The sequence below is a fragment of the Trichococcus collinsii genome, assembly GCF_900107505.1.
In the GTDB taxonomy this organism is placed as follows: Bacteria; Bacillota; Bacilli; order Lactobacillales; family Aerococcaceae; genus Trichococcus; species Trichococcus collinsii.
On record NZ_FNQH01000002.1, the window covers coordinates 173,014 to 230,684 of the forward strand.

The following is a 57,671-nucleotide window of genomic DNA, read 5'->3' on the forward strand; positions in this document are numbered from 1 at the left end:
CCGGTGCTCAAAATCCAAGTCGTGTAGGCCGTGACATTCGCAGCCATTGCTTTCGTTGGATTCCACATGCCATCGGTTTTGAAATACAGCGTGTTGACGGCGAACGATTCATCGGTGATCGTCTGCGCAAAGAATATGCTGAAAGCTGTGTTCTTCTCGCGGATCCTGTGGGCCAGACTGGAACTCATCAAGAGATGCCTCAGATTGATGAAAAAAATCATGATCACCATTTCCAGCAACCCTGCCCCGGCCACTGTCATCGACGCAATCATGAACTGCGAAGCTCCTCCGTAGATGATCAGGCTCATCAGCATGACCGCAAGCCAATGATAACCGGCTTGCTGCAACAGGACCCCACAGGCCAACCCCATCGGAATGTAGCCGAAGCAAACCGGATAGATGGCTTTCATTCCAGCTAGCCACTCTTTTTTCGACATATTGTCCCTCCTCTAATCAAAAAATAATGTTATGTTCCATTTTATCATAAGCCGGCTGAAGAAACGGCGTGATTCTGCATATTTTCAAAAAATCGTCATTTCCTTTTACAGAATACAGCCTATGCTTTAAAATAGAAGAAATGCTCAATTTTGAAAGGGGGGACTGCAGTGTACACAATCAGCACATTGGAAATAACGATGCGCTTGCTAGCGGCGGTTTTTGTCGGTGGCATCATCGGCTATGAACGCGAAGAGAATCGTCAAGCAGCGGGGCTGCGGACGAACATCATCGTTTCCGTTTCAGCTTGCCTCATCACTTTGATTCAGCTCGAAATCGCTTTTTACAGCCTGAACCTAGCTATAGCCAACCCGGATATCGCATCCAGCATCACAGTCGACTTTACCCGCATCATCGCCCAGATTGTCAGCGGCATCGGGTTCCTCGGCGCCGGCACAATCCTCATCACCAAACGGGATACGGTCACCGGCTTGACATCGGCTGCAACCATCTGGACAGTCGCCGGTCTCGGGATTGCCGTCGGGATGGGTTATTATTTCCTATCGTTCATCGGCTGCCTGATTCTTTATGTCGTTCTGCACATCATCAAAAAACTCAGGACTTCCATAGGTGGGTTGCATGTGGAAGTCCATTACCGACACCAGGATCTTAAAAAAGCGATCGAATTATTCCTTTCCGAAAACAACATCGAGACTTCGGACATGAAGTTTCTGATCGAGAATCCTGAGAGCGAGCAGCCAACCTATATCGTCATCTACGGGATCGGTTTACCGCATTACTACAAGAAAAAGGATTTAGTGAACGATCTGATGAATATGAGCAAGGACATCACAAACGTAACCTTCGACCAATAGGAAAAGCATCCGAGCCACACACGATTAATTGTGTGCGACTCGGATGCTTTTGTTTTCAGTCCGTGATGACGCTGTGGATCAGCGTGATTTCTTTTCGTTCTTCACCGATGGAATAGGCTTCCTGAATCAGCTTTTCGGCCTGACCGAAATCTGCTTTGTTGGCGAACATTCTGACGATTGCTTCGCCTTTCTGGACCGGATCGCCGACTTTCTTCAGGATCTTCAGTCCGGCTGCCAGATCAATCGTGCTTTCTTTCGTGGCGCGTCCAGCTCCAAGCAACATCGCGGCCACGCCGATATCATCCGCAACGATTTCCGTCACGTACCCGGACGCTTCTGCCAGAACTTCCTGTTGGCGCGAGGCTTGCGGCATCAATGAATAATCATCCACGACTGCCGGGTTACCGCCTTGGGAAGCAACGAAAACCTTGAATTTCTCCAAAGCTTTGCCGTTGCGGAGGTTTTCTGTCACCATTCCGCGTGCTTCCGCCAAATCAGCCGCTTTTCCGCCCAGATAGACCATCTGGCTTCCCAATTCGATGCAGAGCGCCTCCAGGTCTTTCGGCCCGTTGCCTTTCAACGTTTCGATCGCCACTTCAACTTCCAAGGCATTTCCGACAGCTACGCCCAAAGGTTGGCTCATGTCGGAAATGATCGCCATCGTTTTACGGCCGGCGAGATTGCCGATTTTGACCATCGCATGGGCAAGTGCTCGCGCATCTTCTTCCGTCTTCATGAACGCACCGGCGCCGATTTTTACATCGAGTACGATAGCATCCGCACCGGCTGCGATTTTTTTGCACATGATCGAACTTGCGATCAGCGGTAAAGAGTTCACGGTTCCGGTCACATCCCGCAGCGCATACAACTTCTTGTCCGCCGGGCAGAGATTGCCGGATTGTCCGATGACAGCGACTTTATTTTCATTCACGATGGCTGCAAAGGTCGTCTCGTCGATCTCCACATGGAAGCCGGGAATCGATTCCAGTTTATCCAGCGTGCCGCCTGTATGCCCCAATCCGCGTCCACTCATCTTCGCCACCGGCACCCCGCAACTGGCGACTAATGGAGCGAGCACCAGCGTCGTCGTGTCGCCAACGCCTCCGGTTGAATGTTTGTCGACTTTTATGCCCGCGATGGCAGAAAGATCGATCTGATCGCCGGACTCAGCCATTGCCAGCGTCAACTCCATCCGTTCCTCATCGGTCATATCCTGAAAAAAGACGGCCATCGCCCAGGCACTCATCTGGTAATCGGGAATAGACCCATCCGTGTAGCCGTCAATGATGAAACGGATCTCTTCTTTCGTCAATGCTTTGCCTTCTTGTTTCTTGATAATTAAATCTACCATTCTCATAGGCTTTTCCTCCATCTGAATCTGATTTTTTGAATATCAAGCTCCACGCAAAACGTTTTATGAACTATAGTTAAAGCTTATCTTTTCGCTTCGATCACTTTCACACCGTCCTTTGTACCGACTAAAACGGTATCCACACAATCAAGGAACAACCCATGCTCCACGACACCGGTCAGATGGATCAGGTATTCGGCGAGTGCCTTCGGATCCAAAATCTCACCCAGATGCAGATCGATGATGTTGTTCTTCTCATCAGTCAAATAATAGTCCCCGCTTGCTGTCTTGCGGAATTCCGGATTATAGCCTTTTTCTTTGAATTTATTGAACAGTTGGACCGATCCGTAGCAGACTACTTCCACCGGCAACGGGAAGGCACCCAGATGTTTCACCATTTTGCTTTCATCGACAATCCAGATGACTTTCTTGGAATTGTCAGCAACGATTTTTTCGAACAGCAAAGCGCCGCCGCCACCTTTGATCCCTTGGAAATCTTCACTGATTTCATCGGCTCCGTCCACTGTGATGTCGATGCAAGTCACCTCATCCACACTCTTTAACGGAATTCCTAATGACTCAGCCAATTCCTTCGTTTGGATTGAAGTCGTCACCCCAGTGATCTTCAATCCTTCCTCATTCACACGTCTCCCGATTTCCTTCACAAAATAATAGGCAGTCGAGCCTGTTCCCAGCCCCACTGTCATACCGTCTTTGATGTATTCTGCTGCTTTCAATCCAACCAGTTCTTTTAGTTCCATATTCTCACGCGTTCCTTTCAGGATGATGAAGTCATTATATCATATGAAAAGGAAGCGTTACTATGCTGGAATGCCGATAATGAGAGAGCTTTTTTGTTCCCACATGGAAATTTCATTTTATGGATGAATCAAACACAGCGTACACATCATACAGATCATTTACTTGCTCGATATTTTCTCGCATACCATTAGAATCTGCTAAAAAGCGTGTTGGTGTTCTGTCATTCCGATAGCCTTTTCGCTATAATGAGAGGCAAGCTTTCATGAACCAATAAGGAAAGGGGATCGGTATGAGCCATACATTCAGAAGCATTTTCGATATCATCGGTCCGGTGATGGTCGGCCCTTCCAGTTCGCATACTGCAGGCGCTCTGGCATTGGGGAAAGCAGCGGCACAGTTGTTCGAGGTCAAACCGAAAAAAGTCACAATCCATTACTACGAATCGTTTGCAGATACCCATCTCGGACACGGCACCGATTTTGCGATCCTTGGTGGAATACTCGGTTTTGCGGCCGACGATCCGATGATCCCGCAGTCCCTCAAAATGGCCGAATCCCAAAAGATAGCCGTAAAATTCATCGAAGAGATTGGCGACTCTCCCGTCGGCCATCCAAACACAGCCACCATGGTGTTAGAACGGGATAAGAAAAAAATATCCATCACGGGCAGTTCCATCGGGGGCGGTTCGATTGTTCTGAACCAAGTCGACATCGACAACTTCTCGATGCGATTGGATGCGCAACTGCCTATCTATTTCATCCATCAGAATACGCTCCAATACCATCTTTACAGCGAAGCGGAATGGCAGAATTTTTTTGCATTCAAAGGCTACCCGCTGAATGATATCCGCATTTTTAGGGAAAGTGATACCGAATGGGTCGTCCTCTATCTGGATACGGTCCCCACTAAAGAAATAATCTACGAAATCAACGAGATGCCTTTCATTGAAAAGGCGATACTGATCAGTTAGGAAAGAAGGAATACCGCTTTGTACAACAAGATTGCAGAACTGGTTACTGCCGCAGAGGAAAGCGGCAAGCCAATTTCCGAATTGTTGCTGCTGCAGGAAATGGCCAAGAGCCACCGGACGCGTACGGAAATTTGGGAACAGATGCGCAACAATTACCTCGTCATGAAAGCCGCAATCGAAAAAGGATTAGCTGGCGATGGCGTGTTTTCCCCCACTGGATTGACCGGCGGCGAAGCCGTGAAACTGCGGAACTATCGTCAACGCGGCCATACGCTTTCCGGCGACGACCTGCTGATTGCGGTGGAGAGCGCCATCGCAACGAACGAAGTCAACGCTTCGTTGGGCATCATCTGCGCGACACCTACTGCCGGCTCATCGGGAACTTTGCCCGGTGTGATGTTCGCGATCAAGGACAAACTGGGTCTGACAGAAGAGCAAATGGTCCAAATGCTGTTCTGCGCCAGCGGTTTCGGCATGGTGATCGCCAACAACGCGATGATCTCCGGTGCCGCCGGAGGATGCCAAGCCGAAGTCGGGAGCGCATCCGGAATGGCGGCCGCTGCGGCTGTCGAAATCGCAGGTGGCACACCGGAGCAGGCTTCAGAAGCGATGGCGATGGCGATCAGCAATCTGCTTGGCCTCGTCTGCGATCCGGTTGCCGGACTGGTCGAGATTCCCTGCGTCAAGCGCAATGCGATCGGTGCAGTCAATGCCCTGATCAGCGCAGATATGGCCTTGGCAGGGCTGACAAATAAAATCCCCGCCGACGATGTGATCGAAGCGATGCGCAAAGTCGGAAAAAACCTTCCCGCCTCCCTGCGCGAAACCGGCTTGGGCGGTTTGGCCGCCACCCGTGAAGGCGTCCGCCTGAAAATGATGATCTTCGGTCAGCAACTGGAAGTCAAGCCGGAATGGGTTGATGACCAGCCCCCGGTCAAATTGAATCCGTTCGAATAACGGTTTCAGGTTGTTGCTTTAAATGACTAAATAAACCGCAAATAAGATGCTGCCTAGTAAAGAGGCAGCATCTTATTTGTGGTTTGGTAGCGGGATTCCCCGCGAAATGGGTTTTGGCGGGGAATCTCGTATTGTCCGTTGACGTTTAACCCCACCAAATAGGTTTTGGCGGGGAATCTCATGTTGCCCTTGGACATTTTACCCCGCCAAATGGATTTTGACGGGGAATCTCCGAGCGTAAATTCAATTCCCAAACAAAAGAGGCCGTATCTAAGCCAGAAAATCCTATTCTGGTTCAAATACAGCCTCATTGTTTAGTCTTTTGCTGCGATGGCTTCTATTTCGATGACGGCATCTTTCGGTAAAGCGGCAACCTGCACCAAGGACCGGGCTGGTTTATGCTCGCCGAAGAATGCAGTGTACGCGCCGTTGATGGCGTCAAAATCATTGATGTCCTTTACGAACACGTTGACTTTCACGATTGATTCCAACGAACCGCCGCCCGCTTTGACGATCGTCAATACATTGTTTAAACTAGCTGTTGTCGCTGCTGCAGGGTCGGTTACAAGCTCTTTCGTTTCCATGTCGATCGGTAATTGTCCGGATGAAAAAATGAAGCCATTTTTTCTGGTTCCTTGCGAATAAGGACCGATTGCTGCGGGCGCTTTGTCTGAACTGATGAATTTAGTCAAGAGATTCCCTTCTTTCTTTTAATCTTATTTTAATGATAGCACAACCTTGCGTGGATTGTGAAGCGTAATTTCTTCGACAGACTTTTTGAGTATAAAGTGAATGCGGCTGCCAAACCAATACAATCCAACTGATTTCAATCAGAAACCTTGGTGACAGATATTTCTCCTGTCAATTCTTTGATATCTTCTCCCCCTGAAACAGCTGTTCCCAAATCATACAATCCCCGATAACGTCCAAAGCTGCCATAATACATAACGACATTTCCCCATGGTTCGAAATAGGCAAGTGTGCCCGCAGGACCTTCTGCACTTGGAGAGTTACTGGTATTAAGTTTTGTTGGCGGATAAAATATTTTTTCGTTGTTCCCATAAGTCTCCACCATTATTTTCAATGGAAGCTGATTATAGAGTGATTCTGCTGCAACACTATTATTTAGCATAAATACAACAGTATGCGTGTTATCTTGAACTTGTATCTGCATTTTATTTTATCCTCTCCTGTCTCTGTTACTTTACAACCTTACCTCTTAACCTTGAGATTAAGTCAATAGTTTTCTCCAACAAGGGGCTGCATCAAACTAGAAAATACCACTCTAGTTTTGATGCAGCCCCTTTCATTTGGATTTGAATTTATGCTCAGAAATAACCCGCCAAAAGCATTTTGGCGGGGAAAACCAGTTCAAATCACAGTCAGATAACCCGCCAAACCCATTTTGGCGGGTTATTCCGCCGCGAATTCACGTTATTTCCTATATTTAATATATCATTTCCTGAACATTTTAATTTCAAGAAATAAATCATTATACGTCCCCAGAGTTTTGGCTCCCAAGTTTTCGTATACTTCGAGTTTGTCCATGATTTCGTCGGACGGGTAGAATTGTTCATCGCTGGTAATATCGGGATCCATCAGCTCGATGGCGGTTTTGTTCGGTGTGGCGTAGCCGACGTATTCCGCATTGATGGCCGCATTCTCAGGTTCCAGCATGAAATTGATGAAAGCATAAGCCCCTTCGATATTCCTGGCGGTCTTCGGGATGACGATATTGTCGAACCAAAGATTAGAGCCCTCCTCAGGGATCACATAATGAAGATTTTCGTTTTCCCAGAGCATCTCGCTGGCTTCACCTGAGAAAGTCACGGCGATGGCCGCTTCTTCCTGGATCATGTACATCTTTATTTCATCGGCAACAATCGCTTTGACATTCGGCGTGATGTCCTTCAGTTTCTCCGCGATCTCATTTAAGATCATCGGGTCCGTTTCGTTTAGCGAGTAACCCTCACTTTGGAGGCCCAACCCCATCACTTCACGCGCCCCGTCGATCAGAAGCAGACTGTTCGCATAGCGCGGATCCCACAAATCGGACCAGGAAGTAATCTCTTCCGTCACCATTTTGTCGTTATAGATGATGCCCAAAGTTCCCCAGAAATAAGGGATAGAGTATTTATTGCCTTCGTCGAACGGCAAATCCAGGAAGCGCGGATCGATATTCTCCAGACCTTCAATCTTCGAATGGTCCAGTTCGATCAGTAAGCCTTCTTCAGCCATTTTGTCTATCATGTACTCCGAAGGGATGCTCAGATCATAGGCCGTCCCGCCCTGTTTTACTTTAGTGTACATCGCCTCGTTCGAATCAAACGTTTCATAAGAAACTTTATATCCGGACTCCTCTTCGAATTTTGTGATCAACTCCGGTTCTATATAGTCGCCCCAGTTGTAGATCGTCAGCGTATTCCTGTCCGAAAAACCTTGCGCTCTGTTCAATGCGTTTATCCCGAAAGCGATAGCCGCACAAGCAAGTAGCACGGCAACTGCCATTCCCATTAATTTTTTCATCCGTTCTTCACCGCCCTATCCGAACCCGCGCGTTTTCCGATCGCCTTCATTTGCTGCGCACGTTTATTGTGCCCGTATTGTTGAATGAAATAGTAGCCCAAGACCAAAAGCAGCGTGAACAGGAACATCAGCGCACTGAGCGCATTGATTTCCAGGCTGACACCACGGCGGGCCCGCGAATAAATTTCCACCGCCAAAGTGGTGAAGCCATTCCCCGTCACGAAAAAGGTCACCGCAAAATCATCCAAGGAATAGGTAAAGGCCATGAAGAAACCGCTCAGGATTCCCGGAGTGATGCTCGGAATCAGGATTCTGCTGAACACTTGACCACTGTTGGCACCCAAGTCTTGGGCCGCACTGATCATCGAATCGTTCATTTCATAAAGCTTCGGCAGCACCATCAACACCACGATTGGAATTGAAAAAGCGATGTGCGAAAGCAGCACCGAGGAGAAGCCCAACGAAAAGCCCAGCATCGTGAAAAGGATCAAAAGGCTTGCCCCGATGATGACGTCAGGGGAAACCATCAGTACGTTGTTCAGACTCAAGAGTGTATTCTTGGTTCTGCGTTTTTTTGTGTAATAAATATAGATTGCGCCCATTGTGCCGATTGTAGTTGCGATGAGGGCAGAAAGCAAAGCCACCAAAAATGTGTTCATTACGATTCCAATCAAGCGCGTGTCTTCAAAAACGGCTTGGTAATGCTCCCACGTGAAGCCAGTAAAGGCATTCATGGTCCCGCCGGCATTGAACGAATACAAAATCAGATAAAAGATCGGCAGGTACATAAAGGCGAAAACAAGCGCAAGGAACGCATTGTTCCATTTTGTATTGGTTGTTGCCTTCATTTGATTCCCCTGCCTTTCTTTTTTTTGTCACTGGTCAGGGACATGATGGCAATCATACTGATAATCAGGATTACGCCGATTGTGGAGCCCATCCCCCAGTTCTGGGTGACGAGAAAATGCTGTTCCACAGCTGTGCCCAAAGTGATGACCCGGTTTCCGCCGATTAGACGCGTCAGCATGAAAAGCGACAACGACGGGATGAAGACTGCCTGAAAGCCGCTGCGTACGCCGCTCAGCGTCAAAGGAAAAATTACCCGCGTCAAAGTCTGCATCCTAGTCGCACCCAAGTCTTCGCTGGCTACAATAAGGGACGGCTTCAGTTCTTCGATCGAATTAAAGATCGGCAAGATCATGAAAGGCAGCTCGATGTAAGCCGCTACGAAAATGAAACTGAAGTCCGTGAAAAGGATCTGTTGGGGACTTATGCCCATGAAGCCAAGGAATTGATTTACCGTTCCGCTCTGACTGAACAAACCGATGAAAGCATAAGCTTTCAGCAAAAGATTGATCCATGTCGGCAGAATGATCAAGGACAGCCAAAGTTGCTTGTGTTTCGTCCGACTCAGGAACAGTGCCGTCGGATAACTGATCAGGAACGTTACGAGGGTGATGATGAACGCATAAAGGAACGAATTCAACGTCATCCGCAGATAATTGCCGGAAGTGAAATAAGTAGCGTAGTTGGCAAAAGTGAAGGCCCCAGTGATGTCAAAGAACGATTGGTACAGAATCAATAGCATCGGCGAAATGACAAACAGCCCCAGCCAAAGCACGTAAGGAACCGAATAGAATGCTCTAGAATTTTTCGTCATATCTCTTCCCCCTACTCTTCATAGCTTTCGAGACGGGCATCGAACTCTTCTTCGGATTCGCCCAGACGCATGACATGGATATCCTGCGGACCGAAATGGAGCCCGACATCCTTACCGATTTCCGCGCGCTTGGTGGAATGGATCATCCACTCGTTGCCATCCTTGTCGTAGCCGATGATCTCGTAGTGGACGCCGCGGAACAGCTGCGTATCGATATTCACGACCAATTTTCCATTTTCGACAGTCGTCAGTTCCAGATCTTCCGGTCGGATGACGATTTCGATTTTTTCACCCGGCGTGATCCCGGCATCGGAACATTCAAACTCCTTGCCTACGAAGCTGACTTTATAGTCCTCAACCATCGTCCCCGGAACGATATTGCTTTCGCCAATAAAATCCGCGACGAAACGGTCGATCGGCTCATCATAAATATCCACAGGAGTGCCGCTCTGGACAATCGCACCTTTGTTCATGACGAAAATCCAATCGCTCATGGCCAACGCCTCTTCCTGATCGTGCGTAACAAAAATAAAGGTGATACCAAGGCGTTGCTGCAACTCCCTCAGCTCGTATTGCATGTCCGTGCGCAGCTTCAAGTCCAAAGCAGACAACGGCTCGTCCAACAGCAGCACATCCGGTTCGTTTACGATTGCCCGCGCGATTGCGACACGCTGTTGCTGCCCGCCTGACATTTCGCTGATTTCACGGTTTTCATAGCCCTCAAGTTGAACCATTTTCAGGGCTTCCTCCACTTTCAGCTTGACCTGATCCTTAGGCATTTTCTTGATAGTCAGCCCGAATGCGATATTATCGAAAACATTCATGTGGGGGAACAACGCGTAGTCTTGAAAAACGGTATTGACCTTGCGTCGGTTCGCCGGTATATCATTCACGGTTTCGCCATTGATTTTGATGATGCCTTCCGTTGCGTCCGCGAACCCCGCGATCAAACGCAGAATCGTCGTTTTTCCGCATCCGGATGGTCCCAAAAGGGTATAGAATTTGCCTTTTTCAAGCTCAAAGTTAATATCGTGCAACACAGTTTCATCATCGTATACTTTTTTTACATTCTCCAAAGTAATGATCGGTTTGTCAGTCATTTTCTCCCGCCTTTATCGTTTATTTATGGGCGCTGAACGTTGACACCGATTGCGGATAGACAATCGGATATTCACTCATCACTATCATGTTAGCACAAAACACTATTATTATATAAGAAGTCGCACCTTTTCCAAAAAAATCCCGAACAAAAAACGCCAGAAATGATCATTCCGGCGTTTGGAACTTATATGGATTTCATCAGAAGAGACGGGCGGCCCGATCATAGTAGACGAATTTTTCTGTAAAGGAATACGGATCGGTCATTCCGATTTGATTAGCGAAGGTGAACAAGGTGGTCTCTTTCAATGAGGCGAGCTGGATCAGCCTCGGATTGATGAGGACAAAAGCGGAACTCGTATCAGCCACGATTTTCCCTTTGGCCATGACCACTGCTCTGCGGGTATATTCCAGCATCAGGTGCATGTCATGTGTTACGATCACGACGGTCACACCGTTCTGATGGATCCGCTGGAGGAAATGCATGATGTCTTTGTAATGACTAAAGTCTTGCCCGGCAGCAGGCTCATCCAAGATGATCAACTCCGGATCCAGCGCCAAAACGGCTGCAATCGACACCCGTTTCAGTTGGCCGAAACTCAGCATAGATAACGGCAAGTCTTTGATGTATTGCAGTCCGCAGACTTTCGCAACTTCATCGACTTTCCTTTGGATCTCTTCTTTTGGCATGTTGCGCTGTTTCAGTTTCAAAGCAATCTCTTCATACACGGTTTCCTGTGAGAGGCTGTCTTTCGGATTCTGCGGGACGTAGCCGACATAGTTTTCCGCTTCATCCGCATCAATGTTGCTGACCTCGTTGCCTTTCCAATAGATGTGGCCACTCTGCGGTTTCTCTTCACCGGTCATCAAACGGGAAAGCGTTGATTTGCCGGCGCCGTTTGCTCCGACAAGGCTAATCATTTCACCTTTGTAGATGCGGAGAAAGGCACCGTCGACGATGTCTTTGTCATTCCAAGGGTATTTGAACGATAAGCCATCCAGCTCCAGAAGCACTTCATCATAATCGGGGTACCTAAATTGCGGGAGATAATTCAGCCAACTCTCCATCTGTTCCTTTAATTGCGGGCCGTTCACTTTCTTTACGTTCGCCAATTCCCGGACATTATCCAGATCGACTCCAGCATAGCGCATAGCCGTGATGTATAGTGGTTCCCGGATGCCGATATCGCTCAAGATTTCGGTGCGGAGGATTTCCTCCGGCGTAGCATCTGCAATGATTCGCCCACCGGAAAACAACAGGATACGATCGATCGTTTGCGCCAAGACATCTTCCAACCTATGTTCAATGATAAGTACGGTCGTGTCGCTGACGCGATGCAGATCATCAATGAATTTCATTGCCAAATCTCCGGAACTAGGGTCCAGATTGGCCAATGGTTCATCGAATAAAATCAAAGGTTTGCCATCCAAGGAAATGCCGGCCATCGTGATATCCCCCAACTGCTGTTCCGACAATTTCATGAAACTGCGCTTGAGATAAGGGCGTTTCTTCAAAAAATCATGCCAATTATCCATTTTTTTCACATCATCCGCTGTACGAAAGGGGACGTGTTGCTTCGCTCCAAATTTCCCCATCTGTTCCGCGTGGGGAATCAGACTATTTTTGACCAGTTTCATTTCATTCGGAAGAAAATCTTCAAAGGGGGCAAGGGTTTGGTCGACCTGATGGTGAAAGAGGATGTTTCCACTCGCATCGCCGTTCTCTTCACTCGGCAATACGCCTGTAAGGCAGCGGGCAAAGGTAGTTTTCCCGGAGCCGCTAGGACCGAGCACAAGTATTTTTTCTCCTTCGTAGATGGTGACATTCAGTTCTTCTAATGTCGGTTCCTTTTGATCTGAATAAGTGAAACTAAAGTTCTGAAAAGATATCAGTGGTCTTCGCATGGGCTATCCTCCTTCATTATATTCAATAAATAATAAATAGGTGCTATTCAAAAAAGAGCTGAATGTTCACACCCAGCCTTCTTTTCACCTATACGCTTCCCACTGTATCTTCCCCGATGATCCGGACTTCTGTTTCCAATGGTACGCCATAACGCTCCATTATGACTGTTTTAATGTGTGCAATCAGTTCAATGTAATCGGTCGCTGTAGCTTTGTTGATGTTCACGATGAAACCTGCATGCTTCATCGATACCTGTGCCCCGCCCCAAATCAAACCTTGCAGGCCAGCTTCCTGAATCAATTTACCCGTGAAATACCCGGGCGGTCGTTTAAAGACGCTACCGCATGAAGGATATTCCAACGGCTGCTTCGATTCGCGCAAAGCAGTCAATTCGTCCATTCGCATTTTGATTGCTTCTTGCTTGCCTTTTTCCAGATGAAAAACGACTTCCAGAACGATTTCATTCGTTTCCTGCAGCTTGCTGTGGCGATAGGAAAACTCGAGTTCATTTTTTTCATATGTTTTGATTTTGCCTTCGCGTGTGATTACCACTGCGGATTCGATGACTTCTTCGACTTCACCGTCATATGCTCCGGCATTCATGTAGACCGCTCCGCCGACGCTGCCAGGAATGCCGCATGCGAATTCCAAGCCGCTCAACCGCTCAGCCAAGGCCATCCGTGAAGCGTCAATCAGACGTGCGCCACTCTGGACGATCAATCGTTGGCGTTTCACTTCCATGTGGTCCATTTCTGTCAGTATCATCACGATGCCACGGATTCCGCCATCCTTGATGATGACATTGCTGGAATTACCCAAAACGGTCAAAGGCACCTGTTTTTCATTTACCCATGCAACAATTGCCGCAATTTCACCTTTGGTTTTCGGAAAGACCAGCACATCTGCCGGGCCACCCGTTTTTGTGTATGTATAATATGATAAATTTTCATTCTCTTTAACGATCGTTTCAGGAAACTGTTGTTTTATTTCCGTCCCCAACATGCATTTCACCCACTAATTTTATTTATGTAGTCCATTCTAACATCACTTGATGCGGATTTGTATCAAATAAGTAAGCGGCAGCAGTTAATTATATTAATTTAATCATTTGTTAATCATATTTTAATAAAAAACGACACCGCACCTGTTCATGCTATTTTAACACAAGTTTATGAAAAAATTTACAATTTAATGAATTTGAAATACCTTTGTTAGATAGAAGGAAACCATTTTCGTTTTTGGGCGCGAATTCAGTCTTCTTCCTTGCGATCCGAAAGCATAGATATGGTAAAATATTACAGATAACAGAAAAAGGAGGCTGCTCCATGCAACCGAAACAAACCAGAAACGGAATCACATTCACATTATTGTCCATTCTTTATCCTCTTTACCTCTTCACTACCAAGGACCCCGGCTCTGTATCCACTACCTCGTTGGTATTGGCGCTGTTTTTGCCGATCGTCGGAACGATTTTTGCGCTCAACATTCCAGAGCCGAAAATGAAGTGGACACTGGCCGCCATCAATCTGCTCATCTTCATACTGTTCCTTTACTATATGATCGCGTTGCGCTAAGGCAGGTGAACATAAAATGGATCTAAAATTTGTCTCATGGAACGTCAATGGCTTGCGGGCCATAGTAAACAAGAATTTTGCGGATATCTTTTCGGACTTCGATGCCGATTTCTTCTGCCTGCAGGAAACGAAATTGCAGGAAGGCCAGATTGATCTTGCGTTCCCCGGGTATGAGTCCTATTGGAATTATGCGGATCGCAAAGGCTATTCCGGAACGGCCATCTTCACAAAGCACACACCGCTTTCTGTCAAGTTGGGCATAGGCGACGCCGAATACGATTCGGAAGGCCGTGTCATAACCTTGGAGTATGCTGACTTTTACCTAGTCACGGTTTACACCCCCAACTCACAGGAACAACTGAAGCGATTGGATTACCGGATGGATTGGGAGACAGCCTTTCTGGCTTTTCTAAAAGGCCTTGAAACAGAAAAACCGGTCGTCGTCTGCGGCGATCTGAACGTTGCCCACGAAAACATCGATCTGAAGAATTGGAAAACAAACCGCAAGAATGCGGGATTTTCGGACGAAGAACGCGCCAAGTTCAGCGACGTTGTCGCCAACGGATTCATCGATACTTTCCGCCACTTCCATCCGGATGCGGAAGGAAGATATTCTTGGTGGAGCTATCGCTTCAACGCGCGCAAAAACAATGCCGGGTGGAGGATCGACTACTTCCTGGTGTCGGAAGCTTTGAAAGATGCTTTGGTCGACGCGGATATCCATGAAAATATCTTCGGCAGCGATCATTGCCCCGTATCGCTGAAGCTATCACTTTAATAGGCGGAATAATTGAATCATCAATCAGTCAGGAGGAATGGCATATGGATTTTCAAAATCGTGTGGTTGTGGTGACCGGCGGAGCGAACGGCATTGGCCGTGCCACAGTTGAATCATTTTTGACTGCGGGTGCTGCTGTCGCGTTCGTTGACACAGATCAGGAAGCCGGCGAAAAGATCGTTTCCCGTTTCGAAGCGAACGACGTTTATTTCCATCATGGGGACATTGCGGAGGAAACTGCCTTACACGCTTTCGCGGAAACAGTCACCCAGCGCTTCGGAAAAGTCGATTATCTGGTGAACAACGCCTGCATCAGTAAAAAGGGGATCCTGTCGGAATGTTCCTATCAGGACTTCAATTATGTTTTGGCTTTGGGCGTCACAGCGCCATACTTATTGACGAGTTTGCTTTTGCCGGTGTTCACAGCTGACGCTTCGGTCGTGAACATCGCATCCAGCCGCGGTTTCATGTCGCAAGAGGACACCGAAAGTTATTCGGCTGCTAAAGGCGGCATATTGGCATTGACGCATGCGCTCAGCATTTCATTGTCCGGAAAAGCCCGCGTCAATTCCATCAGCCCCGGCTGGATCGACACGGGTTCCTTCCATAAAGATGAAGACTATCAGCCTGACTACGAAGCCGCGGATCTCCTTCAGCATCCTGTAGGCCGTGTAGGCGTACCAAGTGACATCGTGCAGATGATCCACTTCCTCTGCAGTGACGCAACAAGCTTCATAACCGGGCAGAATTTTACTGTCGACGGCGGAATGTCCAAACTGATGATTTACCACAACGAACACGGCTGGACCTACACACCTGAATCCAAGTAATCGACATTATTGAGAGCAGGTGCAAGCTGAAGTTCTCATAAAAAAATAAGCAGGACGCCCTTCGAAATGAAAGGTATTCTGCTTATTTTTGCTATCCAGTCTGAAATTACACATGCCAGCCTTATTTCTCTGGAAACTGCTTCACAAACCATTGCGCAGCCAACTCGGCAACCTTTTCAAGGGTACCAGCTTCTTCGAAAAGATGGGTGGCTCCCGGAATGATGGCCATTTCCTTCTCGCAGTTCAACAACGCATAGGCTTGCTCATTCAATTCAATCACTTCGTCATCATAGCCGCCCACCAACAACAGTGTCGGAGCTGTGACCTTTGCCAGATAGGCTTTTGCCAAATCCGGACGTCCGCCCCGAGATACGATGGCCTTGATTTCATCGCCTAACACTGCAGATGATTGCAAAGCGGCAGCCGCGCCGGTGCTGGATCCGAAATACCCGATTGATAACTGTTTTGTTTCATCCTGCTGCTTTACCCAGTTTTCAGCAAGAGTCAACCGTTGGGCTAACAAATCGATGTCGAAACGTTTGTCGGTCCATTCGCTCTCCGCCTCCGTCAACAGATCCAGCAACAAAGTAGCTAAACCGTGAGCCCTCAACACACTGGCTACATATTTGTTGCGTACACTGTGTCGGCTGCTCCCGCTGCCATGGGCAAAAATGACGAGCCCTTTCGCGTCTTTGTGCAAAGCCAAATCGCCGTTCAATAGGACACCATCGCCAGTTATCTGAACTGCTTTTTCTGGATCACTCATCTGCCTTCCCCTCCTTCACATGCATGCTTCGGAGCAATGAAACGACTTCCGCGTCGTCGAGCTGATCGAAATGGATATAATAGGCGCCCACCGCTCCGAGATAGTCATCCGTCCGCTCCAAAGCGACGACTGCATCCACCATTTGGTCCAACTTTTTCGCGGTATCCTCCGGCGTGACCGGGATAGCCACGATAATGCGTTTCGGCTTCCGCTTTTTGAGGGCCGCTATCGAGGCGAACATCGTGAAACCTGTCGCGATACCGTCATCCACGATGATGGCCGTTTTGCCTTCCAATGATTGGATGTTCGCTGCTCCGACATACGTTTCTCTACGCCGTTTGATTTCCTGGCGCAGGCGCTTCAGCTCCCATTCCAACCAATTCTTATCCAACACCCCATGCTCGCCCGGATTGAAGATTGGGTCCGCATCCTCCGTAATGGCGCCGATGGCATACTCAGGATTGAACGGGTGTCCGATTTTTTTCGTGATGAGCAGATCAAGCGGTGCCGCCAATTTCTTGGCGATTTCCACGCCCAAAGGCACTCCCCCTCGCGGCAAAGCAAATACGACAATGTCTTTTCCGCGGTATTTCTCCAAAGCTTCTGCCAGCAGCATGCCGGCCTCTTTCCGATCTTTAAAAAGCATAACGTTCCCTCCTTGTCCGACAATACCTTCCCATTGACTGAAATAAGTGCGAGCTGTTCGACTGAAATTATGCATGGGTCAACTGTTTTCTCAACTAAGTCATTTTGCGATTGTTCGGTTGTCTCATCTCAACCAAATCATAGCACGCAAACGTCACAAGGAGGAACAATAACACTTCTGGATCAGTTGATGCTTTTCTTCAATGCTGCAAGATTTTCCTGCATCACGGAAATATAATCCACACCCTGCTCCTGGTCTTCTTCAGTAATCCCTTCCAGAGGACTCAATACAGCCAATTCCACACCAACCTCTTCAGCAAGTGTCTCTGCAGTCTGTGAAGAAGCATTGTTTTCAAAATAGATGTGCGAAATATTGTTCGCTTTCACGTAGTCGGATAGTGTCGCCAGGGCAGCCGCGCTTGGCTCACTTTCGGCATTCAGACCCGTTACAGAGATCTGATCAAGTTCATAGCGGGCCGCCAAGTAAGCGAAGGCCGCATGCTGTGTCACGAAAGTACGATTTTTCGCTCCCTCAAAAGCATCACGGTACGCTGCATCCAATTCGTTTAGTTGTCCGATATACGTTCCGGCATTCTTCAGATAATTTTCAGCATGATCCGCGTCTGCATCTGCCAATCCTTCCGCAATCGTCGTAACCTCTTTTTGGGCGAGCACAGGGTCCAACCAAACATGTGGATCGACAGTATGGGTATGTCCTGTATCTGTATCTTCTCCCTCGGACTCGTGGTCATGCGCGTGGGCCTCGCCTTCGTATTCCAACAAGGTGATCGCTTCGCTTGCACAAATAACCACCATATCCGAAGTGTCGATGGAAGCGAGCACACCGGGCACCCACGTCTCCATTTCAGGGCTATTGTAAATGAACACATCTGCATCCTGGATTTCCGCAATCATTTGGCTCGAAGGCTCAAAGGAATGTACTTCCATTCCGGCTTCCAAAAGCAGGCTCACGTCGGCATCGTCTTGGGCGACTTGTTTCGTAAAGTCGTACATAGGATAAAAGGTCGTGACGACTTGTAGCTTGTCCGAGCCTGTATTTTCTGTTGTGCTCTCGGCTGTTCCACAACCAGCCAATAGTGCTACTGCCCCTAATAGTGACAACGCCCACTTCATACGCTTTTTTTGATTCATATATTTTTCCCTCCGCCTTCTCTTTGTTGACTATCCGAAATCGAATAATAAATTCTCGTCACAAATCGTAACGATTACGTTTTAAAGGATAACGTAAAGAGTGAGCGGATGCAAGCATTTTGTGTCCAATAATTTATTTCTTCATAATATACAAATTTCGTACACAACAAAATACGATTGCTACCAAACACCAAAATAAAAAGGAAGTGCTCCAAAAATCGGAACACTTCCTCCTAAATCAGTAGCCTCATCCTCGCTTCATTGATTGTTCAATCTTAATAATCTATGAACTTTTCAATACTGGTTATGCTTGTTTTTTAGGCAAGTCATGCAAGCTTTCGCTTCCAGTTGCTTAAATGAAATCTACTGTTTATTAATCTTAGAATGGTTCAAGTTTTCGTGGCTTAGAAATGCATCTAGGACACAAATTCCGAACCATCTAAGACTTTGCATTAACAGCTTAACTTTAAAGCTGTTAACCGGAAAATCTTTTTGAAGGATTTTCCTGAAAGAGTCGCATACTCTTTTTTTGATTCTTTGTGTTGCTTTGTATGTCTCTCTTTGTATAGTTATAATAACATGTAAGCGTTATCAAGTCAAGTGAAAAATGACGACTTTAACAAAAAAATTTTAATTTTTTTCCACTTGAAAGGTCAATCCTTACGTTCATGCTAGTCGATCATCAAACTCATCAATACGCCGTCGATAAATTCTCCATCGATCAGCATGGCACGCGGCATCACTGCTTCTTGTTGGTAACCCATTTTTTCATAGAGATGGATGGCCCTTTCGTTTTCGCCGTGGACCGTCAGCTCCAAACGGCGGATTACACCACTCTCGATTGCCCAGGTTTCAATTTCTTCCATCAGGACTGATCCAATCCCGAATCCCCAATAATCTTTTTCGACGGTGATACCGACTTCCCCTACATGCCTAAGCTTTGGCTTATCAGTTGCCCCGACAGATGCCAAGCCAATCAATTGCTTGTTATTTATCGTCGCAATCAGCATCACATTATTGTCTTTCTCCATTAAATCTTCCAGATACAATTCTTCGAAGGCTTCGGACAATTCCAAGCCTTCAGCCCCATATGCCAAATATGGCGTTTCGGCACCTGTTTTTCTGCTGAAGGCGATGATGTCTTTTGCATCTGCCGGGATGGCTTCCCGGATCATGATTTCGACTTTTTCTCTTTTGCGCATGCTATTTTCCTTCTTTCATGAGTATACCCTGTAATGTTTCGACCAAAGAATTATAACGTTCGCCCGTCGGGAGAAAAGTGATTTCCCGGTTTTCATAAAATTCCCCAGTAGGGACCAAGCTTATCGTCAAATATGCATCCGGCAATTCCTCTTCGATGAATTTTGCCCATTCGATAACGGAAACACCATTGCCGAAGAGATATTCTTCGAAACCCAGATCATCTCCGCCGACATCCTCCAAGCGATAAACATCCATGTGGTACAACGGCAGCCTGCCTTTTGTGTACTCCCTGATCAAAGTATATGTGGGGCTTTTTATGACAGTGTCAATACCCAGCCCCTTCGCGAGGCCTTTTGTAAAGGTAGTTTTGCCAGCACCTAAATTCCCCTCAAGGAGGATGACATCTTTCGGTTCTAAAAGTTGGGCCAATTGCGCGGCTATCTCCATCGTTTCTTCTTCATTCTTTGCTAGTAAGGTGAACATTCTGAATCTGCCCCCATCTTCACCAATTTATTTTATTCCATTCCTTATTATAGGAACATTCACTCCGGAATGCACCTTTTTTCTGCGTATAGCACATTTTTGAGCACAATAAAAAATGGAAAACCGGATTTGATCCAGGCTTTCCATTGTTTTATTAATCAAGTAATGTTTGATTTGCTGTTATGATGGCTGTTTTGTAGACATCTTCTTCATTACAACCGCGTGACAAATCGGAAATCGGTTTGTTCAAGCCTTGCAAGATCGGGCCTACTGCTTCGAACCCGCCGAAACGTTGTGCGATTTTGTAGCCGATGTTACCTGATTGGATTTCAGGGAAAATGAATACTTTAGCTTTTCCGGCAACTGTTGAGCCAGGTGCTTTTTGTTTAGCGACCACTTCAGAAAAAGCAGCATCGAATTGCAATTCGCCGTCGATGTTGTATTGAGGAGCCAATTCTTTTGCGATTCTGGTTGCTTCCACGACTTTGTCGACTTCCGGTGATGCAGCTGAACCTTTTGTTGAGAAGCTCATCAAAGCAACGTTTGGTTGGATTTCGAACATTTCAGCTGTTTTAGCACTTTCAACAGCGATTTCAGCAAGTTCTTGTGCATTTGGATTGATGTTGATTGCGCAGTCAGCGAACAGGAATCTTTCAGTACCACGGAGCATGATGAAAGCACCGCTTGTGCGGCTTACGCCTGGCTTTGTTTTGATGATTTGAAGCGCAGGACGGACAGTATCACCTGTAGAGTGAACAGCACCGCTCACCAGACCATCGGCTAAACCCATGTGTACCATCATTGTTCCGAAATAATTTTCATCCAACAACAACTGTCTCGCTTGTTCTTCAGTGATTTTACCGTTACGGCGAGTGACAAAAGATGCAACCATTTCATCGAGTTCAGCATAATCAGCTGGGTCGATGATTTTGATGCCATTCAGTCTGAATCCGCGGCCTTTTGCAGCTTCTTTAACTGCATCCACATTTCCGATAACGATTGGTTCAACTAAATCTTCCGCTTTAAGACGAACGACTGCCCCTAAAATTCTTGGTTCTAAGCCTTCCGGGAAAACGATTTTTATTTTTTTTCCTACGATTTTTTGGCTTAAGCCTTCAAACATGTCCAAAAAAAATCCCTCCAGATTCGATTTATAATACTCAACTATCATACAGCAAACAAGAATAAAAAAACAGTCATTTATGGAAATTACTGTTACAATTTCATCATTTCTCATCAAACTGTCATATCTCCTTCAATTTTGACGCGGGCATTTATTTTGCAATCCTTTACATTGTTGTTTATACTATGTTTCAGCACCTATAAGTAGCATAACCAAAGGAGTCCTTCATTATGTCCATTTATGAATATTCAGCAACTAAAACAGATCAGTCATCTGTATCATTGGAACAATACAAAGGCAAAGTCATCTGCATCGTCAATACAGCTTCTAAGTGCGGGTTAGTGGGTCAATTGGATGAACTGGAAGAACTTTACGAAAAATACAAAGACCAGAATTTTATCGTTTTGGGATTTCCATCCAACCAATTCAATAACCAAGAACCATTGAACGGCACTGAAGCAGCTGAATTCTGCCGACTCAATTACGGCGTCACTTTTCCGATTTTCGATAAGATAGAAGTGAACGGAGACAATGCAGATCCGCTCTACAAATATTTGGTCGAGCAGACCGGTGGCGGCGCCATCAAGTGGAATTTCACTAAATTCCTGATCGGCCGCGACGGCGAAATCATCAAACGATTTGCCCCGATCACCTCACCAAGGAAAATGACAAAGCTAATTGAAAGCGCCTTGGAGCAACCAGTAACGAGTGACGAGTAACGAGCAGACAAAAGAAAAGACATAACCTCTGATTTTCAGTGGCTATGTCTTTTCTTTTGCTTCGATTTTATTTTTGTGTATAGAACTCCTGCAAAAGCTTACTCATCTCTTGATAACGTGGGAACATCGCTGCATAGACAGACTTACTCTCTTCGTTCGGTTGATGTTCGATTGAGGCGCCCATCATTTCCTCCGCGTCATCCACGGATTCCAACAATCCCAAGCTCTTCAGCGTGATCAAAGCGGCACCTGTACAGGAACTTTCGAATGTTTCCGGGAATTCGATCGGCATGCCGATGACATCCGTCAAGATTTGACGCCAAACCTGGGCGCGCGAAAAGCCTCCGCTGGCCATAATTTTTGTTGGCTCGCCGTTCATAGGGATGACTGCCGCAAGCACATCCTTCAGATTCAGGCAGATGCCCTCCAAAACGGAGCGCAAAAAATGTTCTTTTGTATGCAGCATGTTGATACCGCTGAAATTTCCTCTGGCATCTGCATTCCATAGAGGCGCCCGTTCTCCATTAAGATACGGATGAAAAACCAACCCATCCGCTCCCGGCGCAACATTTGAGATTATCTCCATTGCTTTGTCATAAAGATCTTCATCAGCAATGTTCATCGGCATAAATTGTTTGATGGCCCAGTCAAAAATGTTTCCGCCGTTGTTGACGGCTCCACCGTTCACATAATGGTTTTCGTCCAAAATATAACTGAAGGTTCGTCCTTCTGGGCTTACATAAGGCTTATCGCTCGTCATCCGGACAGCACCACTCGTACCGATTGTGATTGTCGCCGTACCCGCACGAATCGCTCCCATTCCCAAATTGGCTAAACAGCCGTCATTCCCTCCAACAATAAAAGGGATATCTGCAGCAAGCCCCAGCAACTCTGCCACTTCTTCCGAGAGTCCGCTCAGTTGGTGACTAGGACTTACCGGCAATGGCAGCATTTGACTCGTGATGCCGCAGAATTCAAGAATTTCCTCATCCCAACGGAATTCCCTGATATTGAACAAGCCGGTGGCCGATGCAACGGAATAATCCACAACGAATTCACCGAACAAGCGCCAAAGAATGTATTCCTTGATGCCGATGAACCAGCGCGCTGCTTGGAACAGGTCGGGATTCTCCGCCCTCAGCCAGAGAATTTTGTTCAATGGAGACATTGGGTGCAACGGTGTACCTGTTTTTTCATAAAAACGCTGGCCCACTTCGGAATGTTTCAGCATGCTTGCATATTTTTTGGAACGATTATCAGCCCAAGTGATGCTCCTCGTCAACGGCATTCCTTCCGCATCCATGAGGATCAAGCTGTGCATAGCACTCGAAAAGCCGATGCCGGCAATATCCGTTGGGCCCAAGTCCGCCTTCGCTATGACTGCTTTTATCGTTTTCAATACGGCAGAAAAGATCTCATCCAAGTCTTGTTCCGCCATTTCAGAATTCTCTTTAATCAATGGATAATGCGCATACGCTGATTCATAAGCAGAGCCATCCGTTTCGTACAGTACGGCTTTTGTGCTTGTGGTACCGACATCCACTCCCATGACATATCGTGCTGCCAAATTAATAACCACCAATCCAAAAAAATTTAACTTATTTTCACGACCTTCATCATTATAGCAAAATTCCACTAGTATGGGGGCAAATTTTTTGATAACCTTTTTTTATTTTGCCTTCGATCGTTTACATTTTCTTAACGCAAACTTTTCTGGATATCCACCGCTGTCTGCTATACTGATGACATCTACGCACAAGGAGGAATGATTTTGGGATACTACGATCAGCATATGCACACGCACTTTTCGCCCGATTCTGCGGAATCTTTTGAAAATTATCTAGAGCAAACAGAGGGTTTACTTGTCACAACTGAGCACCTGGATTTCCATGATGCCTACAATGGCGGTGCGGATACCGTCTTGGATTATGCCGCTTACTCCGAAAAAATAGATGCACTGAACGCAATCCATGATGGCCGCATCCGCCGAGGCATCGAAGTCGGCTACACACCGGAATCCCATGCACAGATTATGTCCTACCTGGAAGGAAAAACGTTTGATGTCATCCTGTTGAGCGTCCACCAAAATGGGCGCTATGATTACTTGCAGCCGATAATCGACGAAATGGATCCCAAAGCGGTCATGCGGGAATATTTCGGACTCTGCACAGAAGCTGTTCACAAATTGGATGGCGCAAATGTTTTCTCGCACTTTGATTACGGAATCCGTCGTCTGCCGGTCACACTAGTCGACTTGCGGGAATTTGAGCCTCACCTAAAGCAACTGCTCAATGCAATCCTTGCGAAAGAAATGGCGCTGGAATTGAATACCCGCAGTATGTATGAATACCAAAATGCAGACCTGTACCGCTACCTGATCGGCCTCTATATTGAAATGGGAGGAACACGCTTCAGTATTGGTTCGGATGCCCACAGCATCCACAAGTACCGTTACCATTTCGACGATGCGATCGCTCTTTTGCGCGAGTTCGGAGTAACAGGATTGACTCAATTCAAAGACCGTATTGCCTACATTGAGCCTATCTGAACCTGCTGCACACTACATTTTTTAACTTGAGGAAAACGATGACTTATCCTAAAGAAATCTATAAGGAAATCTGCTTTGTTTTCGCTCGTCTGGGCCTGTTTGCCTTCGGTGGTCCGGCTGCGCACATCGCCATGATGGAGGACGAACTGGTGACGAAGCGCAAATGGCTCACAAAAACGGATTTCATGGACCTGATTGGATTCACGAATCTGATTCCGGGTCCAAACTCGACGGAGCTGGCGATTGCCTTGGGCTACAAACACGGCGGAAAAATCGGGCTGTTTTTAGCGGGCATCTGTTTCATTTTCCCTGCCATGACGATTGTCCTCTTGCTGGCCATGTTCTACAAGCAATACGGCGAAGTGCCGCTCATCGAAGCTATCTTCATTGGCATCAAACCGGTCATCCTTGCGGTCATAATCCAGGCCCTATTCCGTCTGGGGCAAACGACGATCAAGGGTACCAAGTCGCTGCTGTTGTTCTTGGCAGCCTACCTACTGTCACTTATGGGCGTTGGCGAAATCACAATCCTCATCCTGTCCGGATTGACAATGTTGCTGCCGCAGCAGTTAGTCAAATGGCGCTCGCTTCATCTCGCTGTCGAACCCATGTCGCTTACGGTTTTGTTCCTGACCTTTTTGAAGATTGGGTCGGTCCTGTATGGAAGTGGCTATGTCCTGTTGGCTTTTCTGCAGGCGGAATTCATCGACCGCTACGCTGCGCTGACCAGTGCCCAGTTGCTGCATGCTGTCGCAATCGGCCAGTTCCCCCCCGGCCCTGTCTTCACGACGGCAACTTTCGTGGGCTATCTGATCATCATGGGCGGCTTCATCGGGTGGCTGGTTACAATATTTTGAATACAGCGTCCACACAAAAAGACCCTCTTCACGGCTCAATAAAGCCAGTGGAGAGGGTCTTTTCAAAACTCCAAAATATTTCGCTTTTCCACTTTAAGAAAGACTTGCTCTCCTTTATCAAGCAGATTGAAGGTACGGTAAAGATGATCTGCGCGCAGCGCGACACCTTGATCTGTTTGGATCACATAGGACAAAATGTTTCCGCTGATCGTTTCATCGACCACAGTCCCTTTGAAATAAAGATGGTCATCTGTCTGAAGCTGCGGTTCCTTGAAATATTCGATGGCCTCCGGACGGATAGCCACTTGACTTGCCTGCGTTTTTTGCTGGGTCATTTTTGAAAAGTCGGAGCTGTTCAACAAATTGTAATTGCCGATGAACGAAGCTACAAAATGCGTTTCTGGATGCGTGTATATTTCGGTCGGTGTTCCCGACTGCTCTATTTTTCCGGAAGCCATGACATGAATGACATCCGACATCAGCATCGCCTCATCCTGATCATGTGTGACAAAGATCGTTGTGATATGCAAAGCTTTCTGGATACGTCGGATCTGCTTTTGGAGATTCTTCCGTAGTAATGCATCAATAGCAGACAGGGGTTCATCGAGCAGCAACACCTTCGGCTCAGTCACAATGGCGCGTGCCAAAGCTACCCGCTGCTTTTGACCGCCTGACAATTGCATCGGATAATGGTTCTCTTTCCCTGATAGGTCAACGAGGTCGATAATACTGGCGACTTTTTCCTTGATGACACTCTGCTTCATTTTCTGCATCTTCAATCCGAATGCAATGTTTTCCGCTACATTCATATTGGGGAACAACGAGTATTGTTGAAAAACCATACCGATATTCCGCTTTCCTGGCGGCAAATCCGTCACATTCTGACCATTGATGTGGATACTTCCTGCGTCAATGCTTTCAAAACCGGCTAGCGAACGCAGTAAGGTTGATTTTCCGCAACCGGATGGGCCCAGCAATGTAACTAAATCGCCTTCGTTCACCTCCAGATTGAGATCTTTCAACACTAAATTTTCGCCGTCATATGATTTTCTGATATTTTCGAATTCTATATATGCCATTATTTCTCCTCTATACTTAACAAAACGTGAAGCTATCACTCCATTTTTGTATTTGTTTTCGCTTTTTTTGTCTCTTTCGATCCCAAATAACCCGCCAAGTTCGTCAAAATCAGCATAATGCCGAAGATGACAACGGAAATTGCGCTAGCTGCATGCCCTGATACGCTTCTGGTTTTATCCAGGAAGATGCTGGTTGTTTCATAGTAGCTTCCTGCAATGATATTCACCAAGACGAAATCGCTGAAGAGAATGCCTATTGAGAGCAGAATCGTCGCAACCAACCCTTTCAACACGCTGGGTACGATGATCCAGAAATAGGCATACAGCTTACTGGCGCCCAGCGTTTCTGCAGCCTCCAAAATCGGCATGACCTCCAGCGTGGTCAAAGCATTTTTGATGCCTTGGTACATGTAGGGCAGGATGACGATCCCATAAGCACAGCTCAATAAAAAAATGCGGTTCGACAAAAAGGTGTTCGAGGAGGCATAAAGCGAAATGATCGAGACAGCAAGGATGACGCCTTGAATACCGTAAGGGATTTTTGACAACAGGTCCAAATATTTATCGCCTTTCGGATAATGAATCTGCACAACATACATCGCCAACAAAAGGAGCACTAACAGAACAAGCGTCGGTATGATCGCAATCAGTAGTGTCCTGCCTACTGCGCCTGACATCCCGCCTGCCCCCGCAAAAATGTCAGCATAGAAATCAAAGGTGAATCCTTCCGGGATGATATTGCTCAAATCCCTGAACAAAGAATTCAACAGCGTCACAAACAGCGGCAACAGCAAAATCACGGAAAGGATAACGATGATGAATGAAGAAAAGGCATTGCTTCGTTTCTTCATTTTTTACACACCCTTTCTGAATTTCTTTAACAGGCTGTTGCTTAAGACTGTCATCGTGCTCATCAATACGAGCATCACAATCGACAAGGCACTTCCCAGTTCCACTTGTTGAACGACATCACCCGTGAACATGGCAGAAATCCGGATCGGCACTAAGGCATAATTGTTCCCGAGCAGAGCATACGGTGTCGCATAGGCTGCCAGCGCATTTGAAAAGAGGACGGACAAGGTTCCGAAAATGCTGGGCAATAACAATGGGAGGCCGATTTTTGACCAGAATTGCCAAGTCGTCGCGTTCATCAGACTTGCCGCTTCCTTATATTCGGTCTTGATGCCATCAAATGAGGGATAGAGCAATAAGGTAGCCAATGGAATCTGGAAGTATATGAAAGTGATAAGGATCCCCGATGTAGTATATAAATCGTAGTTGTTCAAACCAGACAAGTTCCATCTTTCCCCCAATGTTGTCAGAATCCCTGAATTCCCAAGCAAAAGAATGAAGGCAAAAGCCAACACGATTCCTTGGAAGTTTGAGGTCATATTCAATATCGTGATGTAGAATTTTTTCATTCTATCGCCCACAGTATGGATGGCATAGGCGCCCAGGAGCGCAATTGCAATCCCGATAAATGCAGACAGCAAGGCAACGAATACGCTGTTCTGGATGGACATCACGTAATAGTCACTCGTAAAAATGATCATAAAATTACTAAGCGTAATGCCACCTGTTCCGGGTTCCAAGAAACTGTTGATGAAGATGTTGGCTAATGGCATCAATTCAAAGAGGAGGATCAATAGTGCGAATGGCAACAACAATATGAGGTACTTGCGTTTTTCATTTTTTTGCATCGCCTGATCCTCTTTTCATAAGGATTCCCTGAACTGCCTGCATGCGATCTCCAGCCGGAATGCCCAGCAAATTGCATAGGAACGGTGCTATTTCCAACTGAGGCACAATGATGCCTTCTTTGCGGAAGTCCTTGATGATAGCTTTGTCCGAAAATAAATAAAGCGGGACAAGCCGATCTTCATTCGAGATGCCATTATGGGTGTGATAGTCATTCATCCCATGATCGGATGTGACCACAATCTGATGGCCTTCGCTCATCCATCTCCAGATGTACTGGGAGAGTTCAGCATCAACGCGAACGGTCGCTTGTACATACTCTTTGCTGCCGGCACCGAATTTATGTCCTGCATCATCGATGTTCATCGAATGGATCAGCGTATAATCCGTCCCCTTCTTTCTTATCAAGTACTCGCCATCCGCAATCAGATGACTATCCGGGTAATGATCTTCGTGATAAAAAATACCATGCTCTATAAGAGCATTCGTATCCAACTGGATTCTGTCCTCCATCACTTGAAATGGAGAACGATTATACAGCTCGCTCACCCAGTAGTAACTGGCAGCCCCCGTTTTGAGCCCATGTTCCTTTGCAATCTCAAAAATGCTCCGCTCTTTGGAACGACGGACGGTACGATTCGAGGTGATGCCATTTTCGGCAGCTGGCACTCCCGTTTGCAAGACTTCATACAAAGGCCTTGATTGTGCAGGCATCTCCGATTTAACGGTATAAGCAGCCATTATTCCTTTTTCGACCAGATGCTCCAAGAAACCCATATGGTTATGGGCTGTCTTGGCATTCAATCCGTCCAATACTACAAAAATAACTTTATCCACTGTATTCAACCTCAATTATTTCACTTTCGTCAATACTTCTTCTTGCCATCTTTGCCCTAGACTAGCTGCAGCCTCTTCCCATGCATCGTAATCGGAGACCGGTTGCGCCCCAACATATTGCTCTTCCGGAAGCAAGATATCCTGCACTTCTTGCGGCAATTCGACATTATCGCGGATAGGTCGTGCATAGCCTTTTGCCAAATTGATCTGCCCTTCATCAGAAAGGATGTACTCACGGGCTAGTGCTGCCGCATGCGGGTTAGGGGCTGTAGCGTTGATGACTGTGGCGTACCCGCTTTGGATTGTTCCGTCCTGTGGAATGGTCACTTCAAAACTGGCATTTGGATTGGTGGCGGCAACTTGATTCGCATAATTCAGTGCGTTGAAGTCCCAAAACAACCCGACTTCGATTTCGCCTGATTCCAAACGCGCCAATGATGTATCGCCCAAGTCCAATCTGCCTTGTTCAGCCAGTTGTGCAAAGAAAGCAATACCGGGATCCAAATTGGTTTCGTCTCCGCCATGTGCGATGGCTGCAGCCAATACCGCATTTTGTGCTTGGGTAGCGGCATTTACGTCACCAATCGTGACTTTATAATCGCCTGCCAGAATATCGGCAAAACTGGTCGGTGCATCCGTCACTTTTTCGGAATTGGTGATGAACGCCAATGTTCCATAATAACCGACGATCCAATCGCCATCGTCATCCTTGGCCCATTCCGGGATATCATCCCAATACGATGTTTTATAAGCCAACGTCAAACCATCCGCTTCTGCAACAGGCCCGAATGATTGCCCGACATCGCCGATATCCTTCGTTGGGTTGTTCTGTTCTGCTTTGAATAAGGCCAATTCTTCGGCTGAACTCATATCAGTATCTCCGTGTGTAATGCTATATGTCGTTTCGAGTTCTTCCCAGGTCTCTCCCCAGTTCGCCCATGTATCCGGCATCCCTACTGATTCCACATGGCCTTCTTCTTTGGCTTGTGTTTCAATTTCACTCAATGTCATTGCGTTCAGATCGACTTCCGCCTCAGCAGTCGTCGCTGCTTCTGTTCCACATGCGCTTAAAATTAGCACACTGCTTAAGGCCAAACTTGCAAACAATCTTTTGTTGGACAATCTCATTTTATTCTCTCCTTTATTTGTGAACAATGGTTTCATTGTTTTTCATTACGTATTTGACTACAAATAAATACTAACAAATGGTTGTAAAGAACAGTTGGATTCGTTGTTAACCTTTTGTAAATGGCAATGAAACCATACGGCTACCGCCTTTTTGAAGAAAAATTTCGTGAAAGCAAAGAGGCTGCCTCAAAAGAGACAGCCCCGTGTTTCTATATGTCAGTCAATCCATTTAACGTAATCTTCGTCTTCCATCGCTTCGACGGCACCCAACAGGTAGCCGTTCCCGACTTGCGAGAAGAAATCATGGTTGCTGGTTCCGGTCGAAATACCGTTCATGACGATTGGATTCACATCGTCAGCCGTGTCCGGGAACAACGGATCGAAGCCCAGATTCTGTAGCGCTTTGTTCGCGTTGTAGCGGATGAACACTTTGACGCGCTCCGTCCAGCCCAGCTCGTCATAGATGTATTGCGTATATTTCACTTCGTTGTTGTACAGTTCGTACGTCAGCATATAGACCCAATTCTTCATTTCTTCCTGTTCCGTTTCGGACATTTGGTTGTATGCGATCTGGAATTTGTAGCCGATATACGTGCCGTGGACCGATTCATCGCGCAGAATCAGTTTGATGATTTCCGCCACGTTTGGCAATTTATTGTTGCCGAGATACCAAAGTGGTGCGTAGAATCCCGAATAGAACAAGAAAGACTCCAGCAGCACGCTGGCCGCTTTCTTTTCCAGCTGATTCCCGGTCTTGTAGATATCGTTGATCAAACTGGCTTTGCGTTGGATGAATTCATTGCTGTTGGTCCAGTTGAAGATATCATCGATTTCAGTCTTTGTGTTCAGCGTGCTGAAGATCGATGAGTAACTTTTCGCGTGGACCGATTCCATGAACTGGATATTGTTCAATACCGCTTCCTCGTGTTGCGTCCTCATATCTTCCTTCATTGCGGCGATGCCATCCTGCGATTGCAGCGTGTCCAGTAGCGTCAATCCGCCGAACACTTTTCCCAACATATCCTGCTCGGGTTTGCTGAGGGTGCGCCAGTCGTCCAAATCATTGGACAACGGGATCCGCGTATCCAGCCAAAATTGTTCCGTCAATTTTTCCCATGTCAACTTGTCCAGCATGTCTTCGATGCTATTCCAGTTGATTGCTATATAAGGCTTGTTTGCCATCCTTCATTCCTCCGTTAGACTTTCCGATTATTGCATGACGGGTAATCAAATACAATTGCGCTGCATCATCAGATGGTGCATGATTCGCAAGCGTTCGCTCCGATTTCGTCGTTGTTTTCCGTAAAAGTACGCACATAATAAATCGATTTTGCGCCTTTTCTCCATGCGTAATTGCGCAGGATATTCAGATCGCGTGTCGTCATTTTATTTGTGCGCCCTTCTTTCCATTCGTACATACCTTCCGGCAATTCGGAGCGCATGAACAACGTCAGACTCATGCCTTGGTCGATATGCTTTTGGGCAGCGACATAAATATCAATGACACGACGCATATCGATGTCATAGGCTGAGCGATAATAAGGCATCGTTTCGTTGGAAAGCTGCGGAGCCGGATAATAAGTCTTCCCGGTTTTCTTCTCTTGACGTTCTTCGATCAGACGCGTGATCGGGTGCAGGCTCGCGCTCGTCTCATTTACGTAACTGATCGAACCTGTAGGCGCAATCGCCAAACGGTTTTGGTGATACAAGCCAAATTCATGGACGGCTTTCTTCAGATCAGACCAATTTTCCTTAGTAGGCACTTTGATTCCTTCAAATATTTGTTTCACTTTTTCAGATTGGAAAACGACATCGGAATCGGTGTACGCATCAAAATATTCTCCGGTATAGTATGTGGATTTATCGAAATTAACGAATGCTTCTCCGCGTTCCTTAGCGATTTTATTGCTGGCTGCCAACGTATAATAATTCAAAAGCATAAAGTAGATGTCCGTGAATTCGATGGATTCCGGCGACCCGTAGTGCATCTGATTGGTTGCGAACATCGTGTGCAAGCCCATGCCGCCCAAACCGATTGTGTGCGCTTGATCGTTCCCGTTTTTGATTGTAGGGACCGCATCGATGCTTGAGTGGTCGGTTACGTAAGTCAAGGCGCGGACCATCGTTTCGACCGATTTCCCAAAATCAGGCGACTTCATCAGATTCGGAATGTTCGTTGAACCCAAGTTGCAGCTGATGTCCGTTCCGAGCACTTCATATTCCTGTTTATCATTTAACAACGAAGGTTGTTGCACTTGCAGGATTTCCGAGCAAAGATTGCTCATGACGATCGTTCCGTCCACTGGATTGGTGCGGTTTGCCGTATCGATGTTGATGATGTACGGATAGCCGGATTCCTGCTGTAGTTTACTGATTTCGTTCTCAAGGTCACGGGCACGGATTTTGGATTTTGAGATTTCCGGATTGTTGACCAGATTTTCGTATTCTGCAGTGATATCGATATAGGAGAACGGTTTACCGTAGATTCGCTCCACATCATAAGGACTGAACAGATACATCTGATCGTCCTTCGCCGCCAACTCGTAAAATTTGTCCGGAATGACCAGCCCCAAAGAAAGTGTCTTCACGCGGATTTTTTCATCGGCATTCTCTTTTTTAGTGGATAGGAAAGCGACGATGTCTGGATGGAATACATTCAGGTACACCGCACCAGCTCCGTTGCGCTGTCCCAATTGGTTGGAATAACTGAAGCTGTCTTCGAGAAGCTTCATGATCGGCACGACGCCGCTCGATGCGTTCTCGATTTTTTTAATTGGATCCCCTGCTGCACGGACGTTCGACAGGTTCACGCCGACGCCTCCGCCAATGCGGGACAACTGCAGAGCACTGTTGATCGCGCGGCCGATGCTGTTCATGTCATCCGTCGTTTGGATCAGGAAGCAAGACACCAATTCCCCGCGGCGTTTTCTGCCTGCATTCAAAAAGGTAGGTGTCGCTGGTTGGTAACGTTGATGGATCATCTCTTCCGCCAGGTCGACAGCCAATTGCTGGTCCCCGTCAGCCAAAAAGAGTGCATTGAAGACGATCCGGTCTTCGTAACGCTCCAAATACCGTTTGCCGTCGTTCGTCTTCAACGCATACTGGGTATAGAACTTGTAGGCTGCCATGAACGATTTGAAACGAAATTTCTTGTTGTACGTATCCTGCATTAACTTTTTGATGAAATCAAGCGGGTATTTTTCCAAAAACTCTTTTTCGATGTAGTCTTGCTCGATCAAATAATTCAATTTTTCATCCAACGTATAGAAGAATACCGTGTTCGGATTCACATGCTCCAGAAAATACGCCCGTACGGCTTCCTTATCCTTATGTAAAGGGATGGCGTTATCAATCGGACGATTGATTTCGTTGTTCAATTTATAATAGGTTACATCATCTGTTTTAGTTACTAATTTTGGACTATCCAAGTTCCGTCACCTTCTCTTTCAAAATCTGAATGTCTTTCTCGTTTCCTTGAAACTCAAACAAGTGCAGCAGCGGGACGCCATAATCGCGTGCCAAGTCTTTTGCGGTAAAACCGAAAAGCTTTCCGAAATTCAGGTTCCCGCCACCTGCCACGCCCTTGAAGTAAGCACGGTTTTGATCCGTCTCAATGAAATCGGCCAAAATATCCGTCACCTCTTTGTCGTAGGTCGGGGCCACGATTATAAAGGGCTCCTCAATCTTCCGGAATGCATTTTCCGCCGTCAATTCGATCGTTTCAAGGTCCAGTTTATTCACGAACTTCCTCGTTTGGCCGGTCAACGACATAAACACTACCTTCATTTTGCATCACCCTTTTCCCAACTGTTATTCATCTATTATACGGTTGCGAGGATAGAATTACAACAAGAAAAGACACAACATATAGTGCGTGATTCTCGGAACCACACAACATATCGTGCCTTTGTTTGTATTTTCACTATAACCGTCCAGAAGCTGCACAGCAACGAATGGTTGCCACCGGCTACATTTCAGAATTTCATTCTAACATAATTTCTCAGAAGCACCTCCTGATACGCTCCGTAAATCACAAGCTTGTATAGAATTTTTTTGCAAGACGTTCCAGCACTTTCGGATTATCCACGAAAAAGCCATGACTTCCCCCGGGCACGATATATTTTTGCGAACCTGAAATCAGGCGGTGCATCGCTTCCGTTTGGTCATCGCGGATCAGATCAAATTCCCCCGCCAGTAGCAACGTTGGTGTTTGGATGCTGCGCAACGCATCAGCCGAAAGGTCCAGTTCCTCCAGCATCAGATTATGAACGCAGAGTCGATGGATTTTATCCGGATCGTTATCCGGCAACGCAAGCAACTCCTCGTAACGTTCAAGCGTTTCGTCATTGCAAGCATCGGTCAGACCGTCCGCTTCGTAATTCGCCCCCATCGCGATCAAAGAAGCACTCCGCTCCGGATGATGGGCCGCGAAATACAGGCCCAGATTGCCTCCATCGCTGAATCCGAGCACGTGGACCCTTTGAATACGCTCTTTTTCGAGCAATTCAAGGACGTCCTCTGCAATCTGCTTGAAGGTCAACCGTTCCACTCCCAGATCCGATTTGCCATGTCCTCGCGTATCAAGCGCATAGACCTTGAAGTGTTTCTTGAAAAAAGGAAACTGCTTCGCGAAAATGTCCGAACTTTCGCCGTTTCCGTGCAACAGAAGCAATGCATCGCCGGTACCGCCTACCTGATAATACAGTTTTCCTTTTCTGGTCTTTAATGACTTCCCTTTCATACGGCAATGCCCCTTCCTTCTATATTATTCTGGCAAACGCCAGTCAATCGGTTCCATACCGAACGATTTGAGCGCTTCATTTGTTTTGGAAAAAGGCTTTGATCCGAAGAAGCCTCGATAGGAAGATAACGGGCTTGGATGCGGCGATGTTATTACGACATGCTTTGTTGTGTCGATGAACACTTTTTTGGCTATCGATGCATTTCCCCACAGGATGAAGACAACCGGTTCTTCCCGATCGTTAAGTGCTCGGATGACGGAATCGGTCAACAACTCCCAACCTTTACCGCGATGTGAATTAGCTTCCCCGCTGCGAACCGTCAGGACTGTATTCAGAAGGAATACACCTTGCTTCGCCCAAGCTGTCAGGTCGCCATGTTTCGCAATCGGAATACCAAGATCATCCTGCAGTTCCTTATAAATGTTGACCAAGGATGGCGGTAGCTTGACTCCTTTCTGCACGGAAAAGCTCAATCCATGCGCCTGGTTGGGACCGTGATAAGGATCCTGCCCCAGTATGACCACTTTCACTTTGTTGTAAGGCGTAAGTTCGAAAGCTTCCCAGATATGATCCATTCCGGGATACACCGTCTGGTTCAGATACTCCTCTTTCAGGAAAGCGCGCAATTGCTGATAATACGGCGCTTCAAATTCCTTTTCCAACTTTTCTTGCCACTCATTATGGATAATTGCTTTCATATAACCACCACTATCTGTCATTTTTTCATTTCCGGATGCGCCTATCTTAACATAATTGGCTGATCTTTTTCAGTCCATCCGCTCCTGAGGCGATTAATTTATCCAGTACTGAACAAATTTCCAGTGAAATTGAAAAATCATGGTAGAATATAAGAGTGAATATACTGCAATTACCGAACAGGAGGATGAATGCATGATTGAACTGATCGTCTCGGATATGGACGGCACATTATTGAACGATAAAATGGAAGTCTCCAAATCAAACGTGAGCGCCATCAATGAAGCAAATAGATTAGGTATCAAATTTATGGTGGCTACCGGTAGAGGATATACCGAAGCTGTGCCAGCATTGCATGAAGCTGGTATCGATTGCCCCATGATCACGCTGAATGGCGGGCAAGTATTTGATGAAGATGGACAACTGGTCGAAAACCTAGGAATTGATAAAACAACCACACGCCATATTTTGGAAGATGTGAGAAAGTATGGTCTTTATTGCGAACTAATGACATCCAAGGGTATATTTTCGGATGACAAAATCCGCCGAATCGAGTCAATGACTTCCTTACTGCATGAGACAAACCCTGACACGACCTTTAAAATGGCCCTTGTTCTGGCAGTTGCTCGCCTGGAACTGATGCACGTAAACTACGTTGAAAATTTCAAAGAAGTTTTGGATGACAAGGCTCAGCAAGTCCTGAAGATTTTGGTATTCAGCGATGTCGGTCAAAGCGAACTGGAACCGATCCGTATCAAACTGGCCGAAGACAGCCGTGTGGTCGTGACCTCATCCTTCAGAAATAACATCGAAATCAATCATGCGGAAGCCCAAAAAGGCATTGCTTTGGAAAAATTCGCCAAAAAAAGAGGCATACCGTTGCAAAATGTCATGGCAATCGGGGATAACTTCAATGATGTCTCCATGCTGAAAGTAGCAGGCGCCAGCTTCGCAGTCGCCAATGCCGAAGATGGGGTCAAAGAATACGCGAAGTACCTCACTTCCACAAACTCAGAAAATGGTGTTGCCGAAGCCATCATGCGTTGCATCAACGAGAATTTATGATTTCGAAACCGAAAGACTGACAGTTACATATCCCTTCCTGCTTACGTCTTTATAGATGTAGGAAAGGTGGTGTAATGAATGGATGCGAACGTGGATGTGCTGGCGTATATGGAATTGATCAGCAATACCGGCTTTCCGATTGTGATCGCGATGTACTTGCTGCACCGGATGGAAAAAAAGCTGGATGCACTGGTCGGCGCGATTGAAGACCTGAGCCGGGCCTTTAAATGATCACTCCCTTACCACACCAGACCTAAAAAAAGCCTTGACATGACAGCTTTTATGCCATCATGCCGGGGCTTTTTGATGCAAATTTCCGAACGTTCCCGAATACTCCAAATTGGTTGACACTCTTTTGTTAGCGTTTTTATAAAAATCGGTTTTCGTGTCAGAATTTCTGACATAACCGTGTCGTTATATAATTGTGGTTTCTGTGAATTTAAAATATAATCTCAATGTGGTATTATATGAATATTCAAGCAGAGGCTTCATCGTAATCTCATGGTTATTCAGAAGGAATGCTGATTATAAGGAGGAAAAAATATGTTAAGCAAGAAACTGCGACTAAAGTTGCCGATGCTCTTCATGGCTTTGGGCTTTTTTATTTTTGGGTCAGCCCAGCACGAAGTAGTTGAGGCAGCAGAAACACAAAAGTTTGTCATCGCGACAGACACCACTTTTGCACCATTTGAATTCCAGGATGCGAACGGCGAATTTGTCGGCATTGATATGGAACTCATCCAGGCAATTGCGGAGGACCAAGGATTTGAAGTGGAGATTCGTCCTTTAGGATTCAATGCCGCGCTACAGGCCTTGGAAGCTAAACAAGTCGACGGCGTCATCGCCGGCATGAGCATCACGGACGAACGGAAACAAACGTTTGACTTTTCGGAACCGTATTTTGAAAGTGGCGTGGTCATGGCAGTTGCCGATGACAGCGACATCTCAAGCTACGAAGATCTTGAAGGCCAAAATGTGGCCGTCAAAACAGGAACAGAAGGCGCAACATTTGCCGAATCCATCAAGGATGAATATGGCTTCACTACAACTGTTTTTGAAGATTCCGCTAATATGTATCAAGATGTCCTGTCCGGCAATTCTGTAGCGGCATTCGAAGACTATCCGGTAATGGCCTACGCCATCGAGGACCAAGGCTTGGCATTGAAACTGGCTACCGACAAAGAAGCCGGCGGTTCATACGGTTTTGCAGTAGCAAAAGATACAAACCCTGAATTGCTGGCAATGTTCAACGCAGGTTTGGCCAATCTGAAAGAGAATGGCACTTACCAAACCATCCAAGAGAAATATCTCGGTGCTTCCGTTGATACGAGTCTGGATGTCCCGGCACAAAACGGAAAAACTTTTATCATCGCAACGGACACAACTTTCGCCCCATTCGAATTCCAGGACGCTAACGGCAACTATGTGGGTATCGACATGGATCTGATCCGTGCAATCGCCAAAGATCAAGGTTTCGGAATCGAAATCCGTCCGCTGGGTTTCAATGCCGCCCTTCAAGCGTTGGAAGCTAAACAAGTGGATGCTGTCATCGCCGGTATGAGCATCACCGACGAGCGTAAACAGACTTTTGATTTTTCTGAACCGTATTTCGAAAGCGGTGTGGTTATGGCTGTTGCTTCCGATAGCGATATTGACAGCTATGAAGACTTGGAAGGCATGACCGTGGCCGTTAAAACCGGAACGGAAGGCGCAACATTTGCCGAGTCCATCAAGGATGAATATGGTTTCACTTTATCGACTTTCGATGATTCAGCCAATATGTATCAAGACGTTATCGCCGGCAATTCCGTTGCGGCATTTGAAGATTACCCGGTTATGGCCTATGCCATCGAAGGTCAAGGCATCGCATTAAAACTGGCTACCGAAAAAGAAGCCGGTGGTTCTTACGGAATCGCAGTCGCAAAAGACACGAACCCGGAACTGTTGAATATGATCAACACAGGATTGGCAAACTTACAGTCCAACGGTACTTATGAAGAAATCGTCAACGATTATCTTGGTTCTGATACCAAGGCAAGCAACACTTCCTTCTTCGGACTGATCCAAGAAAACTGGAAGACTTTATTGCAAGGTTTGGGAAGAACAATCCTGATTACCTTTGCATCCATTATGATTGCATTGGCACTGGGCATCTTCATTGGCTTGTTCAGCGTATCCCCTAACAAAGCATTAAACTGGATCGCAACTATCTATGTTGATATCATGCGCGGTGTGCCATTGATTGTCTTGGCATTCTTCGTATACTTCTCGATTCCGCAATTGATGGGTATCCGGATGAGCTCGACGGTTGCGGGGATCATCACCTTGAGCTTGAATGCGGCAGCCTATCTGGCTGAAATCTTCCGCGGTGGTATCAAAGCGGTTGATGTCGGACAGATGGAAGCAGGACGCAGCTTAGGTCTGACTTATCAAACGACAATGAACAAAATCATTTTGCCGCAAGCAATCCGCATCATGATTCCTTCATTCATCAACCAATTCGTCATTACTTTGAAGGACACATCCATTTTGTCCATCATCGGCCTAGTCGAGTTGACACAGACCGGTAAAATCATCATCGCCAGAACCTATGCTTCCGGTAATATGTGGTTAATCATAGGATTGATGTACATCATCGTCATCACAATCCTTACGAAGATTTCCAAAAAACTTGAAGGGAGATTAAAGAATGGCTAACGCAAAAATAAAAGTCACGAACCTGAAGAAAAGCTTCGGAAGCAACGAGGTTTTGAAAGGAATCGACCTCGAAGTAGCTGAAGGCGAAGTGGTCTGCATCATCGGCCCTTCCGGTTCAGGAAAAAGTACCCTTCTGCGCTGTCTGAACAAGCTGGAAGAAGTCACCGACGGCCACGTACTGATCGACGGAAAAGACATCACCGAAAAAACCACGGACATCAATAAAGTACGCGAAGAAATCGGTATGGTTTTCCAACATTTCAATCTTTTCCCGCACCTTTCGGTAATGGACAATATCACATTGGCTCCGGTTGAACTGAAACGGGAAAATAAGGAAGCCGCAAAAGTAAAAGCAGTTGAATTATTGGAAACAGTCGGCCTGTCCGAAAAAGCTGACGCTTTTCCAAGCTCGCTATCCGGCGGTCAAAAACAACGTGTCGCTATCGCGCGCGCGCTGGCAATGAACCCAGAGATCATGCTTTTCGATGAACCTACATCCGCGCTTGACCCTGAAATGGTCGGTGACGTCCTTGAAGTCATGAAAAAATTGGCAAAACAAGGAATGACCATGGTTGTGGTAACACATGAAATGGGCTTCGCCAGAGAAGTCGGACATCGCGTCATCTTCATGGATGGCGGATACATCGTCGAAGAAGGCACGCCTGCTGAAGTATTCGGCAACCCGCAACACCCGCGTACGCAAGATTTCCTGAACAAAGTTTTATAATAGCATCATGCAACAGAAAAGGCGCCGCAAGCTCTCCAACAAGCTTACGGCGCCTTTTTTGTTTTGAAAAAAAGGTCTGCCTCTTCGCGGAGGCAGACCTTCCTGTAGCTATTTTATTGCAGTATGGTGATCGTCACTGTTTGTCTGCCGAAAGCAAGAGCGGCATTCAGATCTTCCATATGTAAGTCAATTTTGTTTCCTACGATTGCTCCACCAGTATCCCCGGCAATTGCGATGCCATAGCCTGGCACACTGACTAAGCTTCCCAATGGAACCACGGAAGGATCTACCGCAATAACCATCGGATTGACCGACAAGTCGATGCCAGTAGCGGTAAAGTTGGATAGGCCTGCTTCGTGTCGCGAATAGGCTGTTGCCGATACGACTAATGTCTTGCCTTGGGCAGCAGGTGTTTCCGTCACTGTTGGAGTAGTAACTGTCACGACTGGCGCGGTTTCAGCTGCGGCAACGGAACTGTCTGTGATTTGGCTTACTGTTGGTTGCGAGGATGATGCAGATTGGGCAACCGCAGCAGCTCTGCTAGCATCTGCAATTTGCTGCTCTTCCTCCGCTTTTATTGCGGCTGCAACCGCTTCGGCATCAACTTTGGCTTGAGCCTCTTCGGCAGCCAAACGGGTAGCTTCTTCGGCATAATCCGTTTTCACCTGAGACAACACAGTTTGATTTTCAGAAAGGATGCCCTTCAAAGAAGTCAGTTCTTCAGCCAACGCAGTGGATTCTGAATTCAGGCGGCTTTCTGCATCTTTGACTGACTCGATTTCCTCAGCCAACTGCTCTTCCAGTGCCGTTAGTTTCTCCTCTTCCAAAATCGCAGATTCAATCTGTTGATTGTCAGCTGCCTGCAATTGACCGACTAGATAGGCCCTGTTGATGAAATCAGCGAAATTTTCGGAGTCCAGCAACATCAAAACCTGATTCGTCGTTGCATCCGAAATCTGCAAGGCAACTAGCCTCGTTTTCAGCTGGTCTTTACGCGACGCAATCAGTTCTTTTTGCTCTTCGATAGCCGCTTTTGTTTCGATTTGGCTTTTTTCAGTCGCAACAATCTGTGCTTTCAAGTCATCGATCCCCATCTGCTTCAGGTTGATTGATGCCAATGTTTCACCGATTGTCACTTCCACAGAAGCGATTTGAGCTTCCGTCTTTTGTTCTTCTTGGGTTAAAGTATCTAAGGTGGAACCTTGAACTTGTGTAATGGAAAGGGTCAGGCTTGCTGCCAAGCCGGCCAACATCAGTTTCCCTATACGCTTTTTATGATTCAAAATCTCACGCCTCTCTTTTCTCGTTGGAAAATGCTCCTTTATTATATCGAATTTCCCTTGACGAAGGGTTGCATTCCTTTTACTGTTTCATTTCAAATGATTCATTCAACATACATTTCGTCTTATAACGAGCAGCTTCGTAACCTTTCCGTAACATACGATTCCTTTCCGTAACATCATTCTGCCTTTCTTGCCTAAATCAGCAACTGAAAAGATAATTTTATGACAAACTTGCCGAATTCCAGTAAAATGGGAAGTGAGGAATCTTGGAAGACCCGGGATTCAGAAGGAGACGCTCATGTTATTAGAGAGAATAGGTTTAATCGATATCGGATCCAATACCATCCGGTTGGTCATCTTTGAAGTCGATGAACACTTCACGATGTTTCAAGTCCAGAATATCAAGACCCCGGCACGCCTGTTTCAATATTTGGACAAAAAGAAAAAGATGTCCCAAGCAGGGATCGATGTCCTTATCAAAGTCCTGAAAAGTTTCAAATCCGTTGCTGATCAGTACCAAGTCAACACGCTGATGCCCGTTGCGACAGCCGCCATCCGCCAGTCCACCAACCGCGATGACATCATCGCGCAAGTACGCAAGAAGACCGGCATCGAAATGCTGTTGTTGCCGGAAGAAAAAGAAGCCTTTTATGGGAATTATGCCGTTCTGCATACGACCCAATTCCCTAGCGGCATCACAATCGACATCGGTGGTGGCAGCACGGAAATCACCTACTATGAAAATAAAGAGCTCCTGCAATACCACAGCTTCCCTTTCGGGGTCGTGACCTTGAAACAGATGTTCTTCGAAGGCAAAAATCACAATGACCCGAAAGCGATAAAGAAGATGCAGGAATTTGTGAAGGAACAGTTCAAATCGATTAAATGGCTCAGCAAAAAACAAGTGCCGATCGTAGCTATGGGCGGCTCTGCCCGAAGCATCGCGAATGTCCACCAACGCCAAGTCAATTATCGCTTAGCGGGCGTACACGGATACCGTATGTACCGGAATGATCTCCAACAGACAGTGGATTTATTCCAGTCATTGAGTATTCCGCAGCTGCAGAATCTGGATGGGCTAAGCCGAGACCGTACCGATCTGATCATTCCCGCGAACGTGGTATTCAATACCCTCTTCGATGAAGTGAAGGCCCCAGTGTTCCTGTTCAGTAATAAAGGTTTGCGTGAAGGCATCGTGATGGAATTTCTCAATAACAAGTACGAAAACAAAGCCTTCAGCGTTTTCAATATTGCGGCTCAAACAGTCAGCAGACTGGCCGCTAGCTACCACACCTTAGCGCATGTCGCGCAACAACGGGTTAAATTGGTCGATATGCTGTACGATGAATTGTGCCGACTGGGTATTTTTGACAAGAATCCTGACATGGAAAAACTATTACATTTCGGAAGCTACCTTTATTATCTTGGGCAATTCGTCGAGACCGGCGCCAGTTCGCAGCATACTTTCTACATCATCTCCAACAGCGACTTGGATGGCATCAGCCACAAGGAACGAGTAAGCATCGCTTTATTGGCCAGTTTCAAAAACCGGTCACTTGTCAACCAGTACCTGCTGGGCTTTACGGATTGGTACACCGTGACCCAGATTGATCAGCTGCAATCATTCGGCGGTATCATCAAATTTGCTGACGCCATTAATGACTCCCATATGGAAGTCATTAAGGACATAAAAATCAATAAGACAAAGAACGGGCACGATCTGGTGCTTTATTATAAAGGTGATATCCTTGCCGAAGAGTATCGCGCCGAGCGTCAACGCAAACATATCGAGCGTCTGCTCAGCGGTAAACTTAACATTGTATTTACAAAAATTTAACAAAATTATGTTATAAATAAAGCTCACAAATCGAACGAACGGATGTGTAATATAATGGAATCAGATAGTAAACCCAATCTCGCTAATGCAGATTATTATTTCAATCGAGAGTTGAGTTGGCTGGACTTCAACAAACGTGTCATTGAGGAAGCGAAAGATCCTCAGAACCCTTTGCTTGAACAGCTGAACTTTTTATCCATAGCAAGTTCCAATCTTGATGAATTCTACATGGTTCGGGTTGCCGGATTACAGGATCAGTTCAAACTTGGCTATCATATGACAGACCGCAAAACCGATATGAGCCCCCTTGAACAGTTGTCTGCCATCTCTGATAAAAACAATGGAAATATTTCCTTACAATATGAGTACTATTATGAACTTTTGAATAAATTGGCTGAAAAGCATTTCCGCATCAAAAAAATCAGCGATCTTTCCGAAAGTGAATTCGCGGTCATAGAAGAAACCTTCCATGAGCAAATTTTCCCTGCTTTGACACCACTTGGGATCGATGCATACCGCCCCTTCCCTAACTTGAACAACAAATTGGTCCACATTTTCGTCAATTTGGAAAAGGAGGATACGACCCGGGTCGCAATCGTTCCTATTCCCGCTCCGCTGCAACGATTCATCTTGTTGGATGAAAACAAAAACGACATCGGCATCGTACTTTTGGAAGACGTCGTGCGCCACTTCATTCATACCTTATTCAAAGGCTTCACTGTCACAAACAGTTTCAGCTGCCGAATCACCCGCAATGCGGATTTGGAATTGCATGAAGATGGTGCGGATGATTTGCTTTTGGTCATCCAGGATTACCTGAAGAAGCGCAAAAATGGAATGGCCGTCCGGCTTGAAATCGACACCCGCGATACAATCGACTCGCTTCAAGCTGATGTGCGTTTTCTGCAGACGGAACTGGATCTTGAGGACCGCGATGTATATATGATCGAAGGGCCGCTGGATCTTACTTTCCTCAGTAAATTGACCCGTCATCTTGCGATTGCTTCGCCAGATGATGTTTATCCTAGCTTCTCACCGGTCACACCAAGTGATCTGTCCGGAAAAGACATCTTTGATGTGGTCGAAAAACAGGACGTCTTCCTGCACCACCCTTATGATTCATTCGATCCGGTCGTAGATTTCATAAAGAGTGCCGCTGAAGATGAAGATACGATTGCCATCAAGCAGACCCTTTACCGCGTCAGCAAAGATTCACCGATCATTGAAGGCCTCAAGACTGCAGCTGAATCCGGCAAACAAGTCACCGTGCTTGTCGAGCTGAAAGCCCGTTTCGATGAAGAAAACAACGTGCAATGGGCCAAAGAATTGGAAGAAGCCGGGGCTCATGTCCTTTACGGGATGACCCATTTGAAGACCCATAGCAAGATCACGATGGTCGTAAAGAAACATCATGAGCGGATCGTCCGCTATGTCCATCTGGCAACCGGAAATTATAATGATAAAACCGCCAGACTTTATACTGATATGGCCATCTTCACCGCAAATAAGGAAATCGGCGAGGATGCCACAAACTTCTTCAATTACTTGAGTGGCTATTCAGATCAACCGGAGTACAATCACCTGCACGTGTCGCCTTTCGAAATCCGTGATTCCTTCATTGAATACATCGACGACGAAATCGCCTCCCATGAACAATTTGGAAATGGGCATATCATCGCGAAAATGAATTCCTTGACTGACAAACGCGTCATCATGAAACTGTACGAAGCCAGCCAAGCAGGCATCAGGGTGGATCTGATTATCCGCGGCATCTGCTGCCTGAAGCCCCAAGTTCCCGGCGTCAGTGAGAACATCCATGTCCGCAGTATTGTTGGCCGCTTCTTGGAACATAGCCGAATCTACTATTTCCATCATAATGGGGATGAAAATCTTTTCCTTTCTTCCGCTGACATGATGACCCGTAATATGATCAAACGCGTCGAAATAGAGTTTCCGATCCTGGACAAAGCCATCAAGAAGGAGATCCTGTCTTTGATGGATGTCTACCTTGCAGACAACACGAAAGCTCGCGAACTGCACCCTGACGGGACCTACCGACATGTCCGTAATGATAAACCAGCCGTGGATGCGCAAAAGTATTTCATGGAACTGGCGAATAAGGAAAAAGAAATACCAACGCTTTCCGAAAAAGATTCCTGGTTAAAAAAATCCAACGAAGATTCAAGAAATGACGGCAAAAAAAGAAGGTCCAGAGCTACGCGCTCCTGACCTTCTTTTTCTGCCGTCATTAGGCTAATTTATTGTTTTTCGAAATTGCCAATCCAATCGCAAAACCGATTACGGATGGGATCAGCCACCCCATTCCGATATCGGATAAAGGGATAGCTGAATCGGTCCAAGCGATGACACCGTTCATGCCGACTGCGTCCTTGATTCCTTGCGGCAAAGCTTTCAGGAAATCAATGATCGCAAACGGCAAGGTGAACAGGGTCGTCATCTGGTAGACAATCGTCCGGTCGTTGAACAAGCTGCTCATGATCGACAGCAAAATCAAAGTGATTGCGAGTGGATAAAGGAACATCAACACCGGAATCGAGAACGCGATGATCTGACTTAAGCCCAGATTTGCCAACCCAAAGGAAATAGCGGTGAAAAGATATACGTATTTTTTATAGTTCAGTGAGTTGGGAAACATAAGCACAAACGTTTCGCTGATGGCCGTGATCAACCCGATTGCTGTTTTTAGGCAGGCAACAGTGATGATGACCGCAAACAGAACAGCGCCGAAGATGCCGAAGTACTCGTTTGAGATTTGCGCCAAGGCAATACCGCCGTTGTCGCTTATTTCAAAAACACCACGGCTTGTTGCACCCAAGTAAACCAGCGAGCCGTAAATGACAGCCATCAACAACATGCTGATCGTTCCGGCTTTTATCGTATCTCTTGCGATGGTAGTCGTTTTTGTGACGCCCAGGCCTTGGATCGTCGTTACCACGATGATGCCGAAAGCCAAGGAAGCCAGAGCATCCATCGTGTTGTACCCTTCCAAAAAGCCTTTGAAGAATGCGCCTGTCTGATAGCTCGCATCCACGGATATTTCACTCGCTATACCCATCGGCGCGAAAAAGCCGAAGAAGATCAAAATCGAAAGAAAAACCAAGAAGATCGGGTTCAGAACCTTACCTACCCATTTTAAAATTTCTGATGGCTTCAGTGAGAACCACAGCACAGCCGCGAAGAAAAGCAACGAGAACAGGAACAGCGCCATTTTTGTCATCGAAGGATCCAGATAAGGCGCAAAGGCTGCCTCGAACGAGACGGTCGCTGTACGCGGCGTCGCAAAAAATGGACCGATCGTCAAATAGAGTGCGGCGGTGAAGAACACGCCGTATTTCGGATGGATTTTACTCGCCATTTCCAGCAGGCTTTCTTTACCTGACAGCCCCATCGCCACGATACCCAGAAACGGTAGCCCGACTGCCGTCACGATAAACCCCAATATCGCCGGAATCAAGTTTTGGCCAGCCAATTGCCCCATATGGACCGGGAAAATCAGGTTGCCGGCACCGAAAAATAAGCCGAAGAGCATGGAGCCTATATATATGTATTCTTTATTCGATAATTTCTTATCCATTAAGTCTCAGCCAACTTTCTGTTTCAATTTTTTTCATTCTATCACGGCATTTCCCCTGTTACTAGAATTGATAGCGCTAACCAAAAAAACTTACCAATTTCTCATTTTACCATATATCCCCCAAGCATTGGTTGTCATCCGCAAAATAACGGCAATATTGCAACAAACGAGCACAAACGATTGCCACAAAAGAAACAATCTTACTCGTTTTTTGTAAACAGTATGTAAAATCCTTTTATTTTTTCAGGAATATGCTAGAATTAATTGACTATAAACAAGAATTGAGGAATGTAAAAAAATGATTACCGTATCAAATGTCAGCCTACAATTTTCCGATCGCAAACTGTTTGACAATGTCAATCTAAAGTTCACCCCTGGTAACTGCTATGGCGTCATCGGTGCCAATGGAGCTGGAAAATCTACTTTTTTGAAGATTTTATCAGGCGTCATCCAGCCCACAACCGGCGATATCATTATGGATCCAAATGAACGTTTAGCTGTACTGAACCAAAATCACTATGGTTTCGAAGACCATCAAGTACTGGACACTGTGATCATGGGGCACAAACGTCTTTATGCCATCATGGATGAAAAAAATGCCATCTACGCAAAAACCGATTTCACTGAGGAAGACGGCATCAGAGCCGGCGAACTTGAAGGCGAATTTGCTGAATTGGATGGATGGGAAGCCGAATCCGATGCTGCAAGTCTCTTGCAAGGTTTAGGAATTGGTGAAGAATTGCACTTCAAGCAGATGAGCGACCTATTGGAGCCGCAAAAAGTAAAAGTTTTGCTGGCGCAAGCATTATTCGGCAAACCTGACGTACTACTATTGGACGAGCCGACAAACGGTTTGGACAAAGAATCAATCGAGTGGTTATCCGAATTCCTTATCAACTTCCCTAACACCGTCATCGTTGTTTCCCATGACCGTCACTTCCTGAACACAGTATGTACGCACATGTGTGACGTTGACTTCGGAAAGATCAAACTTTATGTCGGTAACTATGACTTCTGGATGCAATCCAGTCAATTGGCTTCTAAACTGGCAGCCGATTCCAATTCGAAAAAAGAAGAGCAGATCAAGGAGTTGCAGGACTTCATTGCGCGATTCAGTGCAAATGCATCGAAATCCAAACAAGCGACTTCACGTAAAAAGACGTTGGATAAAATCACCTTGGATGATATTCAACCATCATCCCGTAAATATCCTTTTGTCGGCTTCACCCCAGAACGCGAAATCGGCAATGACTTACTGATCGTTTCGAACCTTTCCAAGACAATCGACGGCGTCAAAATCTTGGACAAAATCAGCTTTGCTTTAAACAAAAACGATAAAGTCGCTTTTGCAAGCCGCAAAGACATCGCTACTACCACCCTCTTCAAAATTTTGATGGGTGAAATGGAAGCTGACGGCGGTACTTTCAAATGGGGCGTCACAACGTCACAAAGCTACTTGCCGAAGGACCACACGAACGAATTCCCGGTTGCCGACATCACTATTTTGGAATGGTTGCGCCAATTCGCAGGCAAAGAAGAGGACGACAATACCTTCTTGCGCAGCTTCTTGGGCCGCATGTTGTTCTCAGGTGAAGACGTCATGAAGAAAGTTTCTGTCCTATCCGGGGGAGAAAAAGTCCGTATCATCCTATCGAAAATGATGCTTACAAAAGCAAACGTCTTGGTATTGGATGACCCGACGAATCACTTGGATCTTGAATCCATCACTGCCCTGAATGACGGCATGATTGCCTTCAAAGGTGCATTGTTGTTCACTTCACACGATTACGAGTTCATCAACACTACTGCGAACCGTATCATCGAAGTAACTCCAAATGGTGTTGTCGACAGAATGGAAACAACCTATGAAGACTTCTTGGCTGATAAGGATGTCCAAGCAAGAATCAACGCACTTTATAATGAACAAGCATAAAATCAGCACGAAGAAAAGAGGAACAAACCGAACATTCGGGTTGTTCCTCTTTTTGTTTAATAGAATATTTCAATTCCAAAAGTGCCTCACCTCTGATGTTTTACAGAGGTGCAAAATATTCCATGCATCCCAAAACGTTGGCTAGCCTCACGGGTTAGCCCTTCGGAAATTAGACAAATCTGACTCATTGCGCTCTGCCATGCTCATTCAGGGCCAGATTTCCTAAATTTCTTTCAGCGCGGAACGAACCCGTTCCGCTTTTCTATACTTTTTTCCAGATCATATGGGCTTCACAGGCCAGGTCTTCGCCGTTCATGATGCGATGCGCGGTGATGATTTCACCGTTCCCCGCTTCTTTCGTCGACATGACGCTAGTGATACTGTTGCCGTATTCTACCTCTTTTTCATACTTGATCGTAACGGCAGCCATCTGGTGATCCATGATGAATTTCGGATCGATCGTGTTGATGATCCAATCGAAATATTTTGCGTTGTTGACATGACGATTGTAGTCGATATCCAGGTATCTGACGCGGAAATCCTGTTCCTTGCGGTTTTCCGGCTCCAGTTGGATCGGCTTCTGCATGCGCACCATCGTCCGGATTTCATCGGCTTGATAGACGGTCAGCAGGTCTTTTTGGATCTGGACCATTTTGCGGGTCTCGATGTCCATCATGACAAAGTTCGTCATCACTTCCACACAAAGTTGTTCGCTTTCATCATAAGCTCGAAAGCGGCGATAGGTGAAGTAACGATTATAGCTCATCGCTTCCGTTTCCAGGATGATTTCTTCACCTCGGTGCGGCATGCGTTCGATCTGCATGTCGTACTGCACGATGATCCAACTGAGACCTCTTTCGGACATCTGATCATTCGTGTTCCCGAGTGAATCGCTTTGTTGGCCCGACAAGTCCATCATCAGGTTGACGAGCGATGGCAAAGTGATTTCACCGGTGATGTCACATTCATAGCCTTTGATGCGATGGGTGCTGCGATAGATTAATCCGCTCAACGTTTTCCCTCCAAAATCAATTTTATAATAGAAAGGATACCATACTTTTCAGAACGGACCAACCGAAAAACTGAGCAGCGTCAGACGCGCAGTTGCTGTCTGTCATTGTAGAATTCGCGGTATGCCAGGAAAGAGGCGATGTAGGAGGAGATGCTTGTCGCCGCAACCAGCATGAAAGTCACCATGATCTGATACATGATGGCCGTCATCGGTACGGTACCGGCAAACATCAGACCCGACATCATACCTGGCAAGGAGACGATGCCCACCGTTTTGGCGGAATCCAATGATGGCTGCATGCCCGACCTGATCGTTTCCCTCAAGATGGTGCGCGAAGCTTGATTCGGAGTCGCACCGAGAGACAGTTTTTCCAGAATCTGCTGGCGCTGATCACGGAACAAGGAATTCAGGTTGCGGTAGCACAATCCGATGGTCGTCATCGCATTCCCAGCTATCATGCCGGTGATCGGCACAATCTGTGAAGGGATAAATTTGACGGACCCTGACAGGACCAGAACGGATAACGTCAAGATTGCTGAAGCAGAGATTGCGATCAATGAAATCTTCAAGGAATTCGGGATACTGCTGCTGCGTTTGTGGGCATTCCATGACGCATTGAAGACGATGACGGCAACCATAACCAAGGTGACAATCGTATTGTTCACATTGAACAAGTACGTCAAAACGTACCCTACCGCAATCAGCTGTACAACGGCTCTGGCGATGCTGTACAAAATGTCTTTGGCCGTGCCTAATTTTTCTTTGTAAGAGATGTAAACTCCCACCATTACCAATGAAAAGCTCAACATGAGCGTGATTGGACTGACTTGTAGATCCATCTTAGTTCCCCTCCCCTTTTACGATTTTCCCAGCAACGATATGGATGTTCTTATCCGCCAAGCTTGATTCTTCCTCATTATGGCTGACCATGATGATCGTCATATCGGCATGCTCCCGCATTTCCTGGAGCCATTTCCAGATGATTTGGCGATTCGCTTCATCCAAGGCGCTCGTCACTTCATCGAGCAAGAGAATTTTCGGTTGAAACAGGACGTTGCGGATCAAAGCGACACGCTGTTTTTCCCCGCCTGACAAGGTATTTATTTCTTTATCCAAATATTCCTTCGGCAGCCCTAGCGACTCCAGATATGCGACTGCTTTCTTTTCATCGAATTCTTTTTTGCGGATTTCGTAAGGAAAAGCCAAATTGTCGCGGACAGTTTTTCCGAACAAAACAGGTGTCTGGAACGTATAGGAAACCTCCTTGCGATATTCGGTGGGCTCGTATGCATCCAGCGATTTGCCTTGGTAGCGTATTTCCCCTTCGGTACGCGACAGGATGGTCGCCATAATCTTCAATAATGTGCTTTTGCCGCTTCCGGACGGGCCAGTTATCGAAAGAAACTCGCCCTCCTCCAGCGAATAGCTGATGTCGTCCAGAATGACTTTGCCGTCCGACACAAAACTCAGATGTTCCATTTCCAATAATGCCATTTTTTAAATTACTCCTTTATTATTCAAATTGCAGCTGAATCCGTTGCGAACATCAAAAAATCGCCGTACAGGTCAGCTATGCTTCATTTCTCTATTCTATCACTACTTCCCGCATTTCAGTTAATGATATTAATTATAATTTAATAATAAATGTAAAAAGGCAGCCCCTTAACGGGACTGCCTTACCTTACAAGTCTCTTTATTCTTTCAATTCAGCATACGAAATCAACTGGATTGCCTCATCTTCTCGGATCCGATCTGCAAAGTCAGAATGCATCAAGAATTCAGCCATGTAGGCCCGTTCTTTCTGAAGACTGCTCACACGTTCCAGACTTGCGTCGACATAGCCCGGATGGACGATCAATTCAATCGAGGTGTCTTCTTTTTCCAAGACGGCCATGATGTCATCCAATTTTTCCATCACGCTCATCCCTAATTCAGCCTGCGGTTTTTCAGCTGCAAACCCGAGATCGAATTGACGGTCTGTGTGCAATACCCCATGGCTGCCTTCAAAGTGATCCCGGATTGGCAGTTCGTACTGGATTGCCAACGACAGAATGACTTTGTTCAGTGGCTCCAACATATGTACATGGTGATGCGAATCCAAATGCGTTGGTTTGATGCCCGCCTTGCGCACCTTTTCGATCTGAGCATGCCACTCCGCATAGACTTCATCCAAATCCAGCGAAGCCGAATTTTGCTGCACATATTCCCTTGTTCGAAAACGCCCATTGGCACTGATACTGTCTGCATTAGGCAATAGAGGCTTCCCGAGCGTCAAATTCAGATGGACCCCGATTTCCAGTTCCGGATGATCGGATGCCAATTCAACTGCATGATCGAATGCCACTCCGTTCGCCAACAGGGTCGTTGAGGTGGTGATACCGTACAAAAAACTGTCGACGATGCCATAATTCACACCATTTGTGAGACCAAAATCGTCTGCGTTGATGATTACTTGTCCCATATTTCATTCTCCTGTCTGTTTCGGATGGCGGTTCGGCTTCAAATCGCTTTGACTGCCCCACCATCCACATATAGTGTGCTCCCGGTGATGTAGGTATTTGCTTCGGAAAGAAGGAAAACGACGGCTTTCGCGAATTCTTCCGGTGTACCGTAACGACCCAAAGGAATACCTGCGATTGCGTTCTTGTCGACTTCCGCCAATGGCAGCTCTTTCGCTTTGGCGTTCGCTTCATTCAGATATTTCAGGCGATCGGTTGCGATTTTTCCCGGAGCAACGACATTCACGAGGATGTTGTCGGGCGCCAATTCATCAGCAAGCGTCTTGCTTAGACCAACGATGCCGTTCCGGAACGTGTTTGAAAGGACCAGATTCGGCAACGGCGTCTTCACCGAAATCGAGGCGATATTGACGATGCGCCCGCCCTCTTTGCGCAGATCGGGTAACACTTCACGGATGATCCGAATGTAGCTCAACAAGTTTAATTCGAAAGCCTGTTGCCACGCCTCATCGGAAAAGGAATCGAATTTTCCACTTGGCGGACCGCCTGCATTGTTCAACAAAATATCGATTTTCCCGAACACTTCATGCGTCCTTGCCACCAGCTTCTGGATATCCTCATTTTTGGTGATGTCGCAAGGGAAATACGCAACCTTTCCGCCATGCAAGGCTTCCAGCTCTTCCTTCACTTCAGCCAATTTGTCTTCGCTTCTGCTCGTGAGCATGACATATGCGCCTTCTTTGACGAGCTCCTTCGCTACCGCCTTACCCAACCCTTGGCTCGAAGCAATGACCAATGCCACTTTGTTTGTTAACCCCAGATCCATTTCGGCTCCTCCTTCAACTGCTTTATTATCCTAACCTCATACCCATACTATAGACCAAAAGCGTCCACATCACTAGCATTTCACTCACCTCACTGCATTTGTCCCTGCTCGCCCCCCGGATAGTCTGTTATAATGGAACATGAACTTATTTGGCTTACTTATAAGATACGCGCAACTTTTTAATTACAAGACACTAACCGATGGACAGGAGACTTTTCCATGCGAATACTGCATACAGCTGATTGGCATCTTGGCAAAATCGTCAACGATTTTTCCATGCTGGATGATCAGACCTATTACTTGATGAAGCTGATAGAAACACTGAAAGAAAAAGAAATCGACGCGATTATCATGGCGGGCGACCTATACGACCGCGCCTTGCCGCCGAAAGAAGCGGTGGTGCTGGCCAACCGGACACTGACCCGGATGGTGAAGGAATTGGGCGTGCCTGTGTTCGTCATCGCCGGTAACCACGACAGCAACGAACGCATCGAATATGCCGCCGATCTGCTGGCCGACAGCCACCTCTACATAGAAGGAACCATGAAAGAGGCTATCCGAATAGTTCCCTTCCAAGGAACCAATTTTTATCTGTTGCCCTTTGCGGATCATGTCTATGTGCGGGAAAAGCTTAAGGATGACAGCATTAAAAATATGGAAGACGCTGTGCGTGCGCAACTAGCGACCATCAAAGCAACAATGAACCCGGATGAAGTGAACATACTGATTGCGCATGGCTATGTGATCCAGGCCGGAAACGACACAAGCGAGCCATCCGATTCCGAACGTCCGCTCAGCATCGGCACTTCCGAATACGTGGATGTGTCGCTGTTCGAGGACTTTGATTACGTTGCTCTAGGGCATCTGCACAAAGCCCAGAAAGTCAAAAACGACAAAGTCCGCTACAGCGGCTCGATCCTGAAGTATTCAAAATCGGAAACCCCTCATCAAAAACAGACGAGTATCGTAACGATTGAAAAAGACAAACTGGAGATCGAACCGCTCCGCATCAAGCCTTTGCGCGATATGCGCACGATCCGGAGCACGTTTTCCGAGTTGATGAAAGGCCAATCCGACGATTATCTGTTCTTTGAACTGGAGGATTCGGAATACGTGCTGGATGCTATGAACCAATTGCGCCGCCGCTATCCACACGCGATGGGCCTCGAGTACGTCAGCCGGAGAGATACTGAATCGGTGGCCCTGCAGCACAACCGCGAGGATCTCCAACAGCTGTCCTACCCTGACCTCTTCAAGGACTTTTATGAGCAATACCGCGCCATCGAATTAGATGATGCCGGTCAAAAAATCGTTGCGGATGTCTTTTCCGCTTTGGGAAGGAAAGACTAGATGAGACCCTTAAGATTAGAAGTGAGTGCCTTCGGGCCATATAAAGAAAAGATCGTATTGGACTTCACGCAATTCCAAAACCAAACGTTGTTCCTGGTGAGCGGGCCCACGGGTGCCGGCAAGACCACGATTTTCGATGCCATTGCCTACGCACTTTACGACGTCGCCAGCGGCAGCAGCCGGGAAAAGGACACGTTCAAATCTCAGTTTGCAACGGAAGAGTCGGTCTGTTACGTCGATCTGACGTTCGAATACAACGGGAAGACTTACCGCGTCCGACGTTCTCCTGCCCAGATGGGTCCCGGGAAGAGTGGGAAAATCATCAATCTTTTGGCTGATGTGGCCTTCTATCACGATGACACTGTAACGACAAAAGCGCGCGATGCCAATGCGGAAATAGAACAGCTGCTTTCCTTGAACTATGAGCAGTTCAAACAGATCGTCATGCTGCCGCAAGGGGAATTCAAAAAACTGCTGGAATCGAACAGCAACGAAAAAGAGACGATCTTCCGGAATATCTTCGGAACCGAAATACTGAAAAGCTTCCAGGAGGAGCTGAAGGAAAAAGCCAAATTGCTCCAGAGCCAAGCGACTTCCGCCCAGGATTCCCTGCAGACCGCCTACTCGTTTGCCTCCGGAATCAGCGATGACGCCCTGCAGGAAGTACTCATCTTGCAGGACACCGAGCGCATCCTCGTTCGGATCGCAGAACTGCTGGCTGCGCTCGAAGAAGAACGCAACGCCAAAGAACTGCAACTCACGTATTTGCGTTCACAAAGCCAAGCCGCTTCCGATACCATCAAATTGCTCGAAGATATCGCACAACTGGAGGCACGGCTCAAAGTTCTTGAGGAAGAAGAATCGTCTGTCCTCGAATGGAAACGACAATTGAAACGCCATGAACAAGCCGTCAAAGCTGAGGAAAAAAGACTGCTGTGCATTGCAGCATCGACAAATCAGGCTGTAAAGCAGGAACAAGCCAAACTAAATGACGGTCTCTTGGACCAACTGAATCAGGCTACACACGATAAAAAATCAGCGTTCGAAGCATCGGAACGTGCCCTTTCCCTGATCCCAGGCTTGCGTGCGCAGGTCGACGCCGTGAAGGAACAGGAAAAACAGCTTGTCGCATTGGCTAACAAAGAAAAAGAACTGACCGGTTGCCAGAAAGCGTGCGAAGATGCCACGAAAGAACTGCAAAAACATGCGGAACTCAAGAATGTACAAAAAGGAAAACAGGAGCAGTGCCAGCAGAAGCTTGCGGAAGTGAAACAAGCCCAAAAGGATGCTTCAATCATTCAAGAGCAATTGAACGCGTGCAGAATGAACGTGCAACAATCCGATCAGCTCCACAAAAGGATCGTCCAAACCGAAAAATTATTGGCTGAACAACTTGAAAAAGGCGAGCGATTCCTGATTCTGGAAAAGGCATACGTGACGGTCGATCAACAGTTAAAGGATGAAACCCTCCTCTACAACCGCAACATCGCCGGCATCTTAGCCGAGCAGTTGGTTGGCGGAGAGGCTTGCCTTGTCTGCGGTTCAACACACCATCCCGCACCCGCGCAAAAAACGGCAGATACCCTTTCGGATCAGGACCGGGAGTTGCTGGAGAAAAAACGGAATCAGGCTTATGTAGATTACCAGCAAGCAACTGCCGAACTTTCCGGCATCCGAAAACAACTGGCCGACCTCTTCGATGAATTCGCAGTCCCGGCTGAAACTTTCGAAAACTTTAAGCACAAACAGAAAGAAAAACACGATACAGATATCGCGTCAGAAAAAACATTACTTATGGAAATGAATAATCTGCAGAAAGTACTTGATGAAGAAGAGTCCCTCGTCAAGGAGCAAAGCGAAATCGAAGCGAAACTACAGGCGATCGACAAGAACAGCTTTTCCCTCCAGCAAACACTGTTCTTGAACGAAACCCTTTCCCGGGACCTGTTGGCCGAAATCGACCAGGATAAACAAGTTTTGGGCGACAAGGACCTCGCAACCGTCCAAAAAGAGATCATGCAACTCAACGAAAAGATTGAGACCTACACAAGCGACTACAACAAGCTGAACAGAGAGCTGACGGAACTCGAGAAACAGCTTGCTGTCTGTATTGCCAACAGGACCACCTACTCAGCTCAGGTAGAGGAAGCAACAACTGCTTTGCTGGATGCTGAAGCGTTATACGCAACGGTGCTGGCTGCTGCCGATCTGGAAGAACCTTTCAACCAACTGATATTGGATAAGTCACTTTGTCTGGACATCCAGAAACGGATCCGCAGTCATGAAGATGACCTGAATGTCACTGTGACCCGTTTGAGCGATCAAAGGAAAGCCGCAGCAGCACTGGATCCAGATCAAACCATCGCTGCCTGCGCCGATCAAAAAGTGCTTCTCGACAATGCCATCCGCGAGTCGGAAGAGCAAAAAGATCAGCTCGCAGGCGACATCCAAATGCTCAGAAAAGCAGCCCAAGAAATCGCTGCAATCTACAAAAAGCAGCAGCAGATCATTGCTGATTACCAGAAGTACAGGACTTTGTCGGACATCGCCAACGGTACCAAAGAAACCGACTACATTTCCTTCGAACGCTACGTGCTGGCAATCTACTATGAAGAAATCATCGAAGCCGCCAACCTACGCTTCCAACAGATGACGAACAACCGCTATCTGTTGTTGCGCAAGGAAGACAAAGGAAAAGGTGCCGGAGCCAAGGGTCTGGATCTCGATGTATTCGATCATTACACCGGCCAAACCCGCAGCGTCAAAACGTTATCCGGCGGCGAAAGCTTCAAGGCCTCCCTTGCGCTTGCGCTTGGACTCAGTGACGTGATGCAGAGCCGCAGCGGCGGCATCCAGATTGATACGCTGTTCATCGATGAAGGGTTCGGTTCGCTGGATCCCGAATCATTGGATTCCGCAATCGAAGCTCTGTTCTCCCTGAACAGCAGCGGACGTTTGGTCGGGATCATCTCACACGTCGAGGAATTGAAGACGCGGATACCAGTCCACATTGAAGTCGACCGCACAGCGGAAGGAAGCACCGCAAAAATTGTCCTCTAGACAAAGGAAAGTCCAGCTACATTTACGTAACTGGACTTTTTTTGCGTCTCCTGATTCGTTGGTTCAAAAGCGTCTGATTAATTTTCCCTTACAATTAATACATCACATGGTGCGTGTTTGATGACATGATTCGTCACCGAACCGACCACCAATTTTGCGATAGTGCCCTTGCCTGTAGCGCCCATAACGATCAAATCACAATTCCATTCTTCCACAAGCGTCTTCGCAATCAATTCCTTTGGGTTGCCAGTGCGCATTTCTTTATGTACAGCGACCCCGTTTGCCCGCGCATATCTGTCAAATTCATCGAATAAAGAATCCTTATCCTTCTGCAGTTGTGCGGCCTCTTCTGCATTGTCCAATTTATCCAAGATCGCAACAAGATAAAGCGCGGCATCGTTCCTTTCAGCGATATGAACCGCTTGTTTG

General features: G+C 46.7%; 54 protein-coding genes (2 of these 54 only partly in view). 18 read left to right on the forward strand and 36 right to left on the reverse strand.

The genetic code is table 11. From position 1 onward, the window contains the following. Positions 1 to 437, reverse strand: partial view of an AzlC family ABC transporter permease gene (locus tag BLV66_RS05120; protein WP_086987507.1) — the 5' portion only. The gene continues 268 nt to the left of window position 1, outside the view; the window shows 437 of its 705 coding nt (coding positions 1-437); the start codon lies at positions 435 to 437; the stop codon falls past the left edge of the window. A 168-nt stretch (positions 438 to 605) separates the two neighbouring features. Between BLV66_RS05120 and BLV66_RS05125 the strand changes: the two genes are divergently transcribed. Continuing rightward, positions 606 to 1,310 carry an MgtC/SapB family protein gene (locus BLV66_RS05125; protein ID WP_086987506.1) on the forward strand — a complete coding sequence of 235 codons (705 nt, stop codon included), beginning with the start codon at positions 606 to 608 and terminating at the stop codon, positions 1,308 to 1,310. Positions 1,311 to 1,365: 55 nt separating this feature from the next. Here BLV66_RS05125 and BLV66_RS05130 read toward each other — a convergent pair whose 3' ends face one another. Next, complete coding sequence (locus tag BLV66_RS05130; protein WP_086987505.1) at positions 1,366 to 2,667, reverse strand: pyrimidine-nucleoside phosphorylase; 1,302 nt, start codon at positions 2,665 to 2,667, stop codon at positions 1,366 to 1,368. A gap of 77 nt (positions 2,668 to 2,744) precedes the next feature. Next, positions 2,745 to 3,422, reverse strand: a complete 678-nt coding sequence (gene rpiA, locus BLV66_RS05135) for a ribose-5-phosphate isomerase RpiA (protein ID WP_086987504.1) — start codon at positions 3,420 to 3,422, stop codon at positions 2,745 to 2,747. Positions 3,423 to 3,712: 290 nt separating this feature from the next. Between rpiA and BLV66_RS05140 the strand changes: the two genes are divergently transcribed. Next, positions 3,713 to 4,393, forward strand: coding sequence for a serine dehydratase beta chain (locus tag BLV66_RS05140; RefSeq protein ID WP_086987503.1), 681 nt, complete (start codon positions 3,713 to 3,715; stop codon positions 4,391 to 4,393). An 18-nt stretch (positions 4,394 to 4,411) separates the two neighbouring features. Then, entirely contained in the window at positions 4,412 to 5,350 is a 939-nt protein-coding gene (sdaAA, locus tag BLV66_RS05145; RefSeq protein ID WP_086987502.1) for an L-serine ammonia-lyase, iron-sulfur-dependent, subunit alpha, read from the forward strand. Positions 5,351 to 5,664: 314 nt separating this feature from the next. Here sdaAA and BLV66_RS05150 read toward each other — a convergent pair whose 3' ends face one another. The 8 genes from BLV66_RS05150 to murB form a co-directional block, all read right to left on the reverse strand. Next, positions 5,665 to 6,042 carry a Rid family detoxifying hydrolase gene (locus tag BLV66_RS05150; RefSeq protein ID WP_086987501.1) on the reverse strand — a complete coding sequence of 126 codons (378 nt, stop codon included), beginning with the start codon at positions 6,040 to 6,042 and terminating at the stop codon, positions 5,665 to 5,667. 134 nt (positions 6,043 to 6,176) lie between these two features. Next, positions 6,177 to 6,524 (reverse strand): cyclophilin-like fold protein, encoded by a 348-nt coding sequence (locus BLV66_RS05155; RefSeq protein ID WP_086987500.1) that lies wholly within the window; start codon positions 6,522 to 6,524, stop codon positions 6,177 to 6,179. Positions 6,525 to 6,805: 281 nt separating this feature from the next. Further along, positions 6,806 to 7,876, reverse strand: coding sequence for an ABC transporter substrate-binding protein (locus BLV66_RS05160; protein WP_086987499.1), 1,071 nt, complete (start codon positions 7,874 to 7,876; stop codon positions 6,806 to 6,808). Then, on the reverse strand, positions 7,873 to 8,724 hold the full coding sequence (locus tag BLV66_RS05165) for an ABC transporter permease (RefSeq protein WP_086987498.1): 852 nt from the start codon (positions 8,722 to 8,724) through the stop codon (positions 7,873 to 7,875). The genes BLV66_RS05160 and BLV66_RS05165 overlap by 4 nt, the downstream gene beginning before the upstream one ends. Continuing rightward, positions 8,721 to 9,536 carry an ABC transporter permease gene (locus tag BLV66_RS05170; protein ID WP_086987497.1) on the reverse strand — a complete coding sequence of 272 codons (816 nt, stop codon included), beginning with the start codon at positions 9,534 to 9,536 and terminating at the stop codon, positions 8,721 to 8,723. Before BLV66_RS05170 ends, BLV66_RS05165 begins: the two co-directional genes overlap by 4 nt. Positions 9,537 to 9,547: 11 nt before the next feature. Further along, complete coding sequence (locus BLV66_RS05175; protein ID WP_086987496.1) at positions 9,548 to 10,636, reverse strand: ABC transporter ATP-binding protein; 1,089 nt, start codon at positions 10,634 to 10,636, stop codon at positions 9,548 to 9,550. A gap of 199 nt (positions 10,637 to 10,835) precedes the next feature. After that, positions 10,836 to 12,539, reverse strand: coding sequence for an ABC transporter ATP-binding protein (locus BLV66_RS05180; protein WP_086987495.1), 1,704 nt, complete (start codon positions 12,537 to 12,539; stop codon positions 10,836 to 10,838). Between the two features lie 88 nt (positions 12,540 to 12,627). Beyond that, entirely contained in the window at positions 12,628 to 13,542 is a 915-nt protein-coding gene (gene murB / locus BLV66_RS05185; RefSeq protein WP_086987494.1) for a UDP-N-acetylmuramate dehydrogenase, read from the reverse strand. Between the two features lie 323 nt (positions 13,543 to 13,865). Here murB and BLV66_RS05190 point away from each other — a divergent pair, with 323 nt between their 5' ends. The 3 genes from BLV66_RS05190 to BLV66_RS05200 are packed head-to-tail and all read left to right on the forward strand — an operon-like array spanning position 13,866 to position 15,722. Beyond that, on the forward strand, positions 13,866 to 14,114 hold the full coding sequence (locus BLV66_RS05190) for a hypothetical protein (RefSeq protein ID WP_086987493.1): 249 nt from the start codon (positions 13,866 to 13,868) through the stop codon (positions 14,112 to 14,114). Positions 14,115 to 14,130: 16 nt separating this feature from the next. Continuing rightward, positions 14,131 to 14,892, forward strand: a complete 762-nt coding sequence (locus BLV66_RS05195) for an exodeoxyribonuclease III (protein WP_086987492.1) — start codon at positions 14,131 to 14,133, stop codon at positions 14,890 to 14,892. Between the two features lie 44 nt (positions 14,893 to 14,936). After that, positions 14,937 to 15,722, forward strand: coding sequence for an SDR family oxidoreductase (locus tag BLV66_RS05200; protein WP_086987491.1), 786 nt, complete (start codon positions 14,937 to 14,939; stop codon positions 15,720 to 15,722). 121 nt (positions 15,723 to 15,843) lie between these two features. Here BLV66_RS05200 and BLV66_RS05205 read toward each other — a convergent pair whose 3' ends face one another. From BLV66_RS05205 to pta, 6 genes are all read right to left on the reverse strand, one after another. Continuing rightward, positions 15,844 to 16,488, reverse strand: coding sequence for a dienelactone hydrolase family protein (locus BLV66_RS05205; protein ID WP_086987490.1), 645 nt, complete (start codon positions 16,486 to 16,488; stop codon positions 15,844 to 15,846). Further along, a complete protein-coding gene (locus tag BLV66_RS05210) occupies positions 16,481 to 17,134 on the reverse strand; it encodes a phosphoribosyltransferase (protein ID WP_086987489.1) in 654 nt (217 codons plus the stop codon). The genes BLV66_RS05205 and BLV66_RS05210 overlap by 8 nt, the downstream gene beginning before the upstream one ends. Before the next feature lie 182 nt (positions 17,135 to 17,316). Continuing rightward, a complete protein-coding gene (locus BLV66_RS05215) occupies positions 17,317 to 18,285 on the reverse strand; it encodes a metal ABC transporter substrate-binding protein (protein ID WP_218131800.1) in 969 nt (322 codons plus the stop codon). A gap of 671 nt (positions 18,286 to 18,956) precedes the next feature. Then, positions 18,957 to 19,487 carry a GNAT family N-acetyltransferase gene (locus tag BLV66_RS05220; RefSeq protein ID WP_086627158.1) on the reverse strand — a complete coding sequence of 177 codons (531 nt, stop codon included), beginning with the start codon at positions 19,485 to 19,487 and terminating at the stop codon, positions 18,957 to 18,959. Position 19,488: 1 nt separating this feature from the next. Beyond that, complete coding sequence (gene tsaE / locus BLV66_RS05225) at positions 19,489 to 19,971, reverse strand: tRNA (adenosine(37)-N6)-threonylcarbamoyltransferase complex ATPase subunit type 1 TsaE (protein ID WP_086987488.1); 483 nt, start codon at positions 19,969 to 19,971, stop codon at positions 19,489 to 19,491. Between the two features lie 154 nt (positions 19,972 to 20,125). After that, a complete protein-coding gene (gene pta, locus BLV66_RS05230; protein WP_086987487.1) occupies positions 20,126 to 21,100 on the reverse strand; it encodes a phosphate acetyltransferase in 975 nt (324 codons plus the stop codon). Positions 21,101 to 21,324: 224 nt separating this feature from the next. Here pta and BLV66_RS05235 point away from each other — a divergent pair, with 224 nt between their 5' ends. Beyond that, entirely contained in the window at positions 21,325 to 21,813 is a 489-nt protein-coding gene (locus BLV66_RS05235; protein WP_086987486.1) for a glutathione peroxidase, read from the forward strand. 67 nt (positions 21,814 to 21,880) lie between these two features. Here BLV66_RS05235 and BLV66_RS05240 read toward each other — a convergent pair whose 3' ends face one another. Next, positions 21,881 to 23,380, reverse strand: coding sequence for a gluconokinase (locus BLV66_RS05240; protein ID WP_086987485.1), 1,500 nt, complete (start codon positions 23,378 to 23,380; stop codon positions 21,881 to 21,883). A 204-nt stretch (positions 23,381 to 23,584) separates the two neighbouring features. Here BLV66_RS05240 and BLV66_RS05245 point away from each other — a divergent pair, with 204 nt between their 5' ends. After that, complete coding sequence (locus tag BLV66_RS05245) at positions 23,585 to 24,361, forward strand: PHP domain-containing protein (protein WP_086987484.1); 777 nt, start codon at positions 23,585 to 23,587, stop codon at positions 24,359 to 24,361. A gap of 38 nt (positions 24,362 to 24,399) precedes the next feature. Continuing rightward, the gene (locus BLV66_RS05250; RefSeq protein ID WP_086987483.1) at positions 24,400 to 25,218 is read left to right on the forward strand and encodes a chromate transporter; all 819 of its coding nucleotides are present in this window, start codon (positions 24,400 to 24,402) and stop codon (positions 25,216 to 25,218) included. 62 nt (positions 25,219 to 25,280) lie between these two features. Here BLV66_RS05250 and BLV66_RS05255 read toward each other — a convergent pair whose 3' ends face one another. The 10 genes from BLV66_RS05255 to BLV66_RS05300 all read right to left on the reverse strand — a co-directional run bounded on the left by BLV66_RS05255 (position 25,281) and on the right by BLV66_RS05300 (position 35,400). Beyond that, positions 25,281 to 26,297 (reverse strand): ABC transporter ATP-binding protein, encoded by a 1,017-nt coding sequence (locus BLV66_RS05255; protein ID WP_086987482.1) that lies wholly within the window; start codon positions 26,295 to 26,297, stop codon positions 25,281 to 25,283. A 35-nt stretch (positions 26,298 to 26,332) separates the two neighbouring features. Continuing rightward, positions 26,333 to 27,148, reverse strand: coding sequence for an ABC transporter permease (locus BLV66_RS05260; RefSeq protein ID WP_086987481.1), 816 nt, complete (start codon positions 27,146 to 27,148; stop codon positions 26,333 to 26,335). Between the two features lie 3 nt (positions 27,149 to 27,151). After that, entirely contained in the window at positions 27,152 to 27,997 is an 846-nt protein-coding gene (locus BLV66_RS05265; protein WP_086987480.1) for an ABC transporter permease, read from the reverse strand. Next, the gene (locus BLV66_RS05270) at positions 27,984 to 28,832 is read right to left on the reverse strand and encodes an alkaline phosphatase family protein (protein WP_086987479.1); all 849 of its coding nucleotides are present in this window, start codon (positions 28,830 to 28,832) and stop codon (positions 27,984 to 27,986) included. Before BLV66_RS05270 ends, BLV66_RS05265 begins: the two co-directional genes overlap by 14 nt. Positions 28,833 to 28,847: 15 nt before the next feature. Further along, the gene (locus tag BLV66_RS05275; RefSeq protein ID WP_086987478.1) at positions 28,848 to 29,960 is read right to left on the reverse strand and encodes an ABC transporter substrate-binding protein; all 1,113 of its coding nucleotides are present in this window, start codon (positions 29,958 to 29,960) and stop codon (positions 28,848 to 28,850) included. Positions 29,961 to 30,176: 216 nt separating this feature from the next. Continuing rightward, complete coding sequence (gene nrdF / locus BLV66_RS05280; protein WP_086987477.1) at positions 30,177 to 31,142, reverse strand: class 1b ribonucleoside-diphosphate reductase subunit beta; 966 nt, start codon at positions 31,140 to 31,142, stop codon at positions 30,177 to 30,179. 68 nt (positions 31,143 to 31,210) lie between these two features. Continuing rightward, positions 31,211 to 33,388: a class 1b ribonucleoside-diphosphate reductase subunit alpha gene (gene nrdE, locus BLV66_RS05285; protein WP_086987476.1), complete on the reverse strand. Its 2,178-nt coding sequence runs from the start codon at positions 33,386 to 33,388 to the stop codon at positions 31,211 to 31,213. Then, positions 33,381 to 33,746, reverse strand: coding sequence for a class Ib ribonucleoside-diphosphate reductase assembly flavoprotein NrdI (gene nrdI / locus BLV66_RS05290; protein ID WP_086987475.1), 366 nt, complete (start codon positions 33,744 to 33,746; stop codon positions 33,381 to 33,383). Before nrdI ends, nrdE begins: the two co-directional genes overlap by 8 nt. 244 nt (positions 33,747 to 33,990) lie before the next feature. Next, complete coding sequence (locus BLV66_RS05295) at positions 33,991 to 34,701, reverse strand: alpha/beta fold hydrolase (protein ID WP_086987474.1); 711 nt, start codon at positions 34,699 to 34,701, stop codon at positions 33,991 to 33,993. A gap of 24 nt (positions 34,702 to 34,725) precedes the next feature. Further along, positions 34,726 to 35,400: a uracil-DNA glycosylase gene (locus BLV66_RS05300; protein ID WP_086987473.1), complete on the reverse strand. Its 675-nt coding sequence runs from the start codon at positions 35,398 to 35,400 to the stop codon at positions 34,726 to 34,728. 193 nt (positions 35,401 to 35,593) lie between these two features. On the opposite strand from BLV66_RS05300, the gene BLV66_RS05305 reads away from it, so the two are divergent. The 4 genes from BLV66_RS05305 (at position 35,594) to BLV66_RS05320 (ending at position 39,887) form a co-directional block, all read left to right on the forward strand. Next, the gene (locus BLV66_RS05305) at positions 35,594 to 36,463 is read left to right on the forward strand and encodes a Cof-type HAD-IIB family hydrolase (protein ID WP_086987472.1); all 870 of its coding nucleotides are present in this window, start codon (positions 35,594 to 35,596) and stop codon (positions 36,461 to 36,463) included. A 78-nt stretch (positions 36,464 to 36,541) separates the two neighbouring features. Then, on the forward strand, positions 36,542 to 36,694 hold the full coding sequence (locus tag BLV66_RS05310) for a YvrJ family protein (RefSeq protein WP_084253768.1): 153 nt from the start codon (positions 36,542 to 36,544) through the stop codon (positions 36,692 to 36,694). Positions 36,695 to 37,006: 312 nt separating this feature from the next. After that, positions 37,007 to 39,160, forward strand: a complete 2,154-nt coding sequence (locus tag BLV66_RS05315) for an amino acid ABC transporter substrate-binding protein/permease (protein WP_176974148.1) — start codon at positions 37,007 to 37,009, stop codon at positions 39,158 to 39,160. Continuing rightward, positions 39,153 to 39,887 carry an amino acid ABC transporter ATP-binding protein gene (locus tag BLV66_RS05320; RefSeq protein ID WP_086987471.1) on the forward strand — a complete coding sequence of 245 codons (735 nt, stop codon included), beginning with the start codon at positions 39,153 to 39,155 and terminating at the stop codon, positions 39,885 to 39,887. The genes BLV66_RS05315 and BLV66_RS05320 overlap by 8 nt, the downstream gene beginning before the upstream one ends. Before the next feature lie 113 nt (positions 39,888 to 40,000). Here the strand turns inward: BLV66_RS05320 and BLV66_RS15885 are convergent, their stop codons facing one another. Beyond that, positions 40,001 to 41,170: a 3D domain-containing protein gene (locus BLV66_RS15885; RefSeq protein ID WP_086987470.1), complete on the reverse strand. Its 1,170-nt coding sequence runs from the start codon at positions 41,168 to 41,170 to the stop codon at positions 40,001 to 40,003. Positions 41,171 to 41,468: 298 nt separating this feature from the next. On the opposite strand from BLV66_RS15885, the gene BLV66_RS05330 reads away from it, so the two are divergent. Both BLV66_RS05330 and BLV66_RS05335 read left to right on the forward strand, forming a co-directional pair. Continuing rightward, entirely contained in the window at positions 41,469 to 43,007 is a 1,539-nt protein-coding gene (locus tag BLV66_RS05330) for a Ppx/GppA family phosphatase (protein ID WP_086987469.1), read from the forward strand. Positions 43,008 to 43,061: 54 nt separating this feature from the next. Further along, entirely contained in the window at positions 43,062 to 45,236 is a 2,175-nt protein-coding gene (locus BLV66_RS05335; protein ID WP_086987468.1) for an RNA degradosome polyphosphate kinase, read from the forward strand. Positions 45,237 to 45,255: 19 nt separating this feature from the next. Here BLV66_RS05335 and brnQ read toward each other — a convergent pair whose 3' ends face one another. Continuing rightward, a complete protein-coding gene (gene brnQ / locus BLV66_RS05340; RefSeq protein WP_086987467.1) occupies positions 45,256 to 46,602 on the reverse strand; it encodes a branched-chain amino acid transport system II carrier protein in 1,347 nt (448 codons plus the stop codon). Positions 46,603 to 46,900: 298 nt separating this feature from the next. Between brnQ and BLV66_RS05345 the strand changes: the two genes are divergently transcribed. After that, positions 46,901 to 48,535 carry an ABC-F family ATP-binding cassette domain-containing protein gene (locus tag BLV66_RS05345; protein WP_086987466.1) on the forward strand — a complete coding sequence of 545 codons (1,635 nt, stop codon included), beginning with the start codon at positions 46,901 to 46,903 and terminating at the stop codon, positions 48,533 to 48,535. 262 nt (positions 48,536 to 48,797) lie between these two features. On the opposite strand, the gene BLV66_RS05350 is transcribed toward BLV66_RS05345, so the two are convergent. From BLV66_RS05350 to BLV66_RS05370, 5 genes are all read right to left on the reverse strand, one after another. Beyond that, a complete protein-coding gene (locus tag BLV66_RS05350) occupies positions 48,798 to 49,547 on the reverse strand; it encodes an acyl-[acyl-carrier-protein] thioesterase (RefSeq protein WP_176974149.1) in 750 nt (249 codons plus the stop codon). Positions 49,548 to 49,627: 80 nt separating this feature from the next. Then, complete coding sequence (locus tag BLV66_RS05355; protein ID WP_086987464.1) at positions 49,628 to 50,386, reverse strand: ABC transporter permease; 759 nt, start codon at positions 50,384 to 50,386, stop codon at positions 49,628 to 49,630. A 1-nt stretch (position 50,387) separates the two neighbouring features. Then, entirely contained in the window at positions 50,388 to 51,041 is a 654-nt protein-coding gene (locus BLV66_RS05360) for an ABC transporter ATP-binding protein (protein WP_086987463.1), read from the reverse strand. Between the two features lie 199 nt (positions 51,042 to 51,240). Beyond that, on the reverse strand, positions 51,241 to 52,008 hold the full coding sequence (locus tag BLV66_RS05365) for a ChbG/HpnK family deacetylase (protein WP_086987462.1): 768 nt from the start codon (positions 52,006 to 52,008) through the stop codon (positions 51,241 to 51,243). Positions 52,009 to 52,046: 38 nt separating this feature from the next. Further along, complete coding sequence (locus tag BLV66_RS05370) at positions 52,047 to 52,832, reverse strand: SDR family oxidoreductase (protein ID WP_086987461.1); 786 nt, start codon at positions 52,830 to 52,832, stop codon at positions 52,047 to 52,049. A gap of 219 nt (positions 52,833 to 53,051) precedes the next feature. Here BLV66_RS05370 and BLV66_RS05375 point away from each other — a divergent pair, with 219 nt between their 5' ends. Both BLV66_RS05375 and BLV66_RS05380 read left to right on the forward strand, forming a co-directional pair. After that, positions 53,052 to 54,182, forward strand: coding sequence for an exonuclease SbcCD subunit D (locus BLV66_RS05375; protein ID WP_086987460.1), 1,131 nt, complete (start codon positions 53,052 to 53,054; stop codon positions 54,180 to 54,182). Beyond that, a complete protein-coding gene (locus tag BLV66_RS05380; RefSeq protein ID WP_086987459.1) occupies positions 54,183 to 57,242 on the forward strand; it encodes an AAA family ATPase in 3,060 nt (1,019 codons plus the stop codon). Between the two features lie 77 nt (positions 57,243 to 57,319). On the opposite strand, the gene BLV66_RS05385 is transcribed toward BLV66_RS05380, so the two are convergent. Then, a protein-coding gene (locus tag BLV66_RS05385; RefSeq protein ID WP_086987458.1) for a universal stress protein crosses the window boundary here: on the reverse strand, positions 57,320 to 57,671 show its 3' portion. It continues 62 nt past the right edge of the window; 352 of the gene's 414 nt are visible here — the last part of the coding sequence; its start codon lies beyond the right edge, outside the window — the gene reads right to left on this strand; its stop codon occupies positions 57,320 to 57,322.

What these genes read in the sequence shown, in the direction of transcription:
- BLV66_RS05130 (WP_086987505.1), bottom strand. Translation starts at nt 2,667, where the DNA reads ATGAGAATGGTAGATTTAATTATCAAGAAACAAGAAGGCAAAGCATTG.
- rpiA (WP_086987504.1), bottom strand. Translation starts at nt 3,422, where the DNA reads ATGGAACTAAAAGAACTGGTTGGATTGAAAGCAGCAGAATACATCAAA.
- BLV66_RS05140 (WP_086987503.1), top strand. Translation starts at nt 3,713, where the DNA reads ATGAGCCATACATTCAGAAGCATTTTCGATATCATCGGTCCGGTGATG.
- BLV66_RS05155 (WP_086987500.1), bottom strand. Translation starts at nt 6,524, where the DNA reads ATGCAGATACAAGTTCAAGATAACACGCATACTGTTGTATTTATGCTA.
- BLV66_RS05160 (WP_086987499.1), bottom strand. Translation starts at nt 7,876, where the DNA reads ATGAAAAAATTAATGGGAATGGCAGTTGCCGTGCTACTTGCTTGTGCG.
- BLV66_RS05165 (WP_086987498.1), bottom strand. Translation starts at nt 8,724, where the DNA reads ATGAAGGCAACAACCAATACAAAATGGAACAATGCGTTCCTTGCGCTT.
- BLV66_RS05170 (WP_086987497.1), bottom strand. Translation starts at nt 9,536, where the DNA reads ATGACGAAAAATTCTAGAGCATTCTATTCGGTTCCTTACGTGCTTTGG.
- BLV66_RS05175 (WP_086987496.1), bottom strand. Translation starts at nt 10,636, where the DNA reads ATGACTGACAAACCGATCATTACTTTGGAGAATGTAAAAAAAGTATAC.
- BLV66_RS05180 (WP_086987495.1), bottom strand. Translation starts at nt 12,539, where the DNA reads ATGCGAAGACCACTGATATCTTTTCAGAACTTTAGTTTCACTTATTCA.
- murB (WP_086987494.1), bottom strand. Translation starts at nt 13,542, where the DNA reads ATGTTGGGGACGGAAATAAAACAACAGTTTCCTGAAACGATCGTTAAA.
- BLV66_RS05190 (WP_086987493.1), top strand. Translation starts at nt 13,866, where the DNA reads ATGCAACCGAAACAAACCAGAAACGGAATCACATTCACATTATTGTCC.
- BLV66_RS05195 (WP_086987492.1), top strand. Translation starts at nt 14,131, where the DNA reads ATGGATCTAAAATTTGTCTCATGGAACGTCAATGGCTTGCGGGCCATA.
- BLV66_RS05200 (WP_086987491.1), top strand. Translation starts at nt 14,937, where the DNA reads ATGGATTTTCAAAATCGTGTGGTTGTGGTGACCGGCGGAGCGAACGGC.
- BLV66_RS05205 (WP_086987490.1), bottom strand. Translation starts at nt 16,488, where the DNA reads ATGAGTGATCCAGAAAAAGCAGTTCAGATAACTGGCGATGGTGTCCTA.
- BLV66_RS05210 (WP_086987489.1), bottom strand. Translation starts at nt 17,134, where the DNA reads ATGCTTTTTAAAGATCGGAAAGAGGCCGGCATGCTGCTGGCAGAAGCT.
- BLV66_RS05215 (WP_218131800.1), bottom strand. Translation starts at nt 18,285, where the DNA reads ATGAATCAAAAAAAGCGTATGAAGTGGGCGTTGTCACTATTAGGGGCA.
- BLV66_RS05220 (WP_086627158.1), bottom strand. Translation starts at nt 19,487, where the DNA reads ATGCGCAAAAGAGAAAAAGTCGAAATCATGATCCGGGAAGCCATCCCG.
- tsaE (WP_086987488.1), bottom strand. Translation starts at nt 19,971, where the DNA reads ATGTTCACCTTACTAGCAAAGAATGAAGAAGAAACGATGGAGATAGCC.
- BLV66_RS05235 (WP_086987486.1), top strand. Translation starts at nt 21,325, where the DNA reads ATGTCCATTTATGAATATTCAGCAACTAAAACAGATCAGTCATCTGTA.
- BLV66_RS05250 (WP_086987483.1), top strand. Translation starts at nt 24,400, where the DNA reads ATGACTTATCCTAAAGAAATCTATAAGGAAATCTGCTTTGTTTTCGCT.
- BLV66_RS05255 (WP_086987482.1), bottom strand. Translation starts at nt 26,297, where the DNA reads ATGGCATATATAGAATTCGAAAATATCAGAAAATCATATGACGGCGAA.
- BLV66_RS05260 (WP_086987481.1), bottom strand. Translation starts at nt 27,148, where the DNA reads ATGAAGAAACGAAGCAATGCCTTTTCTTCATTCATCATCGTTATCCTT.
- BLV66_RS05265 (WP_086987480.1), bottom strand. Translation starts at nt 27,997, where the DNA reads ATGCAAAAAAATGAAAAACGCAAGTACCTCATATTGTTGTTGCCATTC.
- BLV66_RS05275 (WP_086987478.1), bottom strand. Translation starts at nt 29,960, where the DNA reads ATGAGATTGTCCAACAAAAGATTGTTTGCAAGTTTGGCCTTAAGCAGT.
- nrdF (WP_086987477.1), bottom strand. Translation starts at nt 31,142, where the DNA reads ATGGCAAACAAGCCTTATATAGCAATCAACTGGAATAGCATCGAAGAC.
- nrdI (WP_086987475.1), bottom strand. Translation starts at nt 33,746, where the DNA reads ATGAAGGTAGTGTTTATGTCGTTGACCGGCCAAACGAGGAAGTTCGTG.
- BLV66_RS05295 (WP_086987474.1), bottom strand. Translation starts at nt 34,701, where the DNA reads ATGAAAGGGAAGTCATTAAAGACCAGAAAAGGAAAACTGTATTATCAG.
- BLV66_RS05300 (WP_086987473.1), bottom strand. Translation starts at nt 35,400, where the DNA reads ATGAAAGCAATTATCCATAATGAGTGGCAAGAAAAGTTGGAAAAGGAA.
- BLV66_RS05305 (WP_086987472.1), top strand. Translation starts at nt 35,594, where the DNA reads ATGATTGAACTGATCGTCTCGGATATGGACGGCACATTATTGAACGAT.
- BLV66_RS05310 (WP_084253768.1), top strand. Translation starts at nt 36,542, where the DNA reads ATGGATGCGAACGTGGATGTGCTGGCGTATATGGAATTGATCAGCAAT.
- BLV66_RS05315 (WP_176974148.1), top strand. Translation starts at nt 37,007, where the DNA reads ATGTTAAGCAAGAAACTGCGACTAAAGTTGCCGATGCTCTTCATGGCT.
- BLV66_RS05320 (WP_086987471.1), top strand. Translation starts at nt 39,153, where the DNA reads ATGGCTAACGCAAAAATAAAAGTCACGAACCTGAAGAAAAGCTTCGGA.
- BLV66_RS05330 (WP_086987469.1), top strand. Translation starts at nt 41,469, where the DNA reads ATGTTATTAGAGAGAATAGGTTTAATCGATATCGGATCCAATACCATC.
- BLV66_RS05335 (WP_086987468.1), top strand. Translation starts at nt 43,062, where the DNA reads ATGGAATCAGATAGTAAACCCAATCTCGCTAATGCAGATTATTATTTC.
- brnQ (WP_086987467.1), bottom strand. Translation starts at nt 46,602, where the DNA reads ATGGATAAGAAATTATCGAATAAAGAATACATATATATAGGCTCCATG.
- BLV66_RS05345 (WP_086987466.1), top strand. Translation starts at nt 46,901, where the DNA reads ATGATTACCGTATCAAATGTCAGCCTACAATTTTCCGATCGCAAACTG.
- BLV66_RS05355 (WP_086987464.1), bottom strand. Translation starts at nt 50,386, where the DNA reads ATGGATCTACAAGTCAGTCCAATCACGCTCATGTTGAGCTTTTCATTG.
- BLV66_RS05360 (WP_086987463.1), bottom strand. Translation starts at nt 51,041, where the DNA reads ATGGCATTATTGGAAATGGAACATCTGAGTTTTGTGTCGGACGGCAAA.
- BLV66_RS05365 (WP_086987462.1), bottom strand. Translation starts at nt 52,008, where the DNA reads ATGGGACAAGTAATCATCAACGCAGACGATTTTGGTCTCACAAATGGT.
- BLV66_RS05370 (WP_086987461.1), bottom strand. Translation starts at nt 52,832, where the DNA reads ATGGATCTGGGGTTAACAAACAAAGTGGCATTGGTCATTGCTTCGAGC.
- BLV66_RS05375 (WP_086987460.1), top strand. Translation starts at nt 53,052, where the DNA reads ATGCGAATACTGCATACAGCTGATTGGCATCTTGGCAAAATCGTCAAC.
- BLV66_RS05380 (WP_086987459.1), top strand. Translation starts at nt 54,183, where the DNA reads ATGAGACCCTTAAGATTAGAAGTGAGTGCCTTCGGGCCATATAAAGAA.